Raw genomic sequence first — 56,079 nt, 5'->3', positions numbered from 1 at the left:
GCCGCATCCAGGATCCGGGATTGTGTGCTCTGCCGTTGCTCGGCGCGGCTGAGAGGGCGAGAATTCATGGGCTCAGTCTACGGGCGTTGACCGAATCGAAGCGCCATGCTAGCTTTCGGTCTACAACCGTTGACCGAAAAGAAGGTGGCTCGTCATGTGGCAAACGATTCTGTTGTCGGCACTGGCCGGAGTGTTCGGCGCGAATGCGGTCCCGCATTTCGTCAAAGGCATGGTCGGCGAACAGTTTCCGAATGTGTGGGGCAACGATCCGCTGCGCAATGCGGTGGCAGGCACATTCGGACTCGCACTCGCGGTCGTCATCGGATACTGGGCCGACCTGCCGTCGCATGTCTATGCGGGAATCGGCGCAGCCTTGGCCGGCGCGCTGCTGATGGCGGTATTCCACGGCCGCGGCGGGGCTTATCGACTCAACTCCGCCCTTGGGCTCGCGAACCCGTCTCGCAGATAGCTTCGGCGTTATTGTCATACTGTCAATACAGCCTCGGGTCGCCCCGGGAGCGCTGGATCAACGACGAACCGAGGTAGGGCGTGAGCACACCATCCACCGCCAAGCAGGGCCCGCTCGCGGGCATCAAGGTCATCGAACTGGCCGGCATCGGCCCCGGTCCGCATGCGGCGCTGCTGCTGGCCGACCTCGGCGCCGATGTGGTGCGGATACAGCGGCCCGGCATGCTGCCCGGCTTCATGGAGCGGCCGCAGTGGCGCGGGCGCACCATCGTCGAGGCGAACCTGAAGGATCCGGCGGATATCGAGAAGGTGCTCGCACTCGCCGAGAAGGCCGACGTGCTGATCGAGGGCTTCCGGCCCGGCGTCACCGAGCGCATGGGCCTCGGCCCGGATGCGGTGCTCGCACGCAATCCGCGGTTGGTCTACGGCCGGATGACCGGCTGGGGTCAGGACGGTCCGCTGGCCGAACGCGCCGGACACGACATCAACTACATTTCGCTGACCGGCGTGCTGCACGCCATCGGCCGCAAGGGCGAGCGGCCGGTGCCGCCGCTGAATATGGTCGGCGACTTCGGTGGCGGCTCGATGTTCCTGGTATTCGGCATTCTCGCGGCCCTGGTGGAGCGGCAGAATTCCGGTAAGGGGCAGGTCATCGATTCGGCGATGATCGATGGGGCGCTTGCTCTTTCGCACATGATCTGGGGCATGCGCGGCATGGGCCTGTGGTCGGACGAGCGCGGCACCAACCTGCTCGATACCGGTATGTCGTTCTACGACACGTACGAGACCTCGGACGGCAAGTACATGGCCGTCGGCGCGATCGAGCCGCAGTTCTACGCGGAACTGTTGCAGGGCTTGGAAATTGATCCCGACGGCCTGCCGATGCAACTCGATCCGAATGGTCAGGATCAACTGAAGAAGCTGTTCACGGAGAAGTTCAAGACCAAGACACGGGATGAGTGGGCCGCGATCTTCGACGGCACCGACGCGTGCACGACACCGGTGCTGACTTTCACCGAGGCAGAACAGAATCCACACATTGCCGCGCGCACCGGGTTGATCGAGATCGACGGTGTCGTCCAGCACGCGCCTGCCCCGCGCTTCTCGCGCACCCCTGCCGGTACGCCCACCCCGCCGCCCAGCGAGGCGACGCCGATCGAATCCGTTTGGGTGGACCGATAACCATGGCCTTCTGAGCTAGTTCCGCGTCCATTCCGGCTGGGCGAAATGCGCGATCCGGGCGGCGTCTGGGTCTCGGCCGAGCAGTATGACTTCACGGAACTGCCAGAGCATGGCACCGGTCGGTGCGTGGATGGTCATGTTCGCAGCGAGGCGCATCTGCAGTAGACCGGGGCCGTCGTAGGGGACCGCAGGGGCATCAGGCCGCAGATCCTGTTGTCGCACCGCCTCGTTCGGATGCACCCAATGCGGGACATCGTCGGCGGCCAGCCGGGCGAGATCCACTTGATGGACCGAGTGGACCTCGTCCGGACTGGGCCGCAACTCGGACACGTCGGCAAGAGCCGCCACGATCGGCGTGATGACGAAACCCGATGCGGCGGGAAAGTCGTCGAGCCTGCCGAGCAGATCGGCCGGGCTCGCGGTCAGTCCGAGTTCCTCGTGCAATTCACGTATCGCCGCCTGCTCAACGGTTTCCCCGTCGTCGACCCGCCCACCCGGCAGCGCCCATTGCCCGGCATTGCGCCCGCGATACGCGCGTTTGATGACCAGCACCGACGGCGGACCGTCTATTGCCACCACACACAGCAACACCGCCGCCCGGCGAAGACCCGGTGCGTCGGCAACCTCCGTATGCGGAAATCCGCCCAACCGCGCGGCCGCCAACTCACGGAAGCCGTCAACATTATCGGGGACCCGCGGTCCCGAAATGAGATCCATACCCTCGATATTGCACTACCCGGTCAGTAGCAGGTGAGCGGTTGGAGGGGGTCGGCGGCGCGGGGGGTGAGGGCTTCGTAGGCGGTGGCGATGGACTTCACCGCCAAACGGAGTTCGGGTTCGGGGTGGGTGAAGGGCAGGCGGATGAAGCGTTCGAAGGCGCCCTGCACACCGAATCTCGGTCCGGCGGCGAGCAATACACCGTGGTTGGGGGCGGTGGCGGCCAGTGCCGTCGAGACCGGAGCCGGTAGCTGCGCCCAGACCGACATGCCGCCGTCACCGATGATCGTGCGCCAGTCCGGAAGCTCCTCGCCGAGCGTGGCGAGCAGGGCCGCACGCTGGGCGCGCAGTTGATCGCGACGGCGGGTGAGGATGGTGCCCGCATTCTCCAGCAGGTGGATGGTGGCCAACTGGTCCATGACGGGCGTGCCGAGGTCGACGGTGGAGCGGATGCCGAGCAGTTTGGTGATCAGCGATTGATTGGTGCGGATCCAGCCGACGCGCAGACCACCCCAGAAGGATTTCGAGGCCGAGCCGATGGTGATGATCTCGCTGCCCTTGGCGAAGGCCGCGACCGGCGGGGGCGCGGTCCGGTCGGTCAGGCTCAGGTCCACCATCGACTCGTCGATCACCACGGTCATCCGCGTCTCGCGGGCGATGGCGGTCAGTTCGGCGCGGCCGTCGGCGTCGAGCAGCAGGCCGGTCGGGTTGTTGAAGTCCGGCACCAGGTAGGCCAGGGTTGCCGCGGTTTGCCTTGCGGCACTGCGGATTCCGTCGAGATCCCAGCCGGATTCCGGGGTTTCGGGGCGGAGCGGCACCGACACAGGGCGGGCGCCGACATCGCGGATCGCCTCGATGGCATTCGGATAGGTCGGGTGGTCGATGAGCACCCGGGCCGCTGGCGCGGTGAGCACATTGAGCAGCAGGCGCAGGCCGTGCTGGGCGCCCAGGGTGACCAGGATCTGGTCCGGTTCGGTGGGCAAGCCGCGTTCGGTGTAGCGGCGGGCCAGTGCCTCGCGCAGCGCGAGCACGCCGACCGGATCCATACCGTGCGTGCCGAGGTAGGCCGGAAGGCCTTGCAGCGCAACGGAGTACGCCTCCTGCATCTCCATCGGCGCGGCCATCGCGGCGTAGGTCATATCGATGGTCGGCAGTTCCGGTTGCGCCATCATCGCCAGGATGCTGCGGGCCGGTTTGGTGCCGTCGTGCTGCACGTCACGCGGGAGGGCGACGGTACTGCGCGAACCCTGACGACTGATCAGGTAGCCGTGTTCGCGCAGCAGGCTGTAGGTGGAGGTGATGGTCGTGCGACTTACGCCGAGCGTGGTGGCGAGGTCGCGCTCACTGGGCAGTGCGACGCCGAGCGGTGCGCGGCCGTCGTGGATGAGCAGGCGGATGCCTTCGGCGAGAGCCAGATAGGCCGGACGCGTCGACCGGCGCTCCCCCGGTTCGCCGTTCTCGTCCGCACTGCGCCAACTCCCCAGATCGCGGGCAAGGCTGGTGGCACCGATAACTCTCGTCGACATAAGTCCAGTATTAGCGAAGTGGATATTCAATTACAAGGCCAGTGCGCGCACCCTTGCTTCTATGACCGCCCTCGCCACCCTGCTCGTCATCGCCGTCTTCGCCTATCTCGTCCACCGGTTCGCCCCGCGGCGCCCGAGCGAGGCTTTCCGCCTCGAACGGTTCCACGCGCCGGGGCCGTTGACCGACTGGTCGCCTTCCTACTACGAAAACCAGCGCCAATACGCGGATCTCACCGCGATCTACGGCCGCAACGATGTGCCGGATCCGGATGCTTCGGCCCTCACTCATCCCGAGTGGGTCGCGCAGCGCCGGATCTCGAACCCGAGTTGCGGAGCGGTGAAGCCGACCGTCGGTGGCATCCAGGCCAGTTTCTGAGAACTGGACTGGACTGGTCGAAGATGTCGGACCCGGCGTGCACACTGACCGTATGAGTGCTTCCGCTCGCCCGGTCACCGGGTCGGCGCTGTTCGAAACCGCGATCGGCACCTGCGCGATCGCCTGGGCCGACGACCGCGTATTCCGATTCGGACTGCCCGAGGCGAGCCCCGCCGCGACGCGGACCCGGATCATGCGTCGCAGCAGCCGAATTCCGGACTCCGAGGAAATTCCGGAGGCGAAACCCACCGGCCCGATCGCCGAAGCCATTGCGTGCATCCAGGCCCACCTCGTCGGCCAACTCGACGATCTGCGCTGGATTCCCGTGAGCACCAGTGGAATTCCGGAATTCCACCGCGCCGTCTACGAAGTCACCCGCGCCATCGATCCCGGCCACACCCTCAGCTACGGCCAGGTCGCCGACCGTATCGGCGCGCCCGGCGCGGCCCAAGCCGTCGGACAAGCCCTCGGCCGCAACCCGATCCCCCTGATCATCCCCTGCCACCGAGTCCTGGCCGCCGACCACGCCCTCACCGGCTTCTCCGCCCCGGGCGGCATCACCACCAAACAACGCCTCCTGGAAATCGAACGCACTCCTGGCTTCGGCGAACCCACCCTGTTCTGACCAGAATCGCCTCGACCGCGTCGATGATCAGGCCTACGCCCGCGCCTGGGAGGTTCAGGCCGAGCTCACCGAGCGGGGACCGCATCGCAGCGCGGGCCCGGTCGACCTCGTCCTCGCAACCACTGCCGAGTTGCGCGGGCTGACTTTGCTGCATCGGGATCACGACCTCGACTGCATCGCCGCAGTGACCGGGCAACCGCATCAGTGGCTGGGCTCCCAGAAAACCGTCGATCGGGCATAGTCGGGGCATGAGCGATAACCGACCGGCGCTGGCTGTTGCACTCGATCTGGAGCCGCACCCGGAGGGTGGGTGGTATCGGCAAACCTGGCGTAGTGCGGTGGAATTCACGCCCGAGGGGTACCCAGGGCCGCGAGCGAGTGGGACCGCGATCTATTTCTTGTTGATGCCTGGTGAGCGGTCGGCGCCGCATACGGTGCGGTCGGATGAGGTGTGGTTGTGGCATCGAGGTGGGCCGCTGGTGCTCGACATCGGGGGCGAGGAGATTGTCCTCGGGCCCGATGTCGAGCACGGGCAGGTATTGCAGGCGGTGGTGCCGGGCGGGATCAGTCAGGCCGCGCGGCCGGCTGGCGATGAATATGTCCTGGTCAGCTGCATCGTTGCGCCAGGGTTCGACTTCGCCGACTTCACCCTCGACTGATCAGTCGATTTCCAGCACACCCTCGTCGACGGCCCATTTGATCGTCTTCTCCAGTTGCGCACAGGTTTCCGGACGTCCCGGCCCGTAACCCTGCGCGCTGAGCCTGGCGAAGACCGGGCAGTGCGCGGCCGGATTCTCGGTCCACTGCACCGAGGTCTGGTGCGACGAACTCTTGCGCACCAGCACCTCGCTCTGGCATGACTGACACCGCAGCGGCGTCAGTCCCTCTTCCAGATAGCGCTGCTTGTCGACCACGGTCTGGGCCTGCACCGCGGCCCGCCGCGCCGGTTGGTCGGCGAAGTCGGGTGCTTTCGCCCAGGTTGCCGCCATCAGACGCCTGCTTCCGCTTCCGTTTCCCGCTTGCGCCGCAGGTTCTCGGCGACCTCGGCCTCCCACGCCTCATTCGCCTTGGTGGTATCCACCTCGAATTCGAAGCGCTGGGTCATCTTGTCGGTCACATCGGCCAGATCCACATAGAACTGGTCGTACCACCGGCGCAGCTGGTAGACCGGACCGTCCTCCTCGCAGAGCAGCGGATTCTCGACCTTGGACTTGTGCTTCCAGATCTCGACATCCTGCAGGAACCCGACGCTGATGCCTTCGGTCATCTTCGCGGCCAGCTTGTCGGCCATCTCGCCGTCGACGCCCTTCGGCTTCTCCAGGGAGACGCCCCACTGCAGCACGAACGAATCGTGCGTCACCGGGTAGTGGCAGTTGATCAGGACGCTCTTGACCTCGTATCCGCTGTAGATATTGACCAGCGGGTTGATCATGTAAGAGGGCCCGAAGTACGACGCCTCCGACTTGAGCAGGGTGTCGCCGCCGTACTTGGAGGCCATGCCGATATCGGGACGACCCTTGGTCTCCAGGAACTGGGTGGCGATATGCCCCTCGAAGACATTCTTGAAGTACGTCGGGAAGGCGAAGTGGATATAGAAGAAGTGGGCCATATCCACCACGTTGTCGATGATCTCGCGGCAGTTCGCGCCCTCGATCAGCAGCGAGTTCCAGGTCCATTCGGTCCACCCGCTGTCGAGCTCTTCGCTCGGATTGCCATCGGCGTCGGTATAGGGCCCGACGATGTGCGGAATGGTGATCTCCGGCGGCGGCTGGCTGCCCTCGTGGTCGTGCCAGACGAAAAGCTGACCATTGCGCTCGAGCGTGGTCCACTTGCGGGTCCGCGCCAGCGGCGGCACGCGCCGCGCGTAGGGAATCGCGGTGCATTTGCCGCTGGTGCCGGACCAGCGCCAGTCGTGGAACGGGCAGGCGATATCGCCGTCCTTGACCTCGCCCATGGTCAGGTCGCCACCCATATGCCTGCAGTAGGCGTCCAGCACCCGGAGTTCGTCATTGCTGTCGACCCAGACGACGAGCTTGGTTCCGAACACCTCGACCGCGTGCGGCTTGCCGTCGCGGAACGACTTCGCCAGCCCGAGGCAATGCCATCCCCGCGCGTATCGGGTGGGCGCGGAGCCCACGTCGAGCTCGCGAACCTTCGCACCGCTCCGCGGTGTCGGATTTGCCGCCTCCCGGGTCCCTCCGGGGTTACGCACGCTGCCGCCTCCGGGCCCGTCGCTCGGCGGCGGTGGGGTAACTGCCATCGCGATTCCTCCTCCTTCTGTACTAGAACACGTTACAAAAATGTCGCGTTCCACGCCAGCGATTCCGCCGACCACCTGCGAATCGGTGACGAATGCCCCTTATGGTCACCCGTTCTCGACAGAAATAAGAACCTGTTCTAGTCTCAGAGGCAAATGAGTACCGGTTACCAATCCGACCAGGCAGGAGCAGGTCCCGCGATGACGCAAGAAGTGACCGAACGGGTCGAAGCACTGTTGCCGACGCTGCGCGAGCGCGCACAGGAGGCCGAGGACCTGCGGCGCATCCCCGACGAATCGATGAAGGCACTGCAGGAGACCGGCTTCTTCCGTCTGCTGCAGCCCAAGCAGTGGGGCGGCCATGCGGCCGATCCGGTCGTGTTCTACGACACGGTTCGCAAGCTCGCCAGCGCATGCGGCTCCACCGGCTGGGTGGCGGGCATCGTCGGCGTGCACAACTGGCACCTCGCATTGTTCGACCAGCAGGCGCAGGAAGATGTGTGGGGCCAGGACAACGAGGTCCGGATCTCCTCGTCGTACGCCCCGATGGGCGCGGGCACGGTCGTCGACGGCGGCTACCTCGTCAAGGGCGCGTGGGCCTGGTCCTCGGGCTCGGATCATGCCACCTGGGCGGTGCTCGGCGGTCCGGTGATCAAGGACGGCAAGCCGGTCGACTTCGGCAGCTTCCTGATCCCGCGCGCCGACTATCGCATCGATGATGTGTGGAATGTGGTCGGCCTGCGCGGCACCGGCTCCAATACCGTTGTGGTGGAGGATGTTTTCGTGCCGAAGCATCGGTTCCTGAGCTTCCGCGCGATGAGTGAGCTGAAGTCCCCCGGCCTGGAGCAGAACACCGATCCGGTGTACAAGATGCCCTGGGGCACAATCCATCCCACGACCATCTCCGCACCGATCGTCGGTATGGCGTACGGCGCGTATGCCGCCCATGTCGAACATCAGGGCAAGCGGGTGCGTGCGGCCTATGCAGGCGAGAAGGCCAAGGAAGATCCGTTCACCAAGGTGCGGGTCGCCGAGGCCTCCAGCGACATCGATGCCGCATGGCGTCAACTGTCGGGAAATGTCGCCGACGAATACGCACTGCTGGTGGCGGGCAAGGAGATTCCGTTCGATCTGCGGGTGCGGGCACGCCGCGACCAGGTGCGCGCGACCGGGCGGGCGATCGCCTCGATCGATAAGCTCTTCGAAGCCTCCGGCGCCACCGCACTCGCGAACGGCACTCCGCTGCAACGCTTCTGGCGCGATGCGCACGCCGGTCGGGTGCACGCCGCCAATGATCCCGAGCGCGCCTATGTCATGTACGGCACGCACGAATTCGGGCTTCCGGTTACCGACGGCATGGTCTAGCCGTGACGGCGACAACCGAACTCACCTTCGAATCGACCTCGCGATACGCGCAGGCGCGGCCCGATCTGCGCCTGCACTATCACGAGGCCGGAGTCGGCAACGGCCCGACGATCGTGCTGTTGCACGGCGGCGGGCCCGGCGCCTCGTCGTGGTCGAACTTCGCCCGCAATATCCCGGTGCTGGCCCGCGAGTTCCACGTGCTCGCCGTGGATCAGCCGGGATTCGGGCTCTCGGACAAGCCGACCGAGCACCCGCAGTACTTCGCACACAGCGCCTCCGCGCTGAAGGATCTGCTCGATGCGCTGGAGATCACCGGACGCGTGCATCTGCTGGGCAATTCACTCGGCGGGGGTACGGCGGTGCGGTTCGCGCTGGACTATCCGGATCGGGCGGGCAAGCTGGTGCTGATGGGTCCGGGCGGGTTGAGCGTCAACCTTTTCGCACCGGATCCGACCGAGGGTGTGAAGAACCTCGCGAAGTTCAATTACGAGCCGACCAGGGAAAACCTGGAGGCATTCCTGCGAATCATGGTCTTCGATCAGTCGCTGATCACCGACGAGCTGATCGATGAGCGCTTCGCCTCGGCGAGCACGCCCGAGGCGCTGGCCGCGACCAGGGCGATGGGAAAGTCCTTCGCCGGAGCCGATTTCGAGCAGGGCATGATCTGGCGCGACGCCTATAAGCTGCGCCAGCCGGTGCTGCTCATCTGGGGCCGGGAAGATCGGGTGAATCCACTCGACGGCGCGCTGGTCGCGACGAAGATGATTCCACGGGTGCAGCTGCACGTCTTCGGTGGTTGCGGGCACTGGGCCCAGCTGGAGAAGTTCGACGAATTCAACCGGCTGGCAACGGATTTCCTTGCCGGTGTGAAGGAGAAGTGATGGGCATTCGATCGCTGGCGTATCTGCGCATCGAGGCCACCGATATGGCGGCCTGGCGCGAATACGGGCTCAAGGTGCTCGGCATGGTCGAGGGCAAGGGCAGCAATCCCGAGGCGCTGTATCTGCGCATGGACGACTTCCCGGCTCGGCTCGTCATCTCGCCGGGCGAGAAGGATCAGCTGCAGGTCTCCGGCTGGGAGACCGCCAATGCCGCTGAGCTGCAGGATATTCGGGACCGGCTGGATGCGGCCGGGGTGCCGTTCAAGGAGGGCACCGCGCAGGAGAAGGCCGATCGCCGGGTCTACGAGCTGATCTCGTTCGAGGATCCCTCGGGCAATACCCTCGAGGCGTTTCACGGTGCGGCACTGGAACATCGGCGCGTGGTCAGCCCCTACGGACACCGATTCGTCACGGGCGAACAGGGACTCGGCCATGTGGTGCTCAGCACCAAAGACGATGCGGCCGCGCTGACCTTCTATCGCGATGTGCTCGGTTTCCGGCTGCGCGATTCGATGCGGCTGCCACCGCAGATGGTCGGGCGGCCCGCCGACGGCGAACCGGCCTGGCTGCGCTTCTTCGGCTGCAACCCGCGCCACCACTCGCTGGCCTTCCTGCCCATGCCGACCCCGAGCGGCATCGTGCACCTGATGCTCGAGGTGGAGGGCTCCGACGATGTCGGGCTCTGCCTGGATCGCGCACTGCGCAAGAAGGTGAAGATGTCGGCGACGCTGGGCCGGCACGTCAACGACAAGATGCTGTCGTTCTATATGAAGACACCGGGCGGCTTCGACGTCGAATTCGGTTGTGAAGGTCTGGAAGTCGACGACGCCGACTGGATCGCACGGGAATCCACCGCGGTCAGCCTGTGGGGTCACGACTTCACCGTCGGGCAGCGGCAGCCGTGAGCGAGCGCCAGCGAGTGAACCAAACAACACAGCTGCATCGCATTACGGAGCCGAGCGCCAGCGAGGCGAAGTAATGCATCACAGGGCGAGCGGGGAGACGATGACGACCGACGAATATCCGGCGATCGACGGGCGACAGTTCCGAAATGTATTGGGGCAGTTCTGCACCGGCATCACGGTGATCACCACCTTCGATGCCGACGGCGCCCCGATCGGGTTCGCCTGCCAATCCTTCGCCGCCCTGTCACTGGACCCGCCCCTCGTGCTGTTCTGCCCGACCAAGACCTCCCGGTCCTGGGCGGCGATCGAACAGTCCGGCGGCTTCTGTGTGAATGTCCTCGCCGAGGAACAGCAGCAACTGTGTGCCCGATTCGGTTCCCGCGAACCCGATAAGTTCGCCGAAACCAACTGGCACACATCGGAACTGGAGCTCCCGCTCCTGGACGACGCCTTGGCCACCATCCAGTGCAAGGTGGACAGCGTCGTCGACGGCGGCGATCACTACATCGTGATCGGCCGGGTGCTGGCCCTGTCGGAGTCGACCAGCTCCGGCAGGCCGCTGTTGTTCTACCGCGGCCAGTACACCGCCATCGAACCGGACAAGACCGTCCCGGCTCCCTGGCGACACGACCTGGAGCATTTCCTCACCACGACAACGCTGGACACCTGGCTCTGAGAATATGGCCCCGCCCGGAATCACCTGGGCGGGGCCATATTTCACTCCGCAGGACGCGTGCTGCGGAAGGTGAGAGCGACGACGAAGGTCAGCGCGGCGATGACCACGGCGCCGGCGAAGGCGGTGGTGATGCCGCTGACCAGGGCGTGGTGTGCCGAACCTCCGGCATCGCGGGCGGCGGTGCCGAAGATGGTGACCAGAATGGCGAGGCCGAGGGAGGCGCCGGTCTGCTGCAGGGTCTGCAGCGCGCCGCCCGCGGCACCGGCTTCGGTCGGCGCAACGCTCGACATGATGATCACGTTCAGCGGTGAAAAGGCGAGGCCGATACCGCTTCCCATCAGGATCATGGCGATGAACAGCATGGGGAAGTAGGCGGTTTCGACCGTCAGCCGGGTCAGCAGCACCAAACCGGCCGCCATCAGCAGCGTGCCGATTACCGTCACCGGTTTCGGACCGAAGCGCGGCAGCAGCCGCGGGATCAGCCGGATCATGGTGAACATCATCAGCGCGGTCGGCATGAAGGCGAAACCCGTTGCCAGCGCGCTCAATCCGCGCACTTCCTGCAGGTACTGGGTGAGGAAGAAGAACATCGACATACCGGCCATCGGGCCGAGGAACATATTGGCGTATGCCGCTGCGCGATTGCGATCGGCGAACAGCCGCAGCGGCAGCAGGGGCTGGGCCGTGCGCGCCTCGATGGTCAGGAAGGCGGCGATCAATACCGCGCCGACAGCCAGCCAGATATCGGTTCCCGCATCGCTCCACCCGTGTGATGCGGCGCTGATGAAGCCGTAGACCAGGGCGGCAACACCCCCGGTTGCGGTCACCGCACCCGGCAGGTCGAGGCGAGCGGGCTGACGTTCGGCATCCGGCAGATAACGCAACGCGAGCACGACGACGGCCAGGCCGAAGGGCACATTGATGAACAGCGCCGAGCGCCAGCTCAGCCACTCGGTCAGCAGGCCGCCGACGATCAGACCGATCGCGAAGCCCGCACTGGACATGCCGGAAAACAGTGCGAGCACCCGCATCCGAGCCTTGGGTTCACTGAATGTGGTGGTCAGCAGCGCGAGGGTGCTGGGACCGGCCATGGCCCCGCCGATGCCCTGCACCACACGGGCGATGAGCAGCCAGGTGGCCGACGGCGCCAGCCCGCCCGCCAGCGAGGCCAGGGTGAACAGTGCGGTACCGGCGATGAACAGGTTGCGACGGCCGAACAGATCACCGGCGCGGCCGCCGAGCAGCAGTAGACCGCCGAAGACCAGGGTGTAGGCGTTCATCACCCAGGACAGGTTGGTCGCGCTGAAGTGCAGGTCGGTGCGGATGCGCGGCAGCGCGACATTCATCACGGTGATGTCGAGGATGATCATCAATTGGCAGGTCAGCAGCGTGACCAGCACAATGGCGGATCGGAGCCGACCGGCACTGGAGATTGCGGGCACACGGGTGTCCGCGGACATGGTGGTGGACAAAGAACGCTCCATCGAATGGGACTCAAACGGAGGGAGCCTCCGCTTCCGATAGAGCTATCATATGGAGGGCTCCTCCAGTTACGCAAGCCTATCTGGAGGGTCCTTCCGTTTTCCAGTGGAGGGAACATGGCAGCACCGTCGACGGGACGGCCGATGCGCGCGGACGCCCGGCGCAACTACGAGCGGATCATCACGTCCGCTCAGGAGGCATTCGCCGAACAGGGACCCGACGCCCCACTGGAAGAGATCGCGCGCCGCGCCGGGGTCGGCATCGGCACGCTCTACCGGCACTTTCCGAGCCGCGAGGTGCTCATCGAAGCCGTATACCGTTCCAGCATCGAACAATTGAGCGCCCGCGCTCACGAACTGCTCGAAACCCATTCGGCTGCCGAGGCTTTCGAGGCATGGTTGCGCGAGCAGGTGCAGTGGGTGATAGACAATCGCAGCCTCGCGACCACCATGAAGGCCGGTATGGACAAGGGCTCACCGACCTTCACCCTGTGTCGGTCGATGATCACTGATGCGGCGGCCGCGCTGCTGCAGGCGGCACAGGATTCCGGCGATATCCGTCGCGATATCGAACCGCGCGATCTGCTCAGATTCGGCCACGGCATCGGGGTCGCCTGCGAAACAGTCCCCGAGGCCGCCGGTCGCATGCTCGATGTGACGCTGGACGGTATGCGCCCGCGGAACTGAACGTGGAAAGCCGAGGTGTCGACGGTGGTGCGCCCGGTAGGGATCGAACCTACGACCTTCGGATTAAAAGTCCGCAGCTCTACCAGCTGAGCTACAGGCGCATCGCGACCTCGACGGGAATCGAACCCGCGTTGTTCTGATCGAGAATCAGAGTGCCCAACCAACAGAGCACGAGGCCATCGTGGTTTCTGAAGGATTCGAACCTTCGACACCTCGGGCTTCAACCGAGTGCTCTGCCAACTGAGCTAAGAAACCGACGCGAAAACTGTTGTGACGCAGATCGGAATCGAACCGACGTGGTCCCTGAATGAAAGTCAGGTTGCCCATACCAACAGAGCGACTGCGCCGAAACGAAGAAAGGCCGCTACCCGGCTTTTACCTGGTGCGGCCCTGACACAAGTGGTTCACGTCATGGACCGCAAGCCCTGTCGGACGAAATACTCTGCGAGCGAGCACTTTCCAAGGCGAGCAAGCGCGCACGCTCCTCGAATTTCGCCTTGGTGGTCATTGCCGGGTCCTTCCCTTGAACTTCGATGTACCCAAGGTAAGCACGGCCCCGCACGATCGCAACCGAATTAAATCGACCACTCCTGCCGAATTGATCGCGGAGTCCGCTAGGTGAGCGACGTACAGGAGTCGGCGTCCGGCAATTCCTCTGCGAGGAAAACGGTTTGGGCCATCATCTTGAAGCCGGACATCTGTTCGCGGAAGACCTCGATGGATTCTTCCGGATGGACCGAGTCGATGACGGCGTGGGGACCGATGGCATTGAACTGATGGCTCACGCCGCGGGGGATCTGCATATCGACGAAAGAGCAGGGCGGGACGATCAGGTTGTATCTGGTGCGGTGCAGACCGGGCGGGGTGTCGGGTAGATCGTCCTCGAATTGGTTGGGCGCGAAGGGCGTAACGCCTTCGACGTCGGTTACGCGGAACGGCGAGAGGCTGCTCACCCGGATGTGGGTGTCCGGACCGGTCATCATGCGGACGAAGCGCAGGCCGGTGTGCAGATGCATGCGCGAGCAGATGCCGCGTTCCTCGGCATTGTAGAAATCCATGATGTAGCGGTCGGCGAAGAAGCCGTCGAAGGGCGACTCGATCATGTAGACGTCGCCCTCTTCGAAGGTCTGCGAGCGGATGATGCCATCCGCGTCGGGGACGGTCGCGGCGCGGCTTGCCTTCGCGTTCCGGACGATCTGGGCGAAGGCCTGGACGACGACCGCGGCGACCTCCGCGGGGAATTGCGCGACAGGCGTGACGACATTGCATCCCGCGTCGACGAATTCGGCCAGATCGTGGATCTCGTTCTCATCGTCCGCGTGGTGCTTGATTCGGGGATCGGACATTCGGCTCCTACCTCAACCTACGGCTCATGGCTGCCTCGGCTCCGCCGTGCGCCGCACGCGCGCTGTGCCTTTGGTTCACTCGCTGACGCTCGCTCACGGCTGCGCCTCGCCGGCGCTCGCTCACGGCCCGACTTCGAAGGACCGCAACCACAGCTCCAACGACAGCACCAGCCACAATTTGCCGCCCTGCCGCGGCAGCAGCGCACCGTCGCCGCGCAGCCACGAGCGAATGGTGTCCTCACGGAACAGGCCGCGCGCCCGTGCGGACGAGCCGAGCAGCAGGTCATGTCCGAGATCGCGCAGCGGCCCGGAGAGCCACTGCTGCACCGGAACTCGCATACCGCTCTTCGGGCGGTCCACGATGGTCGCCGGAAGTAGATCGCGCACAGCCTGTTTGAGAATCCACTTTTCACTGGTACCGGCCAGCTTGAACCGACCTGGTACGCGGAAGGCGTGGTCGATGACGGCACAGTCGAACAACGGCGCGCGGCCCTCCAAACCGCTTGCCGCGGTGAGTCGTTCGACCTTCGTGAGGATGTGATGCGCGCCTTTGGTGCGCAGGTTGGTGTGCAGCAGTTGGTTCAGCAGGCTGGTCATCCGGCCCTGGCGCAGGTAGGGCGAGAGCAGGTCGGTCAGTGGCGGTGCGTCTGCCAGCGCGGTCAGGACGTCGGGGCTGAGTAGCACCGGCAGGTCGCTGTAGCACTTGCGGTAGCTGTCCAGATAGGCCAGCGCTCTCGCGTCCGGAGACGGGTCGTCGCGAGATAGTTCGAAGATCAGCATCGGCAGGTTCTTCGGGCCGCCGAAAACCGGATCGCCGCCCTCGCCGTTGAGCACGACCCGAATGCCGTCCGCGGCAACGGCTTCCGCGAGCATCAGGTTGGGTACGGTGAGTGGGTCGCCGACCGGGCAGTCGAGTAGCGAAACAGTCTCCGCCAATCGCGATGCGACAGTCTCACCTGGCACGGTGAGCACTCGATGTTCGGTATTGCAATGCGTGGCAACGAGTCCGGAATACGCGAGTTCGTTCGGGGTGGTCCCGCCGAAACTGATGGAATACGAGCGCACGCGCTGATCGTGCAGTTTGGCGGCGAGGGCGGTGACCAGACTGCTGTCGATGCCGCCGGAGAGCAGCACCCCGACCGGCTCGCCGGCGGGCAGTCGTCGGGCGACGGCGTCCTCGAGCAGTTCGCGGAGTTCGAGTGCGTGATCGGCGGCGGATCGGTTGTCCTCGACTTCGATTGGCTCCCAGTAGGTTTCCTCGGTCGTGGAGCCGTCGCCGTGCAGACGAACACAGCGTCCCGGCAGGACCTCGCGGATGCCGCGCAGCAGCGTCTCGGTTCCCGGCAGGTAGGCGAAGGTGAGGAAGGAGCGAACCGCGGGTAGATGCAGACCGGTCCGCAGGGTGGGCCATCGGTGCAATGCGCGTAGCGATGTGGATGCGGCCCAGCCTTTGCCCGCGCGTGCGTGGAACAGCGTGCGGGTGCCGACGTGATCGCGGATCAATACCAGGTCGTCGCCGTCGGCGATAGCGAGTGCGAACATGCCGTCGGCGGCGGCGATTCCGTCGAGTCCGAAGCGGGCGTAGCAGTGCAACAGCAGTTCAGCGTCGGCGAAGTCCGGCGGCAATTCCGAACCGAGTCGGGCGCGCAGCTGTGCCGCGTTGAACAGTGTGACCTCACCTATGGCAGTCAGCTCACCGACGGTGAACGGACCTGCCGCAATACCCGGACCATCGAGTAGCCCCAGCGCATGGCGATCGGTCACCGACACCGGATCGCCGCCGACCGCCCGCACCTGTCCGGCCGGATCGTCGGGCGTCAGGAATGCACACCAACGAGACATCTTTTCCCTCAGCCGAAATCGCCGCCGTCATCTGCGCCGTCATCGTCCCAACCGCCGTAATCGCCGCCCCCGTCGCTGGAACCGGACGACTGCGCGGCCGCTTGGCGGCGCAACTCCTCCTCTTCATCGGCACTCATCGCGCTCGGCGGCATGACCAGCGCGCCGAGCAGCGCACCGCCCGCCACCGCAGCCAGAATGCCGCCGAGCCGACCACCGAACGACGACCGATTGACAGTCAGTGCTCCGTCACCCCAGAGCGTCCGCCCGAACCCCGCTTCCCTGCCATAAACCACGGATCCGTTGTGGTACGTGCGCTTCACGATCTTCGGCCCGAGCCCCTCATCGGTCCCCGAGTTACCCCGATCATCGCGCCAGGAGACCACTCCCTGTGCACCACGCGTCCGCCACTCCTGACGCCCATCGGCATACCGCCGATGCACCGACCCGTCAGCAAGCAACTCATCGGTATACGTAATCTGCCGATGCTCCGGCACAGCAATTCCCTTTCATGCAGCGGGCCAAGTCAGAAAGCCCGTGGTTCGCGCGCGGCGTATTTCGGGCAGGCCGGTGCGGGGTGGGCGAACCTCGCGGACGAGGCGATGCACGGTGCGCAGTAGCGATGCCGGGCGCACCGCTTCGATTTCGACGAACCGGCCGCGGCGCAGCCACGCGCGTTCCCATGAATCCAGCTGCGCTGCCAGAGCACGCGGCACCGGGCGCGGCACGTCGCGCGCATGCGAATCCACGTGCGTCGCCCAAGCACTCGAGGCCGAGTTGGGGCGCAGAACTTGGCGCTCACTCGATTGGACCCGCGCCGTTTCAGCACCCGACTCAGCGTCGTGCAACTCTGCACGCTCCAGCAAATCCACGGACGCGGTCTGAGCACTCGACTCTGAGCGGTGAAACGCTTCGCGCTCCCGGGGATCGATTTGCGCGGCAACGGCACTCGCCATCGGGCCACGGAGGTGGGTCAGGTGCAAGGTGCCCGCTTGCCGCGGGCGCAGGCCCAAAGGGACTACTCGTACGCCATCCGGAATCTCGGTGAGATCCGTCAGCCGGGCCGGGAAGGTGAGGCCGTGGGGGCTTGCGTCGTGCAGGAGGTAGACGGTGCCGTCGACTCGGGCGAGCATTTCGGCGATGCCGGGGTCGAGCGGGAGTTCGGACGCGCTGAGGACCGGGCAGGCGGATTCCATGGGTAATCCGTTGGCGCGCAGCATTTGTGCGACGGCGTCGGACTCGCAGACGAGTAGGCGGGGCAGGCCGTAGTCGAAGAGGTCGGGTTCGGGGGTGTGGAGTCCGGCGCGGGTGGTTCGGGGCGGGGTTGGGGTCAGTAGGCCCGGCACCTGATGGCGGTCGAGGGCGGCGCGGAATGTGGTGTAGCTCAGTGGCGCCGGGACCGTGAAGGCGAAGCGGCGCGGCGCTCGATGCGTCGGCGTGAGTAAGCGGCAGAGCTCGTAATAGAGCTGACGCTCGGTGAATCGGATGCCGCTCGGGGCGGCGGCGCGGTCGGCCGCGATGCGGAGCAGCCGATCGAGCACGTGCTGCTTCACCGGGACGGCCACGTGAGGAAACCTACCTCGCGGGCGGCGCGGCGATCCGGATCGGCCGCATCCTCGATCCGCTCGACCGCCCGTTCCAGCACCATGAGCAGCTTCGCGGGCGGAATCGCGGCGATCGGCGACCACCAACCCTCGCAGAGCCATTCGATCTCCGCGGCCGACAACGGTTCCCCATGCAAGAATTCGGTGTCCTGCGGCCGTGGCTCCCGCAACCGCAGCGCCGACGCATTGGCCAGTACCGCACGCGGTGACAGGCCCACCACCACGGCCCGGTGCCCGAGTGCGACGCGAGCCTTCCCGGCAAACGCAACGCCGGGCAGGCTCGCATCGTGCAGCACGATCACCGGCACATCGGGCGGTAGCTGATCGATTCGGGCGGCCAACGCCATGGACCAGGTCTGCGACACATTGTTTGCGGCAAGGCAGGCGAGCACGCTGCGATCCGGGCACAACACCGCGAATCGCGGCCGGTCCACGGCCGGTGGCCGCACCAACCCCTCGTCGACCGAGCCGGGCGGCGGGCCACCGTAAATCGGCGTCCACCGACCGACCACATCCCGGCGGAAGATGTCGTACGACACCGGCATTCGCACTGTGGCCCGGCTCAGGAACCACGGCCGCGCCGCGCCGATTCCGACGATGGCCAGCGCAAAAACCAGAGCGCCGAGCGGGAACACCACACCCGGCGGCGCCGCGCCGCTCACCATCAGGAAAAAGGCGACCACCACAGTGGCCACCCCGACTCCGATACGCACCCGCTTGAACACGCGCGCCACATCCGGAACCTTCTTGCGTCCGGCCGCATACCAGAGCTGCACCAGCGTGTACCGCAGTCCGCGCCCGTCACCGAGCCGCTCGGCGAGCTTGCGCATCCGGATATCGTGCAGCCCGAGCGGACTTTCCTTCGGTTCGAGCGCGAATTCCCGCTTACACGTCGAACAGCGCCGACCGCCACGCTCCTTGCGCAACAGGTTCGCATTGCAATGCGGACAGATCACAATTCATGATCGCCGATTCCCCCACCCATCCGCGACCCCTGAATTCGAATGTTCACCTGCCGCATATCCAGTGGGCGCCGCACACAAGCCGCAACGTCTGCGAGGCGTTCATCGGATATGCGCCACCCTCGCGCAAAAAGGGATAAGGCGGAGGCCTCGCGCTCAGCCTCCAGCGACGCCAATTTGCGACTGCCCGCGCACCAGTCGAACCGCAGCCAGTGGCTCGCGCAAACGCAGTGGGCGCCGCGCACAAAGCCGCAACCTATGCGAGGCGCTCACCAGCTCTGCGACACCGTCGTGCAAAGGCCGCGCACCAGTTGGTACGCGGCCTTGCGGTCCAGGGTCAGGCGGAGACGGAGGCCTCGCGCTGGAGCTCCAGCGCGATATCGATCAGCTGGTCTTCCTGCCCACCGACCAATTTGCGCTTACCAGCCCGAACCAGCATTTCGGCCGCCGAAACCCCATAGCGCTCGGCCTGACGCTCGGCATGCTTCAGGAAGCTGGAGTACACACCCGCATAGCCCATCATCAGAGACTGGCGGTCCAGCAGGCATTCCTGCGGCATGACCGGCCGCACCACATCTTCGGCCGCATCGGCGATCGCGAAGAAATCGATGCCGGTCTTGATACCGAGCTTGTCGCAGACACCGACGAACGCCTCGACGGGCGTATTGCCCGCACCCGCGCCGAATCGCCGTGCGCTGCCGTCGATTTGCTTCGCACCGGCGCGAACCGCATAGATCGAGTTGGCAACCGCCAGATCCAGGTTCTCGTGACCGTGGAAGCCGACCTGGGCGTCATCGCCGAGTTCGGCGACCAGCGCCGCGACCCGGTCCGAAACCTGTTCGAGCACAAGCGCACCCGCGGAGTCCACCACGTAGACGCACTGGCATCCGGCATCGGCCATGATGCGCGCCTGCTTGGCCAGCGCCTCCGGCGGCTGGGTGTGCGACATCATCAGGAAGCCGACGGTTTCCAGCCCCAGTTCACGCGCGAGACCGAAGTGCTGGATCGATACGTCCGCCTCGGTGCAGTGCGTGGCGATGCGGCAGATCGACGCACCGTTGTCCTGGGAGATCTTGATGTCCTCTTTGACGCCGACGCCGGGCAGCATGAGCACCGCGATCTTGGCCTGCTTCGCCGTCTCCGCGGCAATCTTGACCAGTTCCTGCTCGGGAGTGTGCGAGAAGCCGTAGTTGAACGACGAGCCGCCGAGGCCGTCGCCGTGCGTCACCTCGATGACCGGCACACCGGCGCCGTCGAGCGCGGTCACGATATTGCGCACATCATCGGCGGTGAACTGGTGGCGCTTGTGGTGCGAACCGTCACGCAGCGACGTGTCGGTGACGCGGATGTCGAGTTCTGCGGAATATGCCATGGTTGAGCTCCTTTACACCCGGGCCGACAGAATCTGCTTCGCCATGACCTCGCCGACCTGGGTAGCGGCCGCGGTCATGATGTCGAGGTTGCCCGCGTAGGGCGGCAGGAAATCGCCCGCGCCCTCGACCTCCACGAACACCGAAACCTTCGCCATCCCACCGGAAACCACCGATGGCGGGTCGAATTGCGGCTCGTTCAGCAGCCGGTAGCCGGGCACGTACTTCTGGATATCGGCGACCATTCGATGGATGGAATCCGCGATCGCATCGGTATCGGCATCCTCGGGAATCGCACAGAAAATGGTGTCGCGCATGATCATCGGCGGTTCGGCCGGGTTCAGAATGATGATCGCCTTGCCGCGCTGCGCACCGCCGATGGTCTCCACACCACGCGAGGTGGTCTTGGTGAACTCATCGATATTGGCGCGGGTGCCCGGTCCGGCGGACACCGACGACACCGAGGCGACGATTTCGGCGTAGGCCACCGGCACCACGCGCGATACCGCCGCGACGATCGGAATGGTGGCCTGACCACCGCAGGTGATCATATTGACGTTCGGCGCATCGAGATTCGCGCCGACCAGATTCACCGGCGGCACCACGGCGGGCCCGACCGCGGCGGGCGTGAGATCGACCGCGCGAATTCCGGCCTCGGCGTATTTCGGAGCGGCCGCCCGATGCACATATGCCGAGGTCGCCTCGAATACCAGATCCGGCAGTTCCGGCTGCGCGAGCAACCAGTCCACGCCCTCGTGCGAGGTCTCCAGCCCGAGCCCGCGGGCGCGCTTCAACCCCTCGCTCTCCGGGTCGATTCCGATCATCCACTTCGGTTCCACCGTGGTGGAGCGAAGCAGTTTGTACAGCAGATCGGTGCTGATATTGCCGGATCCGACGATCGCGGCGGTGACGGTCCCCGTTTCGGACACGGCAAGCCTCCTATTTGAATTGCAAACGGACAGAACCGAGTCCGGCGAACTCGGCATGGAACGAATCGCCCGCGCGGGCATCGATGGCGCGGGTGCAGGAACCGGGCAGCACAATGTCGCCCGCCTTCAACCGCACGCCGAAACTGGCGACCTTGCGCGCCAACCAGGCCACCGCGATCACCGGATCGCCGAGCACCGCATCGCTGCGTCCCTGCGCGACCACCTCACCATTTCGGGTGAGCACGGCGTCAATGGCCTTGATATCCAGGTCTTTCGGCGCAACCCGTGCCGCACCGAGCACGAAACCGGCCGAGGACGCGTTATCGGAAATGGTGTCGGCCAGTCCGATCTTCCAGTCCTTGATCCGCGAATCGATCAACTCGATGGATGGTGCGTAGGCGACCGTCGCGGCGAGCACATCGGCCTCGGTGCATTCTTCGCCGGGCAGATCCGCGCCGAGCACGAATCCGACCTCGACCTCGACTCGCGGAATCAGATAGCGCGAGGTCTCGACCGGAACGTCCTCGAAGACCTCCATATCCGCGAGCAGGTGACCGTAATCGGGTTCGTCCACACCCATCATCTGCTGCATGGCCAGCGACGAAAGTCCGACCTTGTGCCCGACCACCTTCGCGCCGTTGTCGAGTTTGCGCCGGATATTGATCAGCTGGATCTCGTAGGCGTCGACGACATCGATATCGGGTTGCCTGGCGATGAGCGGGTCGATGCCGACCCGATCACGTTCGGCGGCCTCGAGTTCATCGGCCAATTCGATTCGTACCGCGTCGGACAGCACGCTAGTTTCCTTCCACTGTTGTCGCTTCGGGCACCGCTGCCCGCGAAAGCACTTCGGCACCTGCCGCGAATCTGCCCGCACGCCGACCGGAGAAAATGCAGTCGGACAGGGACAATCCACTGACATAGGAGTCCGAGCAGATACCGACCGCCGTCCGGCCGGCCGCGTACAGGCCCGGAATATCGGTTCCGGCAGTGGATTTCACCGCACCGGTGTCCTCATCGACGACGACTCCGCCGAGGGTGAGCATCGGGCACGGATTGACAACGCTCGGTTTGATACCGACATCCAACAACCAGAACGGCCCGGCCCCCACTGTTTTGGTGAATTCGGCGGGCTTGCCGACCGGATCGGGCGCACCGTTCGCGATCGCGGCATTGTGCTCGGCGACGGTGGCGCGCAACCCGTCTGCGTTGATACCGGCCTTCGCCGCAACGGCATCCAGAGTCGCGCCGCGCACGGCATTGCGCCGCATGGCCTCGAACTGTCCGCGCTGGAACCAGGCCGACTGCGTCCGAATCTGTGAGATCGCGGTGCGCATGAGTCCGTCGTCGGCGAGCAGCCAACCCTTGCCGCCGTGTTCGGTGATCAGTGCGTGGCCGACTGCGGCACCGTAGCGGGTCTCATCGATGACTCGGCGACCTTCCGCATCGACCAGTACCGAACCGGTAAAAGCGCTGGGCGGCAAGATGAATCGCCAGGCCGAGATATTGCCCATCCGATCCGTCGCCGCACCGACCTGCTCGGCCATCCGGATGCCGCTGCCGTCATCACCGGTGGTGCCGAGCGCGAGTCCGCCGCGGTATTGCGGCCCGTACTCGCGCAGCATCTCCCGATTCGCGATGAATCCGCCCGCGCTGAGCACCACACCGCGACGGGCCTGAATCCGAATTCTCGTGCGGTACCTGCGATCGAGCTTCGCGAGCTGACGCTCCATCGCCTTGCGCAGCGGCGGATAGTAGATGCCCGGCTTGGCGGCGATTTTCGCCATGCGGGTGTAGCGATCCCGGATCCGCCCGGGGGCGTCGCGCAGTGACTCGCATTCGACGCCGATCACGGTGCCGTTGTCATCGGTGATCAATCGCGTTGCCTGCGTGAGGGTTTCCACCCGAACCCCACGTCGCGACGCCGAGGCGGCGAGCGGACCGGTGAGCTTCTTCCCGGACGTGCCCTTGCCTTTGACCCGGTGTCCGCGCTGCGCGGGCGTCGCGACCTCGCGGCCGTAACCGGAAACCTCACTACCGGAGTAGTAGAGGTAGTAGCTGTCATTCGGATACGACGTCTTGTACGGACACAGCGATGCCTCGAACGGCACACCGTACCCCTTCAGCCATTCGATCAGCTCCGGACTCTCGTCAACGAACCGCCGCAGCGTCTCGGGCGTGACCGCCGTGCCGACCTCACGCTCGAGATAGGCCAGCATCTGCTCCGGCGTATCGCGCACCCCGGCCTCGTGCTGCACCGAGGTGCCGCCGCCCGCGTAGATGATTCCGCCCGACAACGCCGACGCCCCGCCACCGGCGAAACGCTCCAGCACCAGCACCTGCGCACCCGCCTCGGTCGCTTCCAGCGCGGCCGCGGCCCCCGCCGCGCCGTAGCCGACGACGACGACGTCGGCGGTCAGGTCCCACTCGCCGCTAGCGATTGCTCGCAGGTCGCTCGAAACAACGCCGCTAGCGACTGCTTGCAGGTCGCTCGAAACAACACCGCCCATGTACATCACTCCGGTCAGAAACTGAAACAAGTTTTCTCGACGAATGGAACGTCGAGCGCGTCTTCTGCCACTCAACATAGACCAAATGCGGTCCCATTCTATAACGTGTTCTACATGACTGATCCGGTTAATGATCCGCACAGCTACGATGTGGTGGTGGTCGGCAGCGGTGCCGCCGGAATGACTGCCGCCCTCGCCGCTGCCCACCATGGGCTGAGCGCGGTGATCATTGAGAAAGCTGCGCACTACGGCGGGTCGACCGCACGCTCCGGGGGTGGCGTGTGGATCCCCGGCAACAAGGCACTGAAGGCCTCCGGACGTCCCGATGATCGCGAGGACGCCCGCACCTACCTGCACAGCATCATCGGCGACGTGGTGCCCAAGGACCGGATCGACACCTACATCGACCGTGGTGCGGAGGCCTTCGACTTCGTCCTCGACCACACCCCGCTGAAGATGAAGTGGGTGCCCGGCTACTCCGACTACTACCCGGAGGCCCCGGGCGGCCTGGGCCAGGGGCGCTCGTGCGAGCCCGCGCCGTTCAACGCCAAGATCCTCGGTGACGAGCGGTTCAACCTCGAGCCGCCGTATGCCAAGGCCCCGCTCAATGTCGTCGTCATGCAGGCCGACTTCGTCCGGCTCAACCTGATCCGTCGCCATCCGAAGGGCATCATGCGGGCCATGCGGGTCGGCGCCCGCACCTACTTCGCCAAGTGGACCGGCAAGCACATCCTCGGCATGGGGCAGGCGATCATCGCCGCCATGCGCAAGGGGCTCATCGACGCGAATGTGCCGCTGCTGCTGAACACCGCGCTGACCAAACTTGTCGTGGAGAACGGCGTGGTCACCGGCGTCGAGGCCGAGCACAATGGCGAGACCGTCCGGTTCACCGCCAAATACGGTGTGGTACTCGGCAGCGGCGGATTCGAGCACAACGCCGAAATGCGCACCAAGTACCAGCGCCAGCCCATCACCACCGAGTGGACGACGGGCGCGGCCGCCAATACCGGCGACGGCATCAATGCGGGCATGGAAGCCGGCGGCGCGGTCGACTTCATGGAGGATTCCTGGTGGGGGCCGACCATCTTCAAGGGCGGAAAGCCGTGGTTCGCGCTGGCCGAGCGGAATCTGCCCGGCACCATCATGGTCAACGCCGACGGTAAGCGATTCGGAAATGAGTCCGCTCCTTACGTCGAGGCTGTGCACACCATGTACGGCGGCGAATACGGGCAGGGTGAGGGTCCGGGCGAGAACATCCCCGCATGGTTGGTGTTCGACCAGCGCTACCGGAACCGCTACATCTTCGCCGGACTGCAGCCTGGTCAGCGGTTTCCGTCCCGCTGGATGGAAAACGACCTGATTGTCAAGGCCGATAGCCTCGCGGAGTTGGCCACCAGGATCGGCGTGCCCACCGAGAATCTGACCTCGACCGTCGAGCGGTTCAACAAGTTCGCCGAGACCGGTAAGGACGAGGATTTCGGCCGCGGCAACAGCCACTACGACCGGTACTACGGCGATCCGACCGTGAAGCCGAACCCATGCCTTGCCGGGCTCGTGCAGGGTCCGTTCTACGCGGCCAAGATCGTGCCGGGCGACCTCGGCACCAAGGGCGGCCTGGTCGCCGACACCGCCGGGCGGGTCCTGCGCGAGGACGGCACCGTGATCGAGGGTCTGTACGCCTCCGGCAATAGCGCGACCCCCGTCATGGGTCACACGTACGCGGGCCCCGGCGCGACCATCGGCCCCGCCATCACTTTCGGCTACCTGGCGGTATTGGATATCGCCGAGCGCAAGAAGCAGCAGTCGGCCGAGGTCACCGCCGAGGTCTAGGCGTGGCGTGGCGTCCCACGGAGCGGACGCCACCTTGCCCGCTGCGGCCCGGCCGCCGCACGATCGATCCGAGGCAATTGCCACATGGGGCCTCGGATCGCTGGGATACGCCCACGACAGGTCGCCCGCATGCCGCGGGCGATCTGTCCACAAGCATTCACAAGGAGAACTCGATGCCCATCGACCCGAAAATCGCGCTCGGCGCGGAACTTCCGAGCGGGGAGTTCACTTGGACGCCATCCGAAGTGCAGCTGTACCACCTGGGCCTCGGGGCTGGCGCACGCTGGACGGATCCGGCCGAACTGCGCTACGTCGACGACCGCGACCCGCAGGTGCTGCCGACCTTCGCGACCGTGGCACCTACCTTCCACGACACCGAGCCACCGAAGGTGCAGTTCCCTGGCATCGACATCGATCTGGCGAAGGTCGTGCACGGCCACCAGGAGATCGAAGTGCACCGCCCGATTCCGGCCGCGGGCAAGGCGACCATCACCAGGCGCATCACCGAACTCTGGGATAAAGGCTCCGCCGCCGTCGTGGTACAGGAGCATACGATCACCGGCTCCGACGGCGAACCGCTGTGGACCGCACGCTCGTCCATCTTCGCCAAGGGTGAGGGCGGCTTCGGCGGCGAACGCGGCCCGAGCACCAAGGCCGAACTCCCCGACCGCGCCCCGGATTTCGACGTCACCACCCCGACCCTCCCCCAACAGGCCCTGCTCTACCGCATGTGCGGCGACCGCAACCCCCTGCATTCCGATCCCGAATTCGCCCGTGCCGCAGGCTTCCCCGCCCCGATCCTGCACGGCCTGTGCACCTACGGCATCGTCTGCAAAACCGTCACCGACACCGTGCTCGATTCGGACGCGAGCCGCGTCACCGGCTTCCGCGCCCGCTTCGCCGGCGTCCTCTACCCGGGCGAAACCATCCGCACCCGAATCTGGCGCACCGACGGCGAACTCATCATCAGCGCCACCGTCGCCGACCGCGACGACGCCCCCGTCCTCGCCGACGTCAGCCTGCGCTTCACCTGATCACTGGACGTCTGATCACGATGTACTGGTGGAGGCAAATGCCGAAAGCACCCCTCCACCAATACATTTTCGGGACAAAGGGAGGCCATCCTCGAGGCTCGGTCGCAGGGTGCGGGCATGACCCCTCAGCTGGGCGCGGTCGCGGTCTCGTCGTTGCGTGCCCGTTTGATTGCTACGCGTTGAGGCCACGGCGAAAGGCACTCCACGAGTGCATTCTCGAGGCACAGGGCGGCCTCGTGTGGGGTAAGCCTAGGCTGCGGGATTGCGGGCATGACCCCTCAGCTGGGCGCGGTCGCGGTCTCGTCGTTGCGTGCTCGTTTGATTGCTACGCCCTGAATGACCAAGGCGTACAGCAGGATCACCAGGATCGGGGCGGCGATCGGGACCCAGGCCAAGCGCAACGGAAGTAGCGCGGCGCCGACAGCTACCGCAGAAAATGCCACCGCGCCAGTGACGGACGGAACCGTGGTCGGGACGACGCCAACCGGCGCGGACACCGTCGCGGTATTCAGCAGATAAGCCGTAGCCACCAAACCGGCTGCGGCGGCGGCCAATACACCCGTATCAGCCACGGCGAGCACCCCGATCGCGAGGAGCACCGCGCCGACCGCGGGCAGCCGGAACCACCAGCCCGCCACCACCAGCGCCGCCGCCGGAATCCCGGCCCATGGCGTCATCAAGGTCACCGAAGTCACCAGCAGGACCCCGGACAGAATGGCGAGGAATCGAATCATCGGCGCACCCTTACGGTTCGGCGATGGTCCGGGATCAATCGCATGACCTGATCCAGCCGGGCGTCTTCGGTCCAGGCCACGATATCGACGCCGACGGTTCCCATATCCCGATACATCGAGGCGCGCTCCAGATTCCACATCCGCGCCAGCGTCGGATCGAGATGTTCGTGGAAAGGTGTGCCGCGCAGGACATCCACGACCACCACCACATGTCCGCGCTTGCGCAGATCGATCAGCGCGAGCGCGAACTGGGTGTCCAGCAGTGTGGTGAAAGCGACGATGATCGCACCGAGTGGCACGGCCGCATGCGGGGCCAAGGTGCCGGTGGTCGGAATGTGCTCATCGCCGACATCGAGCACGGTATCCACGATCCGATAGAACTGCCGACGCCCGATATCCGGGCGCAGCCAGCGCGGGGACTGGCCGAGGCAGACCACCGCGGTGCGATCACCGGCCTGCAGCGTCGATTGCACCACCTGCGCCGCACCGCGCACCGACAGCTCGAGCGAATCGGTGGCCGGGCCCGGGGCCTGCTGCGAAGTATCCACCAGCACAACCACATCCGCGGATCGGTTGGTCAGCCGCTCGGTGACATAGAGTCGCCCGCGCCGCGCACTCACCGGCCAGTTCACGATGCGGAGCTGATCACCCGGCGCGTACGCGCGGATATCGGCGTACTCCACACCGGGACCGTGCTTGCGGGTGAGGTGGGTGCCGAGCCGTTCGGGAAGTTCGGTGCGCGGCAACTTCATTCGCTGTGGGTCGGTGATCGGGTAGACGAACAGTTGCCCCGCGGGCAGCACCGCGGAGGCCACGGACAGTCCCGCCGGGCTCAGCGCGGTGACCCGCACCGACAGCGGATAGCGACCCCAGCGGTCCGCCGTCAGAGCCAACCGCAGTCCGGCGGGCGCCGTCCCGGAATCGATCGCCTCCTCGATGTCGATCCCGAGTCCCGCGAACTTCTCCGGCTTCAACCGAAGCAACGCGTGACCCGATTCTACGAAGGCGCCGATCGTCGTCACGATCTCCTCGGTCTCGAAGCACCGCAGCGTGCCGCCGCCGTCCACCTGGATCCGGGTCTTGGACTGCTGCCACGGCGCGGTGGCCAGCACACCGAGCAGCGGAGCCGCGAAGACGACCAGTTGCCAGCGACCGAGCACCACCGCGAGCAGCAGTGCCACCGCCGCGCTCACCGCCAGCATGAACACCAACGGCGCTGGACGCCAGCGCAATTCGGCCTCGACGGCGGCACTCATATCCCGATGCCGCGCCCCGCCGGCCATCGGCTCGTCCCTGGTCGGCGGTCGCGCTGCCGCGGCATTGGCCGCCGCGATCCCTTGGATGACGGGGGCGGTGGAATCCGGCTGGGTCATGCCCTTTCCCGCCGGATCATGTCACCGACGCGCGCGGAACCGGCAGACGGCGCAGCAATTCGGTGATCACGTCCTCGCCGCGGATCCGGCGCACCCACATCTCGGGCCGCAAGGTGATGCGGTGCGCCATGGCTGGAACGGCGAGCGCCTTGACGTCTTCCGGAATCACATAGTCGCGCCCGAGCAGCAGCGCACGGGCCCGCGACATCTGCACCAGATCGAGTTCGGCGCGCGGACTCGCACCCACCTCGACCTGCGGATGCGCACGCGTCGCGCCGGCCAGCGCGACCACATAGCTGACCACATCCGGATGCACCGTGACGAATTCGACGGACTGCCGCATCTCCAACAGGCCGTTCGCATCCACCACCTGCACCACCTGTGGTGTCGCCGAACCGCGCTCCAAGCGGCGGCGGATCATCTGGCGTTCGTCGTTCTCGGACAGATAGCCCAGCCGCAGCTGCATGGCGAATCGGTCCAGCTGCGCCTCCGGCAGCGGATAGGTGCCCTCGTACTCGATCGGGTTATCGGTGGCGAGGACGATGAAAGGCTGGGGCAGCTGGAAGGTTTCGCCGTCGATGCTGACCTGGCCCTCGGCCATCGCCTCCAGCAGCGCGGCCTGGGTCTTCGGTGGGGTGCGGTTGATCTCGTCGGCCAGCAGCACATTGGTGAAGACCGGTCCGCGCCGGAAATTGAACCGGCCCGTCGACATGTCGTAGATGGTGGAGCCGAGCAGGTCGGCGGGGAGCAGATCGGGCGTGAATTGCACGCGGGTGAAGTCCAGGCCGAGCGCGGCGGCGAAGGACCTGGCGATGAGCGTCTTGCCGAGGCCGGGCAGATCCTCGATCAGGATGTGACCGCCGGCAAGTACGGCGATCATGATCAGCTGCAACTCATCCCGCTTGCCGACGATCACCCGGGAAAGTTCCCGGAGCACCGCCTCGCTGCGCTGGATGGTCGTGTCCATCGGCATCGTCATATGTCTACTCGCACTTGCCTCAAACCCATTCTCCTACGGCCGTATTCAATTCGGCATGATCGGGGCCCTACATGGTTACGCAAGCTGCCTCCTCCGGGCCTGACGGCTCATGCCAGGTCAGTTACATCTTTTGCAGGCAGCGCAGGATTTCGTCCAGCGCGGCCCGCCCCGGTGCGGGAGTCGTCTGATCCCGCAGTGCCGAGTTGGCCGGATCGACCCAGCGCCACAGCTCGGGGCCGAACTGCAAAATTCCGGCGGCCTCGGTCGCCTTGCGGTTCTTGGCGACCCGCAAGCCGGTGGACAACTCGAACTCCTTGGCCAGCAGCGGACGCAGATGCCGATCCCAGTCGGCTCTGGTGCCGTCCGCGCGGTCGGCGAGCATCTCCGCTCTGGCATGCCAGTGCCGCAGCATCTCGGCGGGACCGTTGTCGATATCGTCGGATCCGGCATCGGTTTTGATGGCCGAACGGCCGGTCAACGACCAGATGAGCTGAATCATGGCCAGCGCCACCGGAACTCCGGCGGCAATGAGCAATGCACCGCGGGCCTTGCCGAGGGTGATGAGCTCGATCAGCACGATGACGATCAGCGCACCGATCACGATCGCGCGGTTCATACCATCTCCCCTTGCAGATCGGCCAGCACGATACGCAGCAGTTGTTCGGCCCGCATGCGCTGCCACTCCAGCATCGAATGCGGACTGAACCTGGCCTCCTCGAAGAGCGCGACCAATTCCCTTGCCGACGCGTCGTGCAGTGCGCCGCGTTCGAAGGCGCGGGCCAGCACCTCCATCGGGGTATCCGAAGCCAGCGGCGCGGCCGCGCGATCGAAGGACAGCCCGCGTTCCATCGCGACGTAACAGGCGATGATGGCCTCGCGCGGATCCTGACCGGGCACATTCATGGCGGCCAGACCCATCTCGGCCGCCCTTGCCAGCGAACCCGCGACCGTCGGCGCGGCGGGCGGCACCGGGACCGGCACCACACGCGGCTTGCGCCGCCCCGCCACCGCGACCACGATCAGCCCGATCAATGCCCCGCCGACCAGCACGGCGGCAGCGACAATGGCCACCAGTAGTGCCGTCCCCGTGAGGTGCTGGGTGGGCGCGCTGTCGGGGGTCGCGGGGGCGGTGACCGCCTCCTGCGGGGTGCGGCTGGCGGTACCGCGCGGCCCCGATGACGGCGCAGGCTCACCCTCGCGGCCGAATCCGACGAAGAAGACCGCCGACGCCGCCGCGACGATCAAGGAAACGACCGCCAGCGCGGCCAGCACCAGTAGGCCGGTGCGGCCGAGCAGTCCATGTCTGCGCTCGGAATCACGATCCACCTCCGGCATGGCCAGCGGCAGTCGATGCTGGCTGGCTATCACCCCGGCGATCAGGATCACCACCGATACCGTGAGCAGTACCGGCATCAATACCACGGAAATAGCCGATGGCACCGTGCGGTGATCGCCGGAATCATGGGCTCCGGGAATGTGGCCGCGCAGCGCGATCGCGGCACACGCCAGTAGCGCGATCAGCACGATCACGCGCGATATCGGCGCTCCCGCCCTGGCCACTTGCTACCACCACATCTGAGTACAGCTCTGAACAGGCACATAGTTACATGCCGAGTGGTCCGCTCGGGAGTGAATCGAATACTTAGGATCGGCTCCTTTTTATCCGTAACCGGCAGTGCATTCAGGTGGGTGCGCAGCTAGCGGAGCACGACGGATTCGGGCTGTCGGAGTTCACTCAGTCGGCTTGCGGTTCGCGCCAGGTCGGGGACGGCGGGAACGTCGGCCACCAGGTCGGATAGTGCGGTGCGCGCCACTAGGGTGAGTTCGAGATCGGCGTCGTAGAGCACGTCGACCAGATTGGCGAAGCGCATCGCCCAGCCGGGCGGGACCTCGCGCAAGGGTGGGACGTTGCGCAAGGTCCATCGGCGAAAGCGGTGTGCGAGTTCGACGTAGTCCGAGGCGGCGGTGGCGGTGCCGCACAGGGCGGCGAAATCGAAAGTGATGGCGGAGCCGTCGATGGCGTCGGCGTGGATCTCGCGGGCACCCGAAACAACAACCTCTGTAGTGTCGGCATCTCTCGCATCGTCGATGCGGTAACAACCGGAGGCGAAGCCCGTGCCGCTGTGCGCGGCGCGGGTCCGGTAGTCGAGTGGGCCGTCGACCGAGACGACATCCAGATACGCGCGGATGCGCGCGATGGTCGGCAGGAAGCGGTCGTGGAACAGCGGGTTGGGCAGCAGTTGCTCCGGCGGGTAATTCGAGGTCACCACCAAGACGATGCGGCGAGCGAATAGAGCGTCGAGCATGCGGGCGATCAGCATGGCGTCGCCGATATCGTGCACGTGGAATTCGTCGAAGCAGACCAGTTCGGCTTGACCGAGCAGGCTGTCGATGGCCTTGTCGATGGAGCCCGATTCGTGTGCCGCGGTGTGTAATTGGGCGAAGAAGTTGTGGAAGTGGAAGCGGCGCTTGTGGTTCGACGCTATGCCCGCGAAGAAGTCGTCCATCAGCATGGTTTTGCCGCGACCGGGTCTGCCGTGCAGGTAGATGCCGCGGTGCCGCTTCATCGGCCTGCCGTGCCGGTCGAGCAGTTCGAGCAAGCACACGCGCGCCCGGAGTTGGTCGGCATCCAGTGTGATGTTGTCTTCCATGACACCCTCCTGATCCTCTACAGTTGTAGAGGATCAGGAGATGCGGCCGCCAGCGAAGGTGATGATGTCCACAACCGACCGACGTGCGGTACTCGTCGACGCCGCCATCGATGTGATTGCCACCCAGGGCATTCGAGCGCTCACCCACCGCGCCCTCGATACCGCCCTCGAGCTGCCCGGCGGCTCGGCCTCCTATTACTTCCGCACCAAACGCGCGCTCATCGAGGCGATCGCGGACCGGATCACCACCCGCTCCCGCGACGACTTCGCCGCCGCCGAACTCGCTGTGCCACCATCGCTCGAGCCCGATGACATCGCGAAGGCCATAGCCGGCTGGCTCGACCGGCTACTCGTCGACCGTCGCAATCATCTGATCGTCCGGCATGCGCTGATCATCGATCTGCTCGCCGACCCGGAATTGCACCAACGGCTGACACACAGCCTGTTCTCGACCGAGCGGGCGCGAGAGCTGTTCCACGCCTTAGGTTTTTCCGATCCCGATGCGGCCGCCGCCGACTTCATCGCGGTGGTCGAAGGCGCGGTTTTCGATAGATTCGCGGGCGCACGGGCACACATTCCGGCAGGCACCCGGGACAGCGTCGACCAGCTCGCGGCCATGCTGTCCCGCCAACTCACCCGGTAGACCCCAGGGCTACTACGTCGAGCCCACTCGCCATAACGCTTGCCCCGTTCGATCCCGGAGCTACTTCGTCCAGCCCAACTCGCTATAGGGCGTGCCACTCGTGAACCCGGGCTGTCCCGCCAACTGCCCCCGTCGCTCCCGGAACTACTTCGTCCAGCCCAACTCGCTATAAGGCGTGCCACTCGTGAACCCACGAATTCCGGTTGCGGAATAGCGGATCAGCGACTCTTCCGGCAGCGCGTCGAGCGAAAACCACTGCAGTCCATAGCTTTTATCCAGCTCGCGATTCACCGGCTCACCTGCCCAGCGCAGTGCATGGAAGAACAGCCCGAGCCGGGCTTCCCGCCCGGAGCCGATCACGTGCGCGGTGTGAATCAGCCGCAGATCCGCCGGATCGATGACGACCCCGATCTCCTCACCTGCCTCACGCACAGCGGCAGCGGTGGCCGATTCGCCGGACTCCAGCTTCCCGGCGGGTAGGTGCCACAGCCCATCGAATTCGTCGGCACTGCGCCGCCTGCTGAGCAGCAGCTCACCGTCGCGGACGAGCAGAATATGCACGTCGACAAGATGACGGTCGGCCATGAGGCTCCTCCTCTGCTTGCGCGTGTCGCTCGGTATACTAATCGGTATGACCGCTACAACCATCAAGGTGCCGAAGGCGACCCGCGACCGGCTGCACCGGCTAGCGGCCGCTCACGGATTGACGCTCGCACAGCAAATCGACCGACTGATCGACGAGAGCGCGACGAAACCTCGCCCAACGATCGGCGGCTACCGCAGCGACCGCCCACTCAACGCAGAGGAGATCGACGAGGAGCTGGCCCGAGGCTTCGGCGAGTGACCGCACTTATCATTGACACAAGTGCCATTCTGGCCTCATTCGACGAGGCGTATCCGGAGCATCCAGCCATCGCACACAGCCTTGGCGAGGCCGACGACCTGCTGGTTGTTTCGCCATTCATCGTCGCCGAAGCCGACTACATGCTGTCGTCGCGGCTTGGAGCCGATGCTGCCCGCGCCTTCGGCCAGGATGTCGTGACAGGCGCTTATGAGCTGGCCGAGTGGACCGCCGAGGACCACGCCGTCGCGGTAGCAATCACACGTCGATTCAACGGGCCGAAGGATTACATCGGAATCGCCGACGCGTCGAATGTCGTACTAGCAGACCGTTACCGCACCACCGCGGTGGTAACCCTGGACCAGCGGCACTTTCGCCAACTCCGCCCGCTCTGGGGTGCTGACCATTTCACAGTGCTCCCCTATGACGCCAACTGATTAGGTCTCGGAATTCGGCCTCCACTCTTCGACCCGATCATGCGACGGATGGATCTCGGCGAATGCCGAGATCCGCTCAGTTCGCGCTGAGCACCAGCCCCGAGGTCGGCACGCCAGTGCCAGCGGTGACCAGGATGTTCTCCACATCGTCCACCGGATTCACTGAGGTGCCGCGGATCTGCCGGACCGCCTCGGCAATGCCGTTCATGCCGTGGATATAGGCCTCGCCCAGCTGTCCGCCGTGGGTGTTCAGCGGTAGGCGGCCACCGACTTCGATGGCGCCGTCGGCAATGAAATCCTTTGCCTCGCCGCGTCCGCAGAAGCCGAGTTCCTCCAATTGCATGAGGACGAACGGGGTGAAGTGGTCGTAGAGGATGGCTGCCTGCATATCCTCCGGACGCAAACCACTCTGCTCCCAGAGCTGATCGCCGACCAGACCCATCTCCGGCAGGCCCGTGAGGGCGTCACGGTAGTAGCTCGTCATGACATATTGGTCGGCACCGGAACCCTGTGCGGCAGCGGCGATTACGGCCGGACGCTGCGGCAGGTCCCGGGCCCGCTCGACGCTGGTGACCACGATCGCGACACCGCCGTCGGACTCCTGGCAGCAGTCGAGCAGATGCAGCGGTTCGGCGATCCAGCGCGAATTCTGGTGATCGTCCAAGGTGATCGGCTTGCCGTAGAAGAAGGCGGCCGGGTTCACCGCGGCGTGTTTGCGGTCGGCGACGGCGACGCGGCCGAAGTCCGCGCTCGTCGCGCCGTAGACATGCATATACCTGCGGGCGACCATGGCCACCTGCGCGGCCGGTGTCCCCAACCCCTGTGGATAGGACCAGCCCGCATCGATGCCCGAGGAAGTCGGCGCGGTGGCCAGTGCGGTGGAGAACTGGCCGAAGCGCGATACCGAACGCTCGTTGAAGGCGCGGTAAGCGACAACCACGTCGGCGACGCCGGTGGCGACCGCCATGGCGGCCTGCTGAATGGTGGCGCAGGCCGCACCGCCGCCATATCCGATGTGGCTGAAGAACTTCAGCTGCGGGATACCGACGGCACGTGCCACGGCCGCCTGGGTATTGGTATCCATGGTGAAGGTGGTCAGGCCGTCCACATCGGCGGGTGTGAGGCCCGCGTCGGCGAGCGCCGCCGTGACCGCCTCGGCAGCCAAACGCAATTCGCTGCGGCCGGAGTCCTTCGAGAAGTCGGTGGCGCCGATGCCGACAATGGCGGCGCGGCCGGAAATCCCGGTGGTGCTGTCAGCGGTCATCATGGCCTCCGCAGTGCGATAACGGCTTTCGCCGTGATGTGGTCACCGAGGCTGTCGCGGCCGAGGACATCGATATGGATGTCTTCGCCGTGGATCGCGGAGACGGTGCCGGAAAGTGTCAGCGTGTCACCGGCATACAGCGGTACACCCAGGCGCAGCGCGACCGATTTTACGATGGCACGCGGTCCGGCCCAGTCGGTGACGAAGCGCTGCACCAGCCCGGTATCGGTGAGGATATTGACGAAGATGTCCTTGGAACCACGGGCGACGGCCTTGTCCCTGTCGTGGTGCACATCCTGAAAGTCCCTGGTGGCCAAGGCCGTACTGATCACGAACGTCGGATCGGCGGTAATGACCAACTCGGGAAGAGCGGTGCCGACCTCGATGGTGGCCGGTTCGACGTAGGTCATGCGATCACCCGCCAAACCGGCAGCACGGCCTCGTCGTCGAGCTTCTCGAACTCCACCTGCACCGGCAGGCCGATCTTCACATCGGCCGGATCGACGCCGCGCAGCTCACCGAGCATCCGCACACCCTCCTCCAATTCGACCAGCGCGACCACGAAAGGCAGTTGCCGCCCAGGCACTTTCGGCGCGTGATGCACGACGTAACTGAACACTTCACCGCGGCCGGAGGCGACGACATAGTCGGTCTGCTCCGACTTGTCCTGCCACAGCGCCGGAATCGGCGGATGCCGCAGCGTGCCGTCCGGCAGCCGCTGGATCCGCAGCTCCCCGACCTTGGTGCCCTCCCAGAAGAATTCGGTATCCCAGGAGACCAGCGGTTTGACCCGGTCGCCCGCGGGCGCTTTCGGTGCGGCACCGGTACCGGGTGCGAATTTGAGCAGCCGGAACAACATTTCGGCGACGACCTCGTCACCGACGTGCCAGCTGGTCTGGAAGGTGACGAACCAGCCATCGCCGAGCGCGGTCTTCTTCGGCCCGCGGATCTCGGACAGCCTGCTGGTCACCGAGATCTGCTCGCCGACATTCACATACCGGTGATAGGTCTGCTGACAGTCGGTCGCGACCACGGAGGTATAGCCCGCGCTGTCGAGCAGCTCGGTGACCTGCGCCATCGGATCGTCGGCCGGACGAGAACCGTTGAGCCCGAACATGGTCCACACCTGCGCCATGGCCGGTGGGGCCACGGTGCCGGGATGTCCGGCGGCACGCGCGGCCTCCTCGTCGACGTAGATCGGATTCCGATCCCCGAGCGCCTCCACCCAGTTGTTGATCATCGGCTGGTTCACCGGGTCACGCCCGAGGCGTGGCGCGCAATCACCCGCCGCGATGATCTTCTCGGCGGCTTCGGTAATCGCTTCCGGAGTCATGGTTTCCGACACGCGCGGCTCCTTGTCGTCGTCCGTACCGCGCATCGGCGCGGATTCATCGAGGTACCCGAGGCAGTTTCAGCCCGGAGGAGGCGACCAGTTCGCGCATCACCTCATTGACGCCGCCGCCGAAGGTCACCACCAGATTCTGTTTGGTTCTGCGGTCCAGCCAGGTCAGCAATTCGGCGGTGTCCGGATCGGCCGGATCGCCGTAATGCCCGACGATCTCCTCGGCCAACCGGCCCGCCTCCTGCAGCGATTCGGTGGAATACACCTTGGTTGCCGAGGCATCGGCGATCACGGTGGCCTGGTCACCGTCGACGGTCGCCGCGACCTGCCAGTTCAACAGTTCGTTGAGCCGCACCATGGCGTGGATGCGACCGAGCGAGCGGCGCACATCGGCCTCGGCGAGCACACCGCGCGACTGGGCCCATTCGCGCGCCCGGTCGTAGAGTTGTTCGATCTTGCCGGACGGGCCGAGGCTCACCCGCTCGTGGTTGAGCTGGGTGGTGATCAGTCGCCACCCCTTGTTCTCCTCGCCCACCAGCATGTCGGCGGGCACCCGGACATTGTCGAAATACGTGGCGTTGGTGTGGTGCGCACCATCGCAGGTGATGATCGGTGTCCAGGAGTAGCCGGGATCGGTGGTATCCACGATCAGGATCGTGATGCCCCGGTGCCGCGATTCGACCGAGCCGGTGCGGCAGGCCAGCCAGACATAGTCGGCCTCATGCGCACCGGTGGTGAAGATCTTCTGCCCGTTGACGATCCAATCGCCGGAGTCGTCGCGCACCGCACTCGTGCGCAGCGCGGCGAGGTCGGTGCCCGCCTCCGGTTCGGAGTAGCCGATCGCGAAATGGATATCGCCGGAAAGGATTCCGGGCAGGAACTTCGCCTTCTGCGCGTCGGTGCCGAAACTCTGCAGCGTCGGCCCGACCGTCAACAAGGTGACAAGCGGCAGCGGAACATCCGCGCGCACCGCCTCATTGAAGAAGATCTGCTGTTCCATCGGCCCGAAACCCTGGCCGCCGAACTCCTTCGGCCAACCGACACCGAGCCAACCGTCCGCACCCATCCGGCGCACCACCGCGCGGTAGGCGTCACCGTGGCGGTTGATCGCCATCTCGGCCTCCTCCTCGGGAGTCACGAGATCGGCGAAGTACGACCGCAATTCATCGCGCAGCTTGCGCTGCTCCGCGGTCAGATCGATGAACATCTGGCCCCCAATCGATCGAGTCGGAACGATTCGCCGCCGAGCCAGCGGGCGATGTCCTTGGCCTGCGAGAAGTAGCGGTGCATCGGGTGGGTCACATCGACCCCGAGACCACCGTGCAGGTGATGGCATTTCTGCATGGCGGCGGGCAGTTCCGAGGCCACGGTGTAGGCGAGCACATCGAGGTCGTCATCGATGCGCTCCTGATGCAGCGGCGTCGAATCGGACTGTGCCAGTGCCCAGCTCGCCGAAACGGCGGCGGCATGCAAGGTCCGCGAGACGACGTACACATCGGCGATCTGCTGTGCGACGGCCTGGAATTCGGCGAGCGGCCGATTGAACTGCCGCCGGGTCCGCAGGTGCTCGGCGGTGAGCACAAGCGCACCTTTGAGCAGTCCGTCCGCGGTCGCGCCGATCGATGCGATGGCCAACCGGTGCAGTTCACCGACGCCGCCGGGCAGCAGTTGCTCGGCCGGAATCTCGACCTGGTCCAGGCGCACCGAACATTCCGGAATCCCGCCGGAAGCCGGTGACGGCGTCAGCGTGAGCCCCGTCGAATCCGAATCAACCAGTGCGATACCGGAATTCGTCGGAATCAAGAGCCAACGCGCCTGCTCCGCATACGGCACCGCCACCTTGTGACCGGTGATGCGCACGGTGTCCCCATCGGAAACCGCGGTGGTCTCCGGCTCGAGCACGAACGGATTCGCGCGCTCGCTGAGCGCGGCGGTGAGCACCGCGCCCTTGGCGACCTCCGAATAGACCCGCTCGGCGACGGTGTCCGGCAATCCGGCCAGCAACGGCAGCAGGCCGAAGCCGAGGGTCGGCAGGGCGGGCACGGCCACCGCCTCGGCGGCCAGTTCGGTCAACAGGACCGAGACCTCCGCCAAGCCCATACCGTCACCGCCGAACCGCTCCGGCAGCGCGAGCGAGAGCAGTCCGGTCTCGATCAGACTCGGCCACAGCTCGATATCGCGTGCCGATTCACGCTCCAGCAAACTCACGACGACCTCGGCCACGGCATCCTGGCCCTCGTCCCGGGTGAAGTCCACGCTTTACTCCCAGTTGGTTGGTCGACTAGCTGTCGGTGTCGCGAGGCAGTCCGAGGATTCGCTCACCGGCCACGGTCAACAGAATCTGCTCGGTTCCACCAGCAATCGACAAACAGCGCGTGAGCAGGAACTCTTTTACCACCTCTGAGTCCTGCGCACCGGTTGGACCTGCCGTTTCCACCGCAAATTCGGCCACGGCCTGGCGGTGCCGGACACCGACGAGCTTGCGCACACTGCTCTGCGCTCCCGGATCACCGCCCGCCAGCATCCGAACCGCGGCACGCTGTTCCAGCAACAGTCCAGCGATCGCATCGGCGACGAAGCCGCCGAGCCGATCGTTCAATAGCTCCGCACCCGGCCCGGTGGCGGGCAGTTTGGCGATGAGCTCCTCCAGCACCGGCCCGATCCCGTTGCCGCCCATGGCGACTCGTTCGGTCGACAGGGTCGAGCGAGCGATCTTCCAGCCGTTGTTCAGCGCGCCGACCAGACCGTCGTCGGGCACGAACACATCGTCGAGGAAGACCTCGCTGAACCGCGCCTCCCCGGTGATCTGCACCAGCGGACGCACCTCGAGTCCGGCGCTGCGCATATCGACGAGGAAGTAGCTGATACCGCGGTGCTTCGGTGCGGCCGGATCGGTGCGGGCCAGGCAGATCGCCCAATTCGCCCGATCACCCAGCGACGTCCACACCTTCTGTCCGCGCAGCACCCAACCGCCGTCGACCTTCTTGGCGGTGGTGCGCAGCGCGGCCAGATCCGAACCGGCCTCCGGCTCACTGAACAGCTGACACCAGACCACCTCGCCGCGCAGCGTCGGCCACGCGAAGCGGTCGATCTGCTCCTGGGTGCCGTGCTGCAGCAGGGTCGGAATGGCCCAGCCGCCGATCGTCAGATCCGGCGACTCCAGGCCCGCGCGCCGCAGCTCCTCCGAAATCACAAGGCCCGTCATGGGATTCGCGCCGCGCCCGTACGGTGCGGGCCAGTGCGGCATGGCGAGCCCGGCGTCGACCAGCGCATTGCGCCGCTGATCGGCAGGCAGCGCGGCGATCGCGGCCACCTCGGCGGCCAGCTCGTTCGCATTGCTGTCATCGACCCGGACCCCGGCTGTGTTCGATTCGCGGCGCTCCGGGGCCCCTCCGTGGTTACGCTCCGCTGCCTCCTCCGGGGCCGTCGCTCGCGCCGCAGAGGCGAAGACCCGGTCCGCACCCGTGGTCCGACGCTGCCCGGCCCTGGTCAGTTCGGTGACCCTGGCCCGCCAGCGCGACGATCCACCGAGCAGTTGCCGCAGTGCGGTGGCCCGGCGCAGGTAGAAGTGCGCGTCGTGCTCCCAGGTGAAACCGATGCCACCGAGCACCTGAATGCAGTCCTTGGCGGTCTCGACCGCAGCGTCCAGCGAGATCGCGGCGGCGATGGCGGCCGCGATGGGCAGTTCCGCACCGCCCTCGTCGACCGCGGCCGCGGCATCGGCCGCGACGGAACGGATCAGTTCGGCCCGGCAGAGCATCCACGCGCAAATGTGTTTGAGCGCTTGGAAAGAGCCGATCTTGCGCCCGAATTGCTCACGCACCTTCGCGTATTCGACGGCGGTCTCCAGGCACCAGCCCGCCACACCGGCGAGCTCGGCCGAAACCAGTACCGCGAGAAGATCTTCCACCGCATGCGGCGACTCGAACACCCGGTCCGCAGGCACTCGCACCTCGGCGCAGTGCACACGCGCCAGTGGCGTACTCGGGTCAGCGGGTGCCAGCGCCTCGATGCGCAGACCCTCGGCATCGGGCCCGATCACGCACCAGCGCAACCCATCCGGCGTCTGCACCGGCAACAGCACCGAGGTGCCCGATGCAGCGCCGAGCACCGATTCCCAGACACCCGTGAGCAACAACTCATCGGATGCGACCGGTACGCTCACCACGTCCCCGACAACGAAGTCGAGCGCGACCCCGCACGGCATATCCTCGGCGAGCGCGCCCGCGGTGACCAGGTTCGCCAATGCGGTGGACAGCACCGGCCCACCGACCAGATCGTGCGCCGCCTGCTCGACCAATACCGCCAGGTCGGCGACCGATCCACCGTGGCCGCCTGCCGCTTCGGCAATGGCGACCCGGAAAATTCCGAAGTCCGCCAACCCCGGCCAATATGCGCGCCAGAAGTCCGTCGGCTCGTCCCGCATTGTTGCAATAGGACGTACCGATCCGGCCCATCCGCGCATCGACTCCTGAACGGCTTTATGCTCGTCAGTGGTGGCGATGGTCACAGTCCGTACCGCCTTTCCGGCGTGACTCCCACACCTAGAACATGTTCTAATATCCTAGCTGGGCGGAAGTCAAGAGACGACCGATGCCCGTTGCCGGAATGCAGGAAAGGACTCTCATCAATGGCCAGTCCCTCCCGATCGCAGCCAGCCGATTCGAATGCGGCCGGGCAAGCATCGGCCACCGCGACGGTCACGACGCTGAGCGAGGACGAGCTCAGCTCGGCCGCGCAGCGGGAACGGCGTAAGCGAATTCTGGACGCGACGCTCGCACTGGCCTCCAAGGGTGGTTACGACGCGGTGCAGATGCGCGCGGTGGCCGAACGCGCCGACGTCGCGGTCGGCACGCTGTACCGATACTTCCCGTCCAAGGTGCATCTGCTCGTTTCCGCGCTGTCGCGGGAATTCGAGCAGATCGAGGGCAAACGCAAACCACTTGCCGGCCAGACGCCGAACGAGCGCATGCATCTGCTGCTGACCCAGATCACCCGAATGATGCAGCGCGACCCCTTGCTCACCGAGGCGATGACGCGCGCGTTCATGTTCGCCGATGCCTCGGCCGCCGCGGAGGTCGACCGGGTCGGCAAGGTGATGGACCGGGTATTCGCCAGGGCCATGAATGACGGCGAGCCCACCGAACGCCAGTTGGCGATCGCGCGGGTCATCAGCGATGTCTGGTTGTCGAATCTGGTCGCCTGGCTGACCAGACGCGCCTCGGCCACCGATGTGACCGAGCGACTGGAACTCACCGTGGATCTGCTGCTCGGCGACAACGGCGGCCGCTAGCGACTGCTTGCAGGTCGCTCGAAAGGTCAGCCGGTAGCCAGCACCGATCAGCTCATGCCCGGCAAATCGACCGGGCCTGTCGGCAGCATCAATCGGATCGTCCTACGTGCGCCTGCTCACGCTGGCGGTTGTGTAAAAACGCGTCAGCTGGGCAGATCCAATACGGGGCGGCTAGACGCGTGCGCAATCATGCGCACGCCACGCGGCGCGCTTCGGTGCGGCAAATTCAACACAGTATTGTCACGCGTGCCCCCGAAAAAACTCCTCCGATCACTAGGTTGGATGCGTGAGCGCACAGGATCTGCCACTGGAACTTCGCCGTGCACTGTCGACGGTCGCGCGCGTGCCACGGCTTTTGGTCGCATCGGACTACGACGGGACGATCGCACCCATCGTGTCCGACCCGGCGAAAGCATTTCCACATCGGGAATCGGTAAGCGCGCTACGAGCGCTTGCCGGTCTCACCGGAACGACCGCCGCCGTGATCTCCGGCCGTGCCCTGCGAGATCTCGCCGCATTGTCGCGACTTCCGGTCGAGGTGCAACTTATCGGTAGTCATGGTTCGGAATTCGATGTGGGTTTCGTGCACGCCATCGACAATGACGCCAAACAACTGCTGGTCGAAGTCCAGACCAGCCTGACCCAGATCGCCGCGGAAAATCCCGGCGCCAGCGTCGAGATCAAACCGGCCAGCGTCGCGCTGCATGTGCGCAATGCGAGTCCGGAAATCGGGCTGCGCGCACTCAAGGCGGTGCGCCAGGGTGCGGCCTGCTGGGTCGGCGTGCAGGTGACCGAGGGTAAATCGGTTATCGAGCTCGCGGTGATCCAGACGGATAAGGGCGTCGCGCTCGATACCGTCCGGCATCAGGAGGGCGCGTCGGCCGCGGTGTTCTTCGGCGACGACGTCACCGACGAGAAGGCCTTCCGCATGCTGTCCGGCCCGGATGTCGGCATCAAGGTCGGCGACGGCGAGAGCCTGGCCAAATACCGGGTGGACAGCACCGAGGCGGTGTCCTGGGCGCTGGCCTTCCTGCTCGAGGAACGGCGCACCTGGTTGGCAGGGGCGAGCGCGCCGCGCATCGAGCGGCTGAGCATGCTGGCCAGTCCGCGCTCGGTGGCGCTGCTCACACCCGACGCGACCGTCACCTGGTTCTGCCACCCCGAGCCCGATTCGGCCGCGGTATTCGCCCATCTGCTCGGCGGACCGCAGGCCGGACACTTCACCATCGAGCCGGAACGTCCGGGCCTGCCGCTGTCGCAGCGCTACATCGACGGCACCATGACCGTCGAAACCCGCTGGGCCAAGCTGCAAGTGGTGGACTACCTGCCGCACGATGTGGCCCCCACCCGCACCGACCTGACCCGGGTGATCACCGGCGATGCGAAGGCCGTCGTAACCTTCGCGCCCCGACCGGAATTCGGTCAGGTACCGGTCAGCATCGAAATCGAATCGAACGGACTGCGCGTAGTCGGCACCAATGATCCGATGGTGCTGCGCTCCCCCGGTGTGCACTGGCAGATCCACTCCGACGGTATGCACAGCTCCGCGCGCGCCGTCGTCGATCCGTCCCGCGGCCCGATCGTGCTGGAAATGCGCTGCGGCACGCAGGATCTCGCGCCCACCATGGTCAGCGAACCGGAGCGGCGCAGGGATGCCGAGGACTACTGGTCCAAGTGGGCGGCCAAATTGCAACTGCCGCCGCTGAAACCGGATCTGATGAAGCGTTCGGCTCTCACGCTGCGCGGTCTGGTGCACGCGCCGTCGGGTTCGATCCTGGCCGCTGCCACTACCTCGCTGCCGGAAGACATTGGCGGCGTACGTAACTGGGACTACCGCTACTGCTGGCTGCGCGATGCCTCGCTGACCGCGCAGGCATTGGTTTCGCTCGGCTCGCTGACCGAGGCCGAGGAGTTCCTCGGCTGGGTGCACCGGGTCCTGGAGACGCTGCCCGGTCCGGAGCGCCTGCACCCGCTGTACACGCTCTACGGCGAAACCCTGCCGCCCGAGGCATCGATCGATCAGCTGCCCGGCTATGCGGGTTCGCGTCCGGTCCGCGTCGGCAACGCCGCGAATATGCAAGTGCAGCTGGATGTTTTCGGTCCGATCGTCGATCTGATCGCATCGCTGGCGCACGGTCGCGAGGCGAAGGGACTGACCGATCCGGCCAAGTCGCTGCCGGACGCCGACTGGGAACTGGTGCACGCCATGGTCTCCGCGGTGCAGCGGCGCTGGCAGGAACCCGACCACGGCATCTGGGAGATCCGCGGCAACCCGCGCCACCACGTGTACTCGAAGGTGATGGGCTGGCTGACCGTGGACCGGGCGATCACCCTCGCGCAGCGGTTCCAGCGTCAGATCGATCCGCTGTGGATCACGTTGCGCGACACCATCGCCGACGAGGTGAAGTCCAAGGGCTGGAACGACGACGTCCAGTCCTACACTGCTGCCTACGACGGCACCGATCTGGACGCGGCCACCCTGCACATCGGCCTCAGCGGACTGATCGACCCGTCGGACCCACGTTTCGCGGCGACGGTCGTCGCCACCGAGGCGGAGCTGCGCAGCGGCTCGACGGTGTACCGCTACCACCACGACGACGGCCTGCCCGGCGGCGAGGGCGGCTTCCACCTGTGCGCGGCCTGGTTGGTCGAGGCGTATCTGCTGATCGGTAAGCGCTCGGATGCCGAGGCGCTGTTCGCGCAGCTGGTCGATGTCGCCGGACCGACTGGTCTGCTCAGTGAGGAGTACGACCCGGTCGCCGAACGCTCACTCGGCAACCATCCACAGGCATACAGCCATCTCGGCCTGCTGCGTTGTGCACAGCTGTTGGGTAAGCCGGTGGAAGCGTTCGTCTGAGCCGACCGCCACACAGTTCCGGGCCCGCGAACCGATCGGTTCGCGGGCCCGGACCGTATCCGGCGTCGAAGTGACGCGGCGAACATCGACTCGTGCCGAACCCGGCCTACTGCTACAGTTCAAATGGTAACGATTTCCATTATGATCTAGAGCACGCTCAGATCTGCCGCACTGCCAGGAGTACCCCGCGCGTGAGCACACGGATTGCCATCAGATTCGCAGGTATCGCCGTGGGGGTAGCCACCACTGTGGCCCTCACCGCATGCGGGAGTTCGAAGGATTCGGATAAGCCGAGCGTCGTCGCGTCCACCAATGTCTGGGGCAATATCGCGGCAACCATCGCGGGCCCGGATGCCTCGGTGACCGCGCTGATCACCGACCCCGCCGCCGATCCGCATTCGCACGAGACCTCGGCCGTGGAATCGGCCGAGATCAGCGATGCCGATCTGGTCGTGTTCAACGGCGGCGGCTACGACGAGTTCATCGAGAAGGCGATCCAGGGCAAGGACAAGCGCACCGTCGACGCATTCGAATCCCGGACCGACAAGAGCGACGAGAACGAGCACGTCTTCTACGACATCGGCACGGTGAGCACGGTCGCCGACCGGATCGCGAGCACCCTCGGCGAGATCGACTCCGCCCACGCCGCCGCCTACGCCGACCGCGCCGCCGCGTTCAAGAGCCAGCTGACCGCGATCACCGCAGTCGCCACCAAGATCGCGGGCGAGCACCCGAAGACCCCGGTGCTGCAGACCGAACCGCTGGCGCACTACCTGCTGGTCGCCGCTGGAACCCAGGATCTGACCCCGCACGAATTCCAGGAGGCGATCGAGCAGGAGACCGATCCGGCTCCCGCCGCCGTCGCCGCCACCCAGGACCTGCTGACCGGCAAGAAGGTTCGCGCGCTGATCTACAACATCCAGACCGAGGACAAGATCACCAAGGATTTGCGGACGCTCGCGCAGTCGAACGGTCTACCCATCATCGAGGTGACCGAAACGCTGCCCGACGGTGTGGATTACATTCAGTGGCAGACCAAGAACGCCCAGGCCCTGGCCGCGGCGCTGGCCTGATCGAAATCGCATGATAATGGGAGCCACACTGACCACCGACGACACCGACAAGGTGGAGCGGCGGCCCGATATCCGCTCAGCCGCCGTAAAACTCGATTCCGCCAGCCTGTCCTTCGGCGAACGCAAGCTTTGGCAAGGACTGGATCTCGAGATCGCGGCTGGTGAATTCGTCGCGGTTCTCGGGCCGAACGGATCCGGGAAGACCTCACTGCTGAAGGTGCTGCTCGGTCAGCTCGCGCTCAGCTCCGGCACCGCCGATATCGCGGGTGGGCCCGCACGGGCAGGCAATCCCGATATCGGCTATGTGCCGCAACAGAAGACGATCGATGCCGGTGTGCAGCTGCGCGGGGTCGATCTGGTCGGACTCGGCGTCGACGGGCACCGCTGGGGCCTCGGACTGCGGCGTCGCGCCGAGCGCAAGCGCAAGGTCCGTGCGGCCATCGCCGATGTGGGCGCGGAGAAATTCGCTTATGCGCCACTGGAATCCATGTCCGGCGGCGAGCAGCAGCGGCTGCGGGTCGCACAGGCGTTGGTCGGCGATCCCAAGGTGCTGCTCTGCGATGAACCGCTGCTGAGCCTCGATCTGGCGAATCAGCGGTTGGTTTCGGAACTGATCGATCGACGCAGACGAACCCATGACACCGCAGTGCTTTTCGTGACGCACGAGATCAATCCCATTCTGCCGCTGGTGGATCGGGTGCTGTATCTGGTCGACGGGAAGTTCCGGATCGGCACGCCGGACGAGGTGATGACCTCTGCCGTGCTCTCGGAGCTGTACCAGACCGAGGTCGACGTGCTGCGGGTGCGCGGGCGGCTGGTCGTCGTCGGCACCGGTGACACCATGGACGCGCTCGGTGCGGCCGGTGCCCAGCACTGCGCAACGCTTTCCGATGAGCTGCCCGAATCGGCCGGGGTCCGTTCGTGAACGACAAGCTCTCCGATGTCGTCTTGAAGATGTTCGACTTCACCACCACCGCGGACCTGCTCTCGTATTCCTTCGTGCAGCAGGCGGTATTCGCGGCCGCGCTGCTCGGACTGCTGGCCGGTGTGATCGGTCCGCTGATCATCAGCAGGCAGATGTCGTTCGCGGTACACGGCACGAGCGAACTCTCGCTGACCGGTGCGGCTGCCGCGCTGCTCGCCGGAATCGGGGTCGGGCTGGGCGCGATCGTCGGCTCGGTGGTGGCGGCGGTGCTGTTCGGCCTGCTCGGTACCAAAGCCAGAGAACGCGATTCGGTGATCGCGGTGGTGCTGTCGTTCGGACTCGGACTCTCGGTGCTGTTCCTGTGGCTCGGTCCCGAACGCGCCGGATCGAAATTCTCGCTGCTGACCGGTCAGGTGGTCAGCGTCGGCTACAACGGGCTGGCACTGCTGCTGACCTGCACCGTTTTGGTGCTCGCCGTACTCGCGGTGGTGTACCGGCCGCTGCTTTTCGCGAGTTCGGATCCCGAAGTCGCACTCGCCCGCGGGGTTCCGGTGCGGGCGCTTTCGGTGGTGTTCGCGGTCATGCTCGGCATTACCGCGGCCTTCGGTGTGCAGATCGTCGGCGCGCTGCTGGTGCTCGCCCTGCTCATCACGCCTGCGGCCGCGGCGGCGCAGCTGACCGCGAATCCGGTGCGCGCCACGGTGCTCGCGGTGGTGTTCGCGGAAACGGCGGCGGTGGGCGGCATCCTGTTGTCGCTCGCGCCCGGCGTCCCGGTCTCCACCTTCGTCACCACCATCTCGTTCCTGATCTACCTGGTCTGTCGTCTTCTCGGTCCCCGACGCCGTCAGGCGGCCCGCGCCCACTGACTCCCGCTCACCGACCCGAGCCAGTGCCGCGCTTTGTTGCTCGCCACGCACGGGGCCGGCCGTGCGTGGCGCGCACGGACTCCTGGCATAGCGCACGCGGAAAGTACGGGATGGCAACGCGCGAATTAGGTGCCCGCACTTGGCGAGCACCTGGCCGGTGGGCGGTGGATCAGACCGTGAACAGGGCGATCAGGACCACTATCGAACCGCCGAAGACGATGACGTGGCGCAGGTTCTGCAGGTACGGGGTCACCCAGCGGGGGAAGGCGGCTTCGGCTACGTCGAGGAAGCGCTGGGCGTCGATGCGAGCCAGTTCCGGGTCACCCGTGCGCGTGAAGGCGGCCTGGACGCTCTTGGCGGCGGTCAGGTTGCTGTACAAAATCGCGACATTGCCGAGCAGCACCAGCACTTGGAAGACCCACGACAGTGTCCGGCCCCAGTCGTTGCCCGCCAGATTCAGTACGGCCATCGCGGTCATCACCAGCGCGATCCCGACCGGGGCCCAGGTCTCGTGGCCACCGGCGTCGAACCGCATACCGTTCTCCGCGAGAACACCGGGGCGCACACCCTGACGGGCCAGCTCGACATCGGCGGCGGCCTGGGCGTCGGCTCCGTAGCGGTGGCGGACCAGCGGAATGCTGACGAAAGCGAGAGCGATCAGCAGTTGGGCGACGGCGGCGACGGTCATCATGGCGGTTCTCCTCATCGGGTTTTCGTCGAGTGGCTCCTCGAATGACCGAACGATCTCCCGCCGCGCTGACAGTGCGCTGACACCTGATCGGCCCGCGCTGACATCAGCTATCAGCGCAGTTCAGCAAGGCTCTAGTCGGCCGTAGCAACCGTTTGATGGCAGTCGCCTTCAGTCGGATGCCCCCGGTTTCGTATGCTCGACCCACGCGCCCCATCGAACGAATGGTGACCAATGATCGACTTCACGATTCCCGCCGAACTCGCCGCCGAACGCGACCGGGTCCGCCAGTTCGTCATCGACAAGATCATCCCCTTCGAGCGCGATCCGCGACTCACCTCGCACGGCCCCACCGACGAATTGCGCCAGGAACTCGTCGAGCTGGCCCGCGCGGAAAAACTGCTGACCGTGCAGGCCCCAGAAGCCCTCGGCGGTCGTGGCCTCACCCATATCGAGCAGGCCGTGATCTACGAGGCGGCGGGCTGGTCCACCCTCGGACCGGTCGCCATGAACTGCGCCGCGCCCGACGAGGGCAATATGTTCCTGCTCTCCAAGATCGCCAACCCGGAACAGGTCGAGCGTCACCTCGCACCCGCGGTCGCCGGACACCGCCGCACCGTTTTCGCGATGACCGAACCGGACGGCGCGGGTTCGGACCCGAATCAGCTGGCCACCGAGGCCGTCTTCGACGGCGAGAACTTCACCATCAATGGCCGCAAATGGCTCATCACCGGCGCGGACGGCGCGAAGACCTGGATCATCATGGCGCGCGTCGCACCGAACCCGCATGTGCCCGAGGGCCCGACGCTGTTCCTGACCGAGGGCGACCGGCCCGGCATCGTCATCGAACGCACCATGAACACCATGGACCGCAATTACGTCGGCGGTCACGGTGTGGTGCGCTTCGAGAATCTGGTGCTGTCCAAGGACGCGCTGCTCGGCGAGACCGGTCAGGCGCTGCGCTACGCCCAGCTGCGACTGGCCCCGGCCCGGCTCACCCACTGCATGCGCTGGCTCGGTGCGGCCGAACGCGCACAGTCCATCGCCGTCGAATACGCCAGGACCCGCACCGCCTTCGGCAAGCCGATCGGCGACCACGAGGGCGTTTCGTTCATGCTGGCCGATAATGAGATCGCACTGCACCAGTGCCGCCTCACCATCTGGCATGCCTGCTGGCTGATGGACCAGGGCGAGAAGGCCAGGCACGAGAGCTCGATCGCGAAGGCCTACGTCTCCGAGGAGCTGTTCAAGGTCGCCGACCGCTGCGTACAGGTGCTCGGCGGCATCGGCATCAGCGATGAGACGGTGGTCGAAATGATCTTCCGCGACATGCGCGCCTTCCGTCTCTACGACGGCCCCACCGAGGTGCACAAGTACGCCATCGGCCGCCATGTGTTGCGGGCCTGATCGCGGCACATGGCAAGCGAACAAGCGCGCACGGCGACACCGGACCACCGTGGAGCGAGTCTTACGAGCGAGGAGTTCGCGGCCCGTCTCGCGTCCGCGCCGCAGGCGCGGCTATCGAACACAGCCGAGTCGTCTAAGCGCATGCCACGAAGTCGCGAGTCTCGACGGCGCCGCTAGCGACTGCTTGCAGGTCGCTCGAAAGGGTCAGCCGCGCCCATCGAACGCTGCCGGACGCAGTCCGTCATCAGTCTCTTGCGCTTGGACGAGCGAATGCGAGGCCCCCGCACACCAGGGGCCGCGAACAGGCCGCGCCCGCGCGGCCGACAACACGACTACCATCCAGTGACATGAGTTCGGAATTGCTCGTCGATGTCTCCGCGGGCATCGCCGTCCTCACGCTCAACAGACCCGCACAGCAGAATGCCGTCACCCCGGCCATGGCCGCCGAATTGAGTGCGGCACTGCAGCGTTGCGATGTCGAGGATGCGATTCGCGCGGTCGTCATTACCGGTACGGCGCCCGCGTTCTGCGCGGGTGCGGATCTATCCCACCGGGTCGGCGAGGTCAGCGCGACCATCGAACCGGCGCCGTGGCGGGTGCGCAAACCGGTGATCGCGGCGGTGAACGGGCATGCGGTCGGGATCGGACTCGCGCTGGCCCTGCAGTGCGATCTGCGGTATATGGCACAGGACGCCGTCTACGGACTCAATCAGGTGCGTCGCGGGGTACTCGCCGACGGCTACGCGCACTGGACGCTGCCGCGGCTGGTCGGCATGGCCAATGCCGCCGACATCATGCTGACCGGTCGCACCTTCGACGGCGACGAGGCCAAGGCCATGGGCCTGGCCAATGGCTGCCTGCCCGCGGGCGAAGTGCTGCCGACGGCACTCGCCATCGCCCATGACATCGCGAACGGTGCGGCGCCGCTGCCGGTGGCCCTGTCGAAGCGGCTCCTATGGGAGAGCCTCGGCATGAGCCCGGCCATGGTCGGTCAGCTGGAGACCGATCTGAACGAGCACGTCGGCAAGAGCATCGACGGCGGTGAGGCGATGGCGGCCTTCCGGGATCGCCGCCAGCCCAATTGGACCGGCAGCATCAGCGAGGAATGGCCGGCCTGGGACAGCAATGGCGACAAGCAACGGCCCAGCCTGGATTGACCCGCTTGGTTACGCGCGGCCACCGACCAGGATGAGCAGGAAGACGATCGCCATGCAGACCATGAGGATCGTGCCGATAACGCCGAGGACATAGCCGACCAGCACCTGGGCGCGGCCGCTGTAACCGCCGTGGGACTCCTCGATCTGGTCGAGCGCGCGTCTGCCGAGCGCCCAGGCCACCGGTCCCAGCACACCGCAGCAGAACAGACTCGCCGCACCGAGCGCCAGCACCGCCGTCGCGTGCGGATGCTCGATCGTCTCCTGGGGAGCCTGGTTCGGGATGACCACGAGTCGAATTCTACGGGGCCGGAGTCGATTTGCGGTTCAACCCCGGCGGCTGATTTGCCCTCGCGACCGACTTCCGGTGCTCAGGCGCGGCGCTGACGCGCGATCTCGGAGAGTACGACGCCCGCCGCCACGGAAGCGTTCAACGATTCCACCGGACCCGCCATCGGGATGCCGAGGATCGAATCACAGGTCTCACGAACCAGCCGGGACAGGCCTTTCCCCTCTGAGCCGACCACGACCACGGTGGGAATGCTGCCGTCGAAATCATCGAGGATGGTGTCACCGCCCGCGTCGAGTCCGACGATCTGGAACCCCTGCGACGCCCAATCCTTCAGTGTGCGAGTGAGATTCGTCGCGCGGGCGACCGGAAGCCGGGCCGCGGCACCGGCACTGGTCCGCCAGGCCACCGCGGTAACGCTCGCGCTGCGCCGCTGCGGAATCAGCACACCCTGTCCGCCGAAGGCGGCCACCGAACGGATCACGGCACCGAGATTGCGCGGATCGGAAATATTGTCCAGCGCCACCAGCAGCGCGGGTTCGGCCGAATCCTGGACCCGCGCAACCAGATCATCCGGATGCGCGTACCGATACGGCGGCACCTGCAGCGCAACACCCTGATGCAGTCCGTTGGCACTCAACCGATCCAGATCGGTGCGCGGTACCTCGAGGATCGAAATGCCCGCATCTGCGGCAATCTTCACACTTTCGGTGAGCCGGTCGTCGTTCTCGGTGCCCACCGCGACGTACAGCGCGGTCGCGGGCACACCCGCACGCAGACATTCGACGACCGGATTGCGGCCGAGCACCATCTCCGGACCGTCGTCGCTCTTGCGTCCGGCCGGGCGAGCGCCACCGCGCGGACCCGGCCTACCTTGAGCCGTGGCCTTCGCCTTGGCGGCCGCGCGCTTGGCGGCGGGATGTTTGGTGCGCGCCTCTGCGGGCGGGGTCGCACCGCGCGGTTCCAGACCGCGCCGACGCTGTCCACCCGAGCCGACGACCGCGCCCTTCTTGCTGCCGCCCTTGCGAATCGCGCCTCGACGCTGCGAATTACCTGCCATCAGTTCGCCTTTCCACGCTGCACCGCGCCCGGCGAATGCTGTGCCGCACCCAGCGACCATTCCGGACCCTTTGCGGTATCGGTCACTTCGATTCCGGCGGCCTGCAACCGGTCCCGCGCCGCATCGGCGCTGGCCCAGTCCTTCGCGGCGCGCGCCTGTTGGCGGCGGTCGAGTTCGGCGCGCACCAGGACGTCCAGGGCATCGAGCGCGACGGAATTGTCCTGTGGGCTGTACCACTGCGGGTCGAACGGGCAGACGCCGAGGATATTCAGCATGGCCCGGACCTGCCCGGCCAATTCGACCGCCTCATCGATCGCGCCCGACTCCAGGGCCTTGTTGCCATCGTGCACAACACGGTGCACCTCGGCCAGGGCCCGCGGAATTGCCAGATCGTCGTCGAGCGCTTCGGCGAACGCATCGGTCCACTTGCCGACCGCGATCTCACCGGCCCGCTCGGCCACCCGATGCACGAATGCCTCGATGCGCTGATACGAGGCCGCCGCATCGTAGAGCGCCTTATCCGAGTACTCCAGCATCGAACGGTAGTGCGCGCTGCCAAGGTAGAACCGAAGTTCAACGGCCCGAACCTTTTTCAGTACATTCGGCACCGACAACACATTGCCGAGCGACTTGGACATCTTCTCGCCGCCCATGGTCACCCAGCCGTTGTGCAGCCAGTACTGCGCGAAACCGTCACCGGCCGCCTTGGACTGGGCGATCTCGTTCTCGTGGTGCGGGAAGACCAGATCCATTCCGCCGCAATGGATATCGAATTCGGAGCCGAGGTAGAACTCGGCCATCGCGGAGCATTCCAGATGCCAGCCGGGCCGACCGGGACCCCACGGCGACGGCCAGGTCGGCTCGCCGGGTTTGGCGGCCTTCCACAGCGTGAAGTCGCGCGGATCGCGCTTGCCCGCACCGGCGCTCTCGCCCTGGTGCACGTCATCGAGTCGGTGTCCGGACAGGCTGCCGTATTCCGGATAGCTGACCACGTCGAAGTAGACGTTGCCCTCCGAGGCATAGGCGTGTCCGCGTTCGATCAACCGCTGCATCAGATCGATCATCTGGGTGATGTGGCCGGTCGCGCGTGGCTCCACCGAGGGCGGCAGTACGCCGAGGGTTTGGTAGGCGTTGTCGAAAGCGCGCTCGTAGGTGGACGCCCACTCCCACCAGGGCCGGCCCGCTTCGGCGGCCTTGGTCAGGATCTTGTCCTCGATATCGGTGACATTGCGGATGAACCACACGTCGTAGTCGTGGGCGAGCAGCCAGCGCCGTAGTACGTCGAATGCGACTCCGCTGCGCACATGGCCGATATGTGGTTCCCCCTGCACGGTGGCGCCACAGAGGTACACCGAGGCACGGCCGGGGACCAGTGGCGCGAAATCGCGCATGGTCCGCGTGTCGGTGTCAAAAAGGCGCAGAGTCACGGAAGTCGATCCTAGCTGGTAGATAAGGCCGTTCACGGAGCGGCTCAGGTCGGCGAAGGCTGGATCAGCGACACTCTTGTAGCAGGGCGGTAGCCACTGCCGCAATGCCCTCGCCGCGACCGGTCAACCCGAGGCCGTCGGTTGTGGTGCCCGACACCGAGACCGGGGCGCCGAGCAGCTCGCCGAGCACCTCTTGGGCCTCGGCGCGCCGCGGTCCGATCTTCGGCCGATTGCCGATCACCTGGACCGCCGCATTGACGATTTCGAAGTCCGCCTCGTCAAGGAGCCTTCGCACTTCTTTGAGCATGGCCGCGCCGGAAACGCCCGCCCATTCCGGCCGTCCGGTGCCGAACACCGCGCCGACATCGCCGAGCCCGGCGGCGGAAAGCAGCGCATCACACAGGGCGTGCGCTGCGACATCGCCGTCGGAATGTCCGGCGCAGCCGTCGTCGCCGTCGAAGAGCAGACCCGCCATCCAGCACGGCCTGCCCGCTTCGATGGGATGGACATCGCTGCCGATGCCGACGCGCATGCTCATGACAGACCCACCGTCCGGGCACCGTCGAGCACGGCATTTGCCAGCAGCAGATCGAGCCGGGTGGTGATCTTGAAAGCCATGGGGTCGCCCGGAATAGTGCGCACCCGGGTGCCGAGCAGTTCGACCAGACCAGCGTCGTCGGTGGCCTGCAGGCGCTCATCGGCATACGCCGCGCGCAGCAAGTCGGCGGCGAAACCCTGCGGAGTCTGAATGGCGCGCAGACCGGCGCGGTCGGGCGTACCGGTGACCTCGCCGCGCGCGTCGACGGATTTGATGGTGTCGACCACCGGCAATGCGGGCACGACGGCTTCGGCGCCGGCGCGCAGTTCCGCGACAACCCGGGCGATCAGCTCGGGCGGGGTCAATGCGCGGGCGGCGTCGTGCACGAGGAAATGGGCGGCATCCGGCGCGGCGGCGATACCGCAGCGCACCGAATCGGTGCGCTCGGCGCCGCCGATGACCACGCGCACCGACTCCGAGGGCGGCAGCAGGGCAACGGCGCTCTCGACGAGTTCGGTGGGGACTATCACGATGATCCGGTCGACCGCCCCGGAGGCGATCAGGCCGTCGACGGCCAGCCGGACCATAGGTGTGCCGCCGACCGTGACGAACGCCTTGGGTGTCGATTCACCCAGACGAACGCCACGGCCGGCGGCAGGCACCAACGCAACGACGGATCCGTCGCTGTTAGAAACTTTCACGGTCAGGAAGCCGCGGCGAGAACCTCATCGAGGAGCGTCTCGGCCTTGCCGTCATCGGTCCCCTCGGCGAGCGCGAGCTCACCGACGAGGATCTGACGGGCCTTGGCCAACATCCGCTTCTCACCCGCAGACAGACCGCGGTCCTGCTCCCGACGCCACAGGTCGCGAACGACCTCGGCCACCTTGTTCACATCGCCGGAGGCGAGCTTCTCCAGGTTGGCCTTGTAGCGGCGAGACCAGTTAGTCGGTTCTTCGGTGTGCGGCGCACGCAGCACCTGGAAGACTCGGTCGAGACCCTCCTGGCCGACGACGTCGCGCACGCCGACATATTCGGCGTTCTCTGCGGGAACGCGAACAGTCAGGTCACCTTGGGCGACCTTCAGGACCAGATACTCTTTTTGCTCACCCTTGATGGTGCGAGTCTCGATAGCTTCGATCAGCGCCGCTCCGTGGTGGGGGTAAACGACGGTGTCTCCGACCTTAAAAATCATGTGTCCCGTGCCCCTTTCGATGTTCACAGTTTAACATGCGACTCGGTAACGGCGCGATCAACTGTGCAGGTCAGGGCCACAACGAGCCAACCGCGGGGGTTGACAGAACCGGTGCGGTGTGCATTGCGTTGTGCCAGAACAGGTTATCGACCGGCGTGGATAGCACACCGGACGGTCCGCGAACCCAGCAGCGTGTCCGCCACCGCGCCGCCTTCTCGGAAAACCGTTACCTAACGGATGCCGAGCAATGGGGTGTCCCCACCATCCAACTCTGGGAACCACCACGGAGCGAGTTTTACGAGCGACCGTTCGCGGCCCGTCTCGCGTCCGAGTCGTCGAAGCGCATGCGCCGCAGGTGACTGGGCGTCCGCGGTGACCGTAACGGAGCGAGTTTTACGAGCGACCGTTCGCGGCCCGTCTCGCGTCCGAGTCGTCGAAGCGCATGCGCCGCAGGTGACTGGGCGTCCGCGGTGACC

General features: G+C 65.9%; 57 protein-coding genes and 4 tRNA genes (1 of these 61 only partly in view). 22 read left to right on the top strand and 39 right to left on the bottom strand.

The window, feature by feature from the left end; all coding sequences use genetic code 11:
• A protein-coding gene (locus tag ACFYOW_RS36125) for a TetR/AcrR family transcriptional regulator (RefSeq protein WP_387294534.1) crosses the window boundary here: on the bottom strand, positions 1-68 show its beginning. Its footprint begins 499 nt before the window's first position; only the first 68 of its 567 coding nucleotides appear in the window; its start codon is at positions 66-68; its stop codon lies beyond the left edge, outside the window.
• Between the two features lie 86 nt (positions 69-154).
• Between ACFYOW_RS36125 and ACFYOW_RS36120 the strand changes: the two genes are divergently transcribed.
• A complete protein-coding gene (locus ACFYOW_RS36120) occupies positions 155-469 on the top strand; it encodes a hypothetical protein (protein WP_387294533.1) in 315 nt (104 codons plus the stop codon).
• A gap of 80 nt (positions 470-549) precedes the next feature.
• The gene (locus ACFYOW_RS36115) at positions 550-1,650 is read left to right on the top strand and encodes a CaiB/BaiF CoA transferase family protein (protein ID WP_387294531.1); all 1,101 of its coding nucleotides are present in this window, start codon (positions 550-552) and stop codon (positions 1,648-1,650) included.
• A 15-nt stretch (positions 1,651-1,665) separates the two neighbouring features.
• On the opposite strand, the gene ACFYOW_RS36110 is transcribed toward ACFYOW_RS36115, so the two are convergent.
• Both ACFYOW_RS36110 and ACFYOW_RS36105 read right to left on the bottom strand, forming a co-directional pair.
• Positions 1,666-2,367 carry an NUDIX hydrolase gene (locus ACFYOW_RS36110; protein WP_387294530.1) on the bottom strand — a complete coding sequence of 234 codons (702 nt, stop codon included), beginning with the start codon at positions 2,365-2,367 and terminating at the stop codon, positions 1,666-1,668.
• Between the two features lie 23 nt (positions 2,368-2,390).
• Positions 2,391-3,893, bottom strand: a complete 1,503-nt coding sequence (locus tag ACFYOW_RS36105; protein ID WP_387294528.1) for a PLP-dependent aminotransferase family protein — start codon at positions 3,891-3,893, stop codon at positions 2,391-2,393.
• 61 nt (positions 3,894-3,954) lie between these two features.
• Between ACFYOW_RS36105 and ACFYOW_RS36100 the strand changes: the two genes are divergently transcribed.
• From ACFYOW_RS36100 to ACFYOW_RS36090, 3 genes are all read left to right on the top strand, one after another.
• Entirely contained in the window at positions 3,955-4,269 is a 315-nt protein-coding gene (locus ACFYOW_RS36100; protein WP_387294526.1) for a hypothetical protein, read from the top strand.
• Between the two features lie 52 nt (positions 4,270-4,321).
• Positions 4,322-4,894 carry a methylated-DNA--[protein]-cysteine S-methyltransferase gene (locus ACFYOW_RS36095; protein WP_387294525.1) on the top strand — a complete coding sequence of 191 codons (573 nt, stop codon included), beginning with the start codon at positions 4,322-4,324 and terminating at the stop codon, positions 4,892-4,894.
• A 248-nt stretch (positions 4,895-5,142) separates the two neighbouring features.
• Complete coding sequence (locus ACFYOW_RS36090; RefSeq protein WP_387294524.1) at positions 5,143-5,553, top strand: cupin domain-containing protein; 411 nt, start codon at positions 5,143-5,145, stop codon at positions 5,551-5,553.
• On the opposite strand, the gene ACFYOW_RS36085 is transcribed toward ACFYOW_RS36090, so the two are convergent.
• Together ACFYOW_RS36085 and ACFYOW_RS36080 are read right to left on the bottom strand one after the other, a co-directional pair.
• Entirely contained in the window at positions 5,554-5,883 is a 330-nt protein-coding gene (locus ACFYOW_RS36085; protein WP_387294523.1) for a hypothetical protein, read from the bottom strand.
• Positions 5,883-7,154 (bottom strand): Rieske 2Fe-2S domain-containing protein, encoded by a 1,272-nt coding sequence (locus ACFYOW_RS36080; protein ID WP_387294522.1) that lies wholly within the window; start codon positions 7,152-7,154, stop codon positions 5,883-5,885. The genes ACFYOW_RS36085 and ACFYOW_RS36080 overlap by 1 nt, the downstream gene beginning before the upstream one ends.
• A 198-nt stretch (positions 7,155-7,352) precedes the next feature.
• Here ACFYOW_RS36080 and hsaA point away from each other — a divergent pair, with 198 nt between their 5' ends.
• The 4 genes from hsaA to hsaB all read left to right on the top strand — a co-directional run bounded on the left by hsaA (position 7,353) and on the right by hsaB (position 10,978).
• Complete coding sequence (hsaA, locus tag ACFYOW_RS36075) at positions 7,353-8,516, top strand: 3-hydroxy-9,10-secoandrosta-1,3,5(10)-triene-9,17-dione monooxygenase oxygenase subunit (protein ID WP_387294521.1); 1,164 nt, start codon at positions 7,353-7,355, stop codon at positions 8,514-8,516.
• Between the two features lie 2 nt (positions 8,517-8,518).
• Positions 8,519-9,397 carry a 4,5:9,10-diseco-3-hydroxy-5,9,17-trioxoandrosta-1(10),2-diene-4-oate hydrolase gene (gene hsaD, locus ACFYOW_RS36070; RefSeq protein WP_387294520.1) on the top strand — a complete coding sequence of 293 codons (879 nt, stop codon included), beginning with the start codon at positions 8,519-8,521 and terminating at the stop codon, positions 9,395-9,397.
• On the top strand, positions 9,397-10,302 hold the full coding sequence (gene hsaC / locus ACFYOW_RS36065; RefSeq protein WP_387294519.1) for an iron-dependent extradiol dioxygenase HsaC: 906 nt from the start codon (positions 9,397-9,399) through the stop codon (positions 10,300-10,302). Before hsaD ends, hsaC begins: the two co-directional genes overlap by 1 nt.
• 100 nt (positions 10,303-10,402) lie before the next feature.
• On the top strand, positions 10,403-10,978 hold the full coding sequence (gene hsaB / locus ACFYOW_RS36060; protein ID WP_387294518.1) for a 3-hydroxy-9,10-secoandrosta-1,3,5(10)-triene-9,17-dione monooxygenase reductase subunit: 576 nt from the start codon (positions 10,403-10,405) through the stop codon (positions 10,976-10,978).
• 41 nt (positions 10,979-11,019) lie between these two features.
• Here hsaB and ACFYOW_RS36055 read toward each other — a convergent pair whose 3' ends face one another.
• On the bottom strand, positions 11,020-12,450 hold the full coding sequence (locus tag ACFYOW_RS36055; protein WP_387294517.1) for an MFS transporter: 1,431 nt from the start codon (positions 12,448-12,450) through the stop codon (positions 11,020-11,022).
• A 126-nt stretch (positions 12,451-12,576) separates the two neighbouring features.
• On the opposite strand from ACFYOW_RS36055, the gene ACFYOW_RS36050 reads away from it, so the two are divergent.
• Positions 12,577-13,146 (top strand): TetR/AcrR family transcriptional regulator, encoded by a 570-nt coding sequence (locus ACFYOW_RS36050; RefSeq protein WP_387294516.1) that lies wholly within the window; start codon positions 12,577-12,579, stop codon positions 13,144-13,146.
• 25 nt (positions 13,147-13,171) lie between these two features.
• Here ACFYOW_RS36050 and ACFYOW_RS36045 read toward each other — a convergent pair.
• From ACFYOW_RS36045 to ACFYOW_RS35985, 13 genes are all read right to left on the bottom strand, one after another.
• Positions 13,172-13,247: transfer RNA gene (locus tag ACFYOW_RS36045), tRNA-Lys, on the bottom strand.
• Between the two features lie 4 nt (positions 13,248-13,251).
• Positions 13,252-13,324: transfer RNA gene (locus ACFYOW_RS36040), tRNA-Glu, on the bottom strand.
• A 4-nt stretch (positions 13,325-13,328) separates the two neighbouring features.
• Positions 13,329-13,401 (bottom strand) — tRNA-Phe (locus tag ACFYOW_RS36035).
• 16 nt (positions 13,402-13,417) lie between these two features.
• A tRNA-Glu gene (locus ACFYOW_RS36030) sits at positions 13,418-13,493 on the bottom strand.
• Positions 13,494-13,760: 267 nt separating this feature from the next.
• On the bottom strand, positions 13,761-14,492 hold the full coding sequence (locus ACFYOW_RS36025) for a hypothetical protein (RefSeq protein ID WP_387294515.1): 732 nt from the start codon (positions 14,490-14,492) through the stop codon (positions 13,761-13,763).
• A 120-nt stretch (positions 14,493-14,612) separates the two neighbouring features.
• Entirely contained in the window at positions 14,613-16,334 is a 1,722-nt protein-coding gene (locus ACFYOW_RS36020) for an asparagine synthetase B family protein (RefSeq protein WP_387294513.1), read from the bottom strand.
• Between the two features lie 8 nt (positions 16,335-16,342).
• Positions 16,343-16,828: a hypothetical protein gene (locus tag ACFYOW_RS36015; RefSeq protein ID WP_387294512.1), complete on the bottom strand. Its 486-nt coding sequence runs from the start codon at positions 16,826-16,828 to the stop codon at positions 16,343-16,345.
• A gap of 12 nt (positions 16,829-16,840) precedes the next feature.
• A complete protein-coding gene (locus ACFYOW_RS36010; protein WP_387294511.1) occupies positions 16,841-17,896 on the bottom strand; it encodes a hypothetical protein in 1,056 nt (351 codons plus the stop codon).
• On the bottom strand, positions 17,881-18,861 hold the full coding sequence (locus ACFYOW_RS36005; protein ID WP_387294510.1) for a hypothetical protein: 981 nt from the start codon (positions 18,859-18,861) through the stop codon (positions 17,881-17,883). Before ACFYOW_RS36005 ends, ACFYOW_RS36010 begins: the two co-directional genes overlap by 16 nt.
• 373 nt (positions 18,862-19,234) lie before the next feature.
• Positions 19,235-20,269 carry a 4-hydroxy-2-oxovalerate aldolase gene (dmpG, locus tag ACFYOW_RS36000; RefSeq protein WP_040686236.1) on the bottom strand — a complete coding sequence of 345 codons (1,035 nt, stop codon included), beginning with the start codon at positions 20,267-20,269 and terminating at the stop codon, positions 19,235-19,237.
• A gap of 12 nt (positions 20,270-20,281) precedes the next feature.
• On the bottom strand, positions 20,282-21,196 hold the full coding sequence (locus ACFYOW_RS35995) for an acetaldehyde dehydrogenase (acetylating) (RefSeq protein ID WP_387294509.1): 915 nt from the start codon (positions 21,194-21,196) through the stop codon (positions 20,282-20,284).
• A 10-nt stretch (positions 21,197-21,206) separates the two neighbouring features.
• Entirely contained in the window at positions 21,207-21,992 is a 786-nt protein-coding gene (locus ACFYOW_RS35990) for a 2-keto-4-pentenoate hydratase (RefSeq protein ID WP_387294508.1), read from the bottom strand.
• A gap of 1 nt (position 21,993) precedes the next feature.
• Complete coding sequence (locus ACFYOW_RS35985) at positions 21,994-23,706, bottom strand: FAD-binding protein (RefSeq protein WP_387294507.1); 1,713 nt, start codon at positions 23,704-23,706, stop codon at positions 21,994-21,996.
• Positions 23,707-23,811: 105 nt separating this feature from the next.
• Between ACFYOW_RS35985 and kstD the strand changes: the two genes are divergently transcribed.
• Both kstD and ACFYOW_RS35975 read left to right on the top strand, forming a co-directional pair.
• Complete coding sequence (kstD, locus tag ACFYOW_RS35980; protein ID WP_387294506.1) at positions 23,812-25,536, top strand: 3-oxosteroid 1-dehydrogenase; 1,725 nt, start codon at positions 23,812-23,814, stop codon at positions 25,534-25,536.
• A 173-nt stretch (positions 25,537-25,709) separates the two neighbouring features.
• The gene (locus ACFYOW_RS35975; protein ID WP_387294504.1) at positions 25,710-26,570 is read left to right on the top strand and encodes a MaoC/PaaZ C-terminal domain-containing protein; all 861 of its coding nucleotides are present in this window, start codon (positions 25,710-25,712) and stop codon (positions 26,568-26,570) included.
• 278 nt (positions 26,571-26,848) lie between these two features.
• On the opposite strand, the gene ACFYOW_RS35970 is transcribed toward ACFYOW_RS35975, so the two are convergent.
• The 6 genes from ACFYOW_RS35970 to zapE form a co-directional block, all read right to left on the bottom strand.
• The gene (locus ACFYOW_RS35970; protein WP_387294503.1) at positions 26,849-27,304 is read right to left on the bottom strand and encodes a hypothetical protein; all 456 of its coding nucleotides are present in this window, start codon (positions 27,302-27,304) and stop codon (positions 26,849-26,851) included.
• The gene (locus tag ACFYOW_RS35965) at positions 27,301-28,560 is read right to left on the bottom strand and encodes a DUF58 domain-containing protein (RefSeq protein WP_387294731.1); all 1,260 of its coding nucleotides are present in this window, start codon (positions 28,558-28,560) and stop codon (positions 27,301-27,303) included. Before ACFYOW_RS35965 ends, ACFYOW_RS35970 begins: the two co-directional genes overlap by 4 nt.
• A 133-nt stretch (positions 28,561-28,693) precedes the next feature.
• The gene (locus ACFYOW_RS35960; RefSeq protein ID WP_387294502.1) at positions 28,694-29,656 is read right to left on the bottom strand and encodes an AAA family ATPase; all 963 of its coding nucleotides are present in this window, start codon (positions 29,654-29,656) and stop codon (positions 28,694-28,696) included.
• A gap of 121 nt (positions 29,657-29,777) precedes the next feature.
• Entirely contained in the window at positions 29,778-30,272 is a 495-nt protein-coding gene (locus tag ACFYOW_RS35955) for a hypothetical protein (RefSeq protein ID WP_387294501.1), read from the bottom strand.
• Positions 30,269-31,216, bottom strand: coding sequence for a DUF4129 domain-containing protein (locus ACFYOW_RS35950; protein ID WP_387294500.1), 948 nt, complete (start codon positions 31,214-31,216; stop codon positions 30,269-30,271). The genes ACFYOW_RS35955 and ACFYOW_RS35950 overlap by 4 nt, the downstream gene beginning before the upstream one ends.
• A 137-nt stretch (positions 31,217-31,353) precedes the next feature.
• A complete protein-coding gene (zapE, locus tag ACFYOW_RS35945) occupies positions 31,354-32,307 on the bottom strand; it encodes a cell division protein ZapE (protein ID WP_387294499.1) in 954 nt (317 codons plus the stop codon).
• Positions 32,308-32,347: 40 nt separating this feature from the next.
• Here zapE and ACFYOW_RS35940 point away from each other — a divergent pair, with 40 nt between their 5' ends.
• Entirely contained in the window at positions 32,348-32,950 is a 603-nt protein-coding gene (locus ACFYOW_RS35940; RefSeq protein ID WP_387294498.1) for a TetR/AcrR family transcriptional regulator, read from the top strand.
• Positions 32,951-33,094: 144 nt separating this feature from the next.
• Here ACFYOW_RS35940 and ACFYOW_RS35935 read toward each other — a convergent pair whose 3' ends face one another.
• Positions 33,095-33,535 carry an NUDIX domain-containing protein gene (locus ACFYOW_RS35935; RefSeq protein WP_387294497.1) on the bottom strand — a complete coding sequence of 147 codons (441 nt, stop codon included), beginning with the start codon at positions 33,533-33,535 and terminating at the stop codon, positions 33,095-33,097.
• A gap of 46 nt (positions 33,536-33,581) precedes the next feature.
• On the opposite strand from ACFYOW_RS35935, the gene ACFYOW_RS35930 reads away from it, so the two are divergent.
• A complete protein-coding gene (locus ACFYOW_RS35930) occupies positions 33,582-33,794 on the top strand; it encodes a hypothetical protein (protein ID WP_387294496.1) in 213 nt (70 codons plus the stop codon).
• A complete protein-coding gene (locus ACFYOW_RS35925) occupies positions 33,791-34,228 on the top strand; it encodes a VapC toxin family PIN domain ribonuclease (protein ID WP_387294495.1) in 438 nt (145 codons plus the stop codon). Before ACFYOW_RS35930 ends, ACFYOW_RS35925 begins: the two co-directional genes overlap by 4 nt.
• A 76-nt stretch (positions 34,229-34,304) precedes the next feature.
• On the opposite strand, the gene ACFYOW_RS35920 is transcribed toward ACFYOW_RS35925, so the two are convergent.
• Genes ACFYOW_RS35920 through ACFYOW_RS35895 form a run of 6 tightly spaced genes read right to left on the bottom strand, consistent with a single transcriptional unit; the run spans position 34,305 to position 41,344 of the window.
• Positions 34,305-35,492 carry a lipid-transfer protein gene (locus tag ACFYOW_RS35920; RefSeq protein WP_387294494.1) on the bottom strand — a complete coding sequence of 396 codons (1,188 nt, stop codon included), beginning with the start codon at positions 35,490-35,492 and terminating at the stop codon, positions 34,305-34,307.
• Complete coding sequence (locus ACFYOW_RS35915) at positions 35,492-35,902, bottom strand: MaoC family dehydratase (RefSeq protein ID WP_387294493.1); 411 nt, start codon at positions 35,900-35,902, stop codon at positions 35,492-35,494. Before ACFYOW_RS35915 ends, ACFYOW_RS35920 begins: the two co-directional genes overlap by 1 nt.
• Positions 35,899-36,825, bottom strand: coding sequence for a bifunctional MaoC family dehydratase N-terminal/OB-fold nucleic acid binding domain-containing protein (locus tag ACFYOW_RS35910; RefSeq protein ID WP_387294730.1), 927 nt, complete (start codon positions 36,823-36,825; stop codon positions 35,899-35,901). The genes ACFYOW_RS35915 and ACFYOW_RS35910 overlap by 4 nt, the downstream gene beginning before the upstream one ends.
• Before the next feature lie 55 nt (positions 36,826-36,880).
• Positions 36,881-38,041, bottom strand: a complete 1,161-nt coding sequence (locus tag ACFYOW_RS35905; protein WP_387294492.1) for an acyl-CoA dehydrogenase family protein — start codon at positions 38,039-38,041, stop codon at positions 36,881-36,883.
• Positions 38,026-39,090, bottom strand: a complete 1,065-nt coding sequence (locus ACFYOW_RS35900) for an acyl-CoA dehydrogenase family protein (RefSeq protein ID WP_387294491.1) — start codon at positions 39,088-39,090, stop codon at positions 38,026-38,028. The genes ACFYOW_RS35905 and ACFYOW_RS35900 overlap by 16 nt, the downstream gene beginning before the upstream one ends.
• 25 nt (positions 39,091-39,115) lie before the next feature.
• Entirely contained in the window at positions 39,116-41,344 is a 2,229-nt protein-coding gene (locus tag ACFYOW_RS35895) for an acyl-CoA dehydrogenase family protein (protein WP_387294490.1), read from the bottom strand.
• A 120-nt stretch (positions 41,345-41,464) separates the two neighbouring features.
• Here ACFYOW_RS35895 and kstR point away from each other — a divergent pair, with 120 nt between their 5' ends.
• From kstR to ACFYOW_RS35870, 5 genes are all read left to right on the top strand, one after another.
• Positions 41,465-42,127: a cholesterol catabolism transcriptional regulator KstR gene (gene kstR, locus ACFYOW_RS35890; RefSeq protein ID WP_387294489.1), complete on the top strand. Its 663-nt coding sequence runs from the start codon at positions 41,465-41,467 to the stop codon at positions 42,125-42,127.
• A gap of 286 nt (positions 42,128-42,413) precedes the next feature.
• Positions 42,414-44,984, top strand: a complete 2,571-nt coding sequence (gene otsB, locus ACFYOW_RS35885) for a trehalose-phosphatase (RefSeq protein WP_387294488.1) — start codon at positions 42,414-42,416, stop codon at positions 44,982-44,984.
• 191 nt (positions 44,985-45,175) lie between these two features.
• Positions 45,176-46,057, top strand: coding sequence for a metal ABC transporter solute-binding protein, Zn/Mn family (locus tag ACFYOW_RS35880; RefSeq protein ID WP_387294487.1), 882 nt, complete (start codon positions 45,176-45,178; stop codon positions 46,055-46,057).
• 16 nt (positions 46,058-46,073) lie between these two features.
• Entirely contained in the window at positions 46,074-46,982 is a 909-nt protein-coding gene (locus ACFYOW_RS35875) for a metal ABC transporter ATP-binding protein (protein WP_387294486.1), read from the top strand.
• Between the two features lie 29 nt (positions 46,983-47,011).
• Positions 47,012-47,848 (top strand): metal ABC transporter permease, encoded by an 837-nt coding sequence (locus ACFYOW_RS35870; RefSeq protein WP_387294728.1) that lies wholly within the window; start codon positions 47,012-47,014, stop codon positions 47,846-47,848.
• A gap of 169 nt (positions 47,849-48,017) precedes the next feature.
• Here ACFYOW_RS35870 and ACFYOW_RS35865 read toward each other — a convergent pair whose 3' ends face one another.
• Entirely contained in the window at positions 48,018-48,539 is a 522-nt protein-coding gene (locus ACFYOW_RS35865; protein ID WP_387294485.1) for a hypothetical protein, read from the bottom strand.
• A 231-nt stretch (positions 48,540-48,770) separates the two neighbouring features.
• Between ACFYOW_RS35865 and ACFYOW_RS35860 the strand changes: the two genes are divergently transcribed.
• Positions 48,771-49,943: an acyl-CoA dehydrogenase family protein gene (locus ACFYOW_RS35860; RefSeq protein WP_387294484.1), complete on the top strand. Its 1,173-nt coding sequence runs from the start codon at positions 48,771-48,773 to the stop codon at positions 49,941-49,943.
• A 347-nt stretch (positions 49,944-50,290) separates the two neighbouring features.
• Positions 50,291-51,100: an enoyl-CoA hydratase/isomerase family protein gene (locus ACFYOW_RS35855; protein ID WP_387294483.1), complete on the top strand. Its 810-nt coding sequence runs from the start codon at positions 50,291-50,293 to the stop codon at positions 51,098-51,100.
• Positions 51,101-51,109: 9 nt separating this feature from the next.
• Here ACFYOW_RS35855 and ACFYOW_RS35850 read toward each other — a convergent pair whose 3' ends face one another.
• The 6 genes from ACFYOW_RS35850 to carD form a co-directional block, all read right to left on the bottom strand.
• A complete protein-coding gene (locus ACFYOW_RS35850) occupies positions 51,110-51,388 on the bottom strand; it encodes a DUF4190 domain-containing protein (protein ID WP_387294482.1) in 279 nt (92 codons plus the stop codon).
• A gap of 80 nt (positions 51,389-51,468) precedes the next feature.
• On the bottom strand, positions 51,469-52,446 hold the full coding sequence (rlmB, locus tag ACFYOW_RS35845) for a 23S rRNA (guanosine(2251)-2'-O)-methyltransferase RlmB (RefSeq protein WP_387294481.1): 978 nt from the start codon (positions 52,444-52,446) through the stop codon (positions 51,469-51,471).
• The gene (gene cysS, locus ACFYOW_RS35840; RefSeq protein WP_387294480.1) at positions 52,446-53,873 is read right to left on the bottom strand and encodes a cysteine--tRNA ligase; all 1,428 of its coding nucleotides are present in this window, start codon (positions 53,871-53,873) and stop codon (positions 52,446-52,448) included. Before cysS ends, rlmB begins: the two co-directional genes overlap by 1 nt.
• Positions 53,874-53,937: 64 nt before the next feature.
• Positions 53,938-54,405 (bottom strand): 2-C-methyl-D-erythritol 2,4-cyclodiphosphate synthase, encoded by a 468-nt coding sequence (ispF, locus tag ACFYOW_RS35835; protein ID WP_062990256.1) that lies wholly within the window; start codon positions 54,403-54,405, stop codon positions 53,938-53,940.
• 2 nt (positions 54,406-54,407) lie between these two features.
• On the bottom strand, positions 54,408-55,112 hold the full coding sequence (gene ispD / locus ACFYOW_RS35830) for a 2-C-methyl-D-erythritol 4-phosphate cytidylyltransferase (protein ID WP_387294479.1): 705 nt from the start codon (positions 55,110-55,112) through the stop codon (positions 54,408-54,410).
• Positions 55,113-55,114: 2 nt separating this feature from the next.
• On the bottom strand, positions 55,115-55,603 hold the full coding sequence (carD, locus tag ACFYOW_RS35825; RefSeq protein ID WP_011206964.1) for an RNA polymerase-binding transcription factor CarD: 489 nt from the start codon (positions 55,601-55,603) through the stop codon (positions 55,115-55,117).
• Positions 55,604-56,079 lie beyond the last annotated feature (476 nt).

It is taken from the genome of Nocardia sp. NPDC006982 (assembly GCF_042869435.1).
Lineage (GTDB): Bacteria > Actinomycetota > Actinomycetes > Mycobacteriales > Mycobacteriaceae > Nocardia.
This window is presented reverse-complemented; position numbering and strand designations above follow the sequence as displayed.

Excerpts from the sequence above, each read along its gene's own strand:
- ACFYOW_RS36105 (WP_387294528.1), bottom strand. The coding sequence starts at position 3,893 with ATGTCGACGAGAGTTATCGGTGCCACCAGCCTTGCCCGCGATCTGGGG.
- ACFYOW_RS35910 (WP_387294730.1), bottom strand. The coding sequence starts at position 36,825 with ATGACTCCGGAAGCGATTACCGAAGCCGCCGAGAAGATCATCGCGGCG.
- kstR (WP_387294489.1), top strand. The coding sequence starts at position 41,465 with ATGGCCAGTCCCTCCCGATCGCAGCCAGCCGATTCGAATGCGGCCGGG.
- ACFYOW_RS35855 (WP_387294483.1), top strand. The coding sequence starts at position 50,291 with ATGAGTTCGGAATTGCTCGTCGATGTCTCCGCGGGCATCGCCGTCCTC.
- ACFYOW_RS35935 (WP_387294497.1), bottom strand. The coding sequence starts at position 33,535 with ATGGCCGACCGTCATCTTGTCGACGTGCATATTCTGCTCGTCCGCGAC.
- ACFYOW_RS35870 (WP_387294728.1), top strand. The coding sequence starts at position 47,012 with ATGTTCGACTTCACCACCACCGCGGACCTGCTCTCGTATTCCTTCGTG.
- ACFYOW_RS36110 (WP_387294530.1), bottom strand. The coding sequence starts at position 2,367 with ATGGATCTCATTTCGGGACCGCGGGTCCCCGATAATGTTGACGGCTTC.
- rlmB (WP_387294481.1), bottom strand. The coding sequence starts at position 52,446 with ATGGCAGGTAATTCGCAGCGTCGAGGCGCGATTCGCAAGGGCGGCAGC.
- ACFYOW_RS35875 (WP_387294486.1), top strand. The coding sequence starts at position 46,074 with ATGGGAGCCACACTGACCACCGACGACACCGACAAGGTGGAGCGGCGG.
- ACFYOW_RS36090 (WP_387294524.1), top strand. The coding sequence starts at position 5,143 with ATGAGCGATAACCGACCGGCGCTGGCTGTTGCACTCGATCTGGAGCCG.
- ACFYOW_RS36050 (WP_387294516.1), top strand. The coding sequence starts at position 12,577 with ATGGCAGCACCGTCGACGGGACGGCCGATGCGCGCGGACGCCCGGCGC.
- ACFYOW_RS35905 (WP_387294492.1), bottom strand. The coding sequence starts at position 38,041 with ATGTTCATCGATCTGACCGCGGAGCAGCGCAAGCTGCGCGATGAATTG.
- ACFYOW_RS35975 (WP_387294504.1), top strand. The coding sequence starts at position 25,710 with ATGCCCATCGACCCGAAAATCGCGCTCGGCGCGGAACTTCCGAGCGGG.
- hsaB (WP_387294518.1), top strand. The coding sequence starts at position 10,403 with ATGACGACCGACGAATATCCGGCGATCGACGGGCGACAGTTCCGAAAT.
- ACFYOW_RS35865 (WP_387294485.1), bottom strand. The coding sequence starts at position 48,539 with ATGATGACCGTCGCCGCCGTCGCCCAACTGCTGATCGCTCTCGCTTTC.
- carD (WP_011206964.1), bottom strand. The coding sequence starts at position 55,603 with ATGATTTTTAAGGTCGGAGACACCGTCGTTTACCCCCACCACGGAGCG.
- ACFYOW_RS36100 (WP_387294526.1), top strand. The coding sequence starts at position 3,955 with ATGACCGCCCTCGCCACCCTGCTCGTCATCGCCGTCTTCGCCTATCTC.
- dmpG (WP_040686236.1), bottom strand. The coding sequence starts at position 20,269 with ATGGCATATTCCGCAGAACTCGACATCCGCGTCACCGACACGTCGCTG.
- ACFYOW_RS36085 (WP_387294523.1), bottom strand. The coding sequence starts at position 5,883 with ATGGCGGCAACCTGGGCGAAAGCACCCGACTTCGCCGACCAACCGGCG.
- ACFYOW_RS35960 (WP_387294502.1), bottom strand. The coding sequence starts at position 29,656 with ATGACGATGCCGATGGACACGACCATCCAGCGCAGCGAGGCGGTGCTC.
- ACFYOW_RS35915 (WP_387294493.1), bottom strand. The coding sequence starts at position 35,902 with ATGACCTACGTCGAACCGGCCACCATCGAGGTCGGCACCGCTCTTCCC.
- hsaA (WP_387294521.1), top strand. The coding sequence starts at position 7,353 with ATGACGCAAGAAGTGACCGAACGGGTCGAAGCACTGTTGCCGACGCTG.
- ACFYOW_RS36120 (WP_387294533.1), top strand. The coding sequence starts at position 155 with ATGTGGCAAACGATTCTGTTGTCGGCACTGGCCGGAGTGTTCGGCGCG.
- ispF (WP_062990256.1), bottom strand. The coding sequence starts at position 54,405 with ATGCGCGTCGGCATCGGCAGCGATGTCCATCCCATCGAAGCGGGCAGG.
- ACFYOW_RS35920 (WP_387294494.1), bottom strand. The coding sequence starts at position 35,492 with ATGACCGCTGACAGCACCACCGGGATTTCCGGCCGCGCCGCCATTGTC.
- ACFYOW_RS35940 (WP_387294498.1), top strand. The coding sequence starts at position 32,348 with ATGCGGCCGCCAGCGAAGGTGATGATGTCCACAACCGACCGACGTGCG.
- zapE (WP_387294499.1), bottom strand. The coding sequence starts at position 32,307 with ATGGAAGACAACATCACACTGGATGCCGACCAACTCCGGGCGCGCGTG.
- ACFYOW_RS36025 (WP_387294515.1), bottom strand. The coding sequence starts at position 14,492 with ATGTCCGATCCCCGAATCAAGCACCACGCGGACGATGAGAACGAGATC.
- ACFYOW_RS35985 (WP_387294507.1), bottom strand. The coding sequence starts at position 23,706 with ATGGGCGGTGTTGTTTCGAGCGACCTGCAAGCAGTCGCTAGCGGCGTT.
- hsaC (WP_387294519.1), top strand. The coding sequence starts at position 9,397 with ATGGGCATTCGATCGCTGGCGTATCTGCGCATCGAGGCCACCGATATG.
- ACFYOW_RS35970 (WP_387294503.1), bottom strand. The coding sequence starts at position 27,304 with ATGATTCGATTCCTCGCCATTCTGTCCGGGGTCCTGCTGGTGACTTCG.
- ACFYOW_RS35930 (WP_387294496.1), top strand. The coding sequence starts at position 33,582 with ATGACCGCTACAACCATCAAGGTGCCGAAGGCGACCCGCGACCGGCTG.
- ACFYOW_RS35965 (WP_387294731.1), bottom strand. The coding sequence starts at position 28,560 with ATGAGTGCCGCCGTCGAGGCCGAATTGCGCTGGCGTCCAGCGCCGTTG.
- ACFYOW_RS36020 (WP_387294513.1), bottom strand. The coding sequence starts at position 16,334 with ATGTCTCGTTGGTGTGCATTCCTGACGCCCGACGATCCGGCCGGACAG.
- ACFYOW_RS36080 (WP_387294522.1), bottom strand. The coding sequence starts at position 7,154 with ATGGCAGTTACCCCACCGCCGCCGAGCGACGGGCCCGGAGGCGGCAGC.
- ACFYOW_RS36095 (WP_387294525.1), top strand. The coding sequence starts at position 4,322 with ATGAGTGCTTCCGCTCGCCCGGTCACCGGGTCGGCGCTGTTCGAAACC.
- ACFYOW_RS35955 (WP_387294501.1), bottom strand. The coding sequence starts at position 30,272 with ATGAACCGCGCGATCGTGATCGGTGCGCTGATCGTCATCGTGCTGATC.
- ACFYOW_RS35860 (WP_387294484.1), top strand. The coding sequence starts at position 48,771 with ATGATCGACTTCACGATTCCCGCCGAACTCGCCGCCGAACGCGACCGG.